58 protein-coding genes and 1 riboswitch (2 of these 59 running past the window's edge) are annotated in these 56,178 nt (G+C 61.9%); of the genes, 31 read left to right on the plus strand and 27 right to left on the minus strand.

The window, feature by feature from the left end:
• The 5 genes from KYT97_RS30200 to KYT97_RS30220 all read right to left on the minus strand — a co-directional run.
• Window positions 1-61, minus strand: the 5' portion of a protein-coding gene (locus KYT97_RS30200) for an LLM class flavin-dependent oxidoreductase (protein WP_219111494.1). It extends 1,286 nt beyond the left edge of the window; only the first 61 of its 1,347 coding nucleotides appear in the window; the start codon lies at window positions 59-61; its stop codon lies off the left edge, out of view.
• A 32-nt stretch (window positions 62-93) separates the two neighbouring features.
• Window positions 94-972: an ABC transporter permease gene (locus tag KYT97_RS30205; RefSeq protein WP_033234079.1), complete on the minus strand. Its 879-nt coding sequence runs from the start codon at window positions 970-972 to the stop codon at window positions 94-96.
• Window positions 965-1,786 carry an ABC transporter ATP-binding protein gene (locus KYT97_RS30210; protein ID WP_172935735.1) on the minus strand — a complete coding sequence of 274 codons (822 nt, stop codon included), beginning with the start codon at window positions 1,784-1,786 and terminating at the stop codon, window positions 965-967. The genes KYT97_RS30205 and KYT97_RS30210 overlap by 8 nt, the downstream gene beginning before the upstream one ends.
• Window positions 1,783-2,862, minus strand: a complete 1,080-nt coding sequence (locus tag KYT97_RS30215) for an ABC transporter substrate-binding protein (protein WP_219111495.1) — start codon at window positions 2,860-2,862, stop codon at window positions 1,783-1,785. Before KYT97_RS30215 ends, KYT97_RS30210 begins: the two co-directional genes overlap by 4 nt.
• A 406-nt stretch (window positions 2,863-3,268) precedes the next feature.
• The gene (locus KYT97_RS30220) at window positions 3,269-3,478 is read right to left on the minus strand and encodes a hypothetical protein (RefSeq protein ID WP_219111496.1); all 210 of its coding nucleotides are present in this window, start codon (window positions 3,476-3,478) and stop codon (window positions 3,269-3,271) included.
• A 308-nt stretch (window positions 3,479-3,786) separates the two neighbouring features.
• On the opposite strand from KYT97_RS30220, the gene KYT97_RS30225 reads away from it, so the two are divergent.
• Window positions 3,787-5,079, plus strand: coding sequence for an AI-2E family transporter (locus KYT97_RS30225; RefSeq protein ID WP_219111497.1), 1,293 nt, complete (start codon window positions 3,787-3,789; stop codon window positions 5,077-5,079).
• Window positions 5,076-5,564 (plus strand): DUF1269 domain-containing protein, encoded by a 489-nt coding sequence (locus KYT97_RS30230; protein ID WP_141486417.1) that lies wholly within the window; start codon window positions 5,076-5,078, stop codon window positions 5,562-5,564. The genes KYT97_RS30225 and KYT97_RS30230 overlap by 4 nt, the downstream gene beginning before the upstream one ends.
• A gap of 19 nt (window positions 5,565-5,583) precedes the next feature.
• Here the strand turns inward: KYT97_RS30230 and KYT97_RS30235 are convergent, their stop codons facing one another.
• The 6 genes from KYT97_RS30235 to KYT97_RS30260 form a co-directional block, all read right to left on the minus strand.
• On the minus strand, window positions 5,584-7,263 hold the full coding sequence (locus tag KYT97_RS30235; RefSeq protein WP_219111498.1) for an FUSC family protein: 1,680 nt from the start codon (window positions 7,261-7,263) through the stop codon (window positions 5,584-5,586).
• A 34-nt stretch (window positions 7,264-7,297) separates the two neighbouring features.
• Window positions 7,298-8,371 (minus strand): sulfate/molybdate ABC transporter ATP-binding protein, encoded by a 1,074-nt coding sequence (locus KYT97_RS30240; RefSeq protein WP_045068979.1) that lies wholly within the window; start codon window positions 8,369-8,371, stop codon window positions 7,298-7,300.
• Window positions 8,368-9,174, minus strand: a complete 807-nt coding sequence (locus KYT97_RS30245) for an ABC transporter permease (RefSeq protein WP_045068977.1) — start codon at window positions 9,172-9,174, stop codon at window positions 8,368-8,370. Before KYT97_RS30245 ends, KYT97_RS30240 begins: the two co-directional genes overlap by 4 nt.
• The gene (gene modA / locus KYT97_RS30250) at window positions 9,174-9,980 is read right to left on the minus strand and encodes a molybdate ABC transporter substrate-binding protein (RefSeq protein WP_425332394.1); all 807 of its coding nucleotides are present in this window, start codon (window positions 9,978-9,980) and stop codon (window positions 9,174-9,176) included. Before modA ends, KYT97_RS30245 begins: the two co-directional genes overlap by 1 nt.
• Window positions 9,977-10,390, minus strand: a complete 414-nt coding sequence (locus KYT97_RS30255) for a TOBE domain-containing protein (protein WP_033234071.1) — start codon at window positions 10,388-10,390, stop codon at window positions 9,977-9,979. Before KYT97_RS30255 ends, modA begins: the two co-directional genes overlap by 4 nt.
• 92 nt (window positions 10,391-10,482) lie before the next feature.
• Window positions 10,483-11,061 (minus strand): carboxymuconolactone decarboxylase family protein, encoded by a 579-nt coding sequence (locus KYT97_RS30260; RefSeq protein ID WP_219111500.1) that lies wholly within the window; start codon window positions 11,059-11,061, stop codon window positions 10,483-10,485.
• A 133-nt stretch (window positions 11,062-11,194) separates the two neighbouring features.
• On the opposite strand from KYT97_RS30260, the gene KYT97_RS30265 reads away from it, so the two are divergent.
• Both KYT97_RS30265 and KYT97_RS30270 read left to right on the plus strand, forming a co-directional pair.
• The gene (locus tag KYT97_RS30265; RefSeq protein ID WP_033234069.1) at window positions 11,195-12,385 is read left to right on the plus strand and encodes a pyridoxal phosphate-dependent aminotransferase; all 1,191 of its coding nucleotides are present in this window, start codon (window positions 11,195-11,197) and stop codon (window positions 12,383-12,385) included.
• A complete protein-coding gene (locus tag KYT97_RS30270) occupies window positions 12,382-13,392 on the plus strand; it encodes an AraC family transcriptional regulator (protein WP_033234068.1) in 1,011 nt (336 codons plus the stop codon). The genes KYT97_RS30265 and KYT97_RS30270 overlap by 4 nt, the downstream gene beginning before the upstream one ends.
• On the opposite strand, the gene KYT97_RS30275 is transcribed toward KYT97_RS30270, so the two are convergent.
• Both KYT97_RS30275 and KYT97_RS30280 read right to left on the minus strand, forming a co-directional pair.
• On the minus strand, window positions 13,389-13,814 hold the full coding sequence (locus KYT97_RS30275; protein ID WP_033234067.1) for a VOC family protein: 426 nt from the start codon (window positions 13,812-13,814) through the stop codon (window positions 13,389-13,391). The two genes, KYT97_RS30270 and KYT97_RS30275, sit on opposite strands and share 4 nt — an antisense overlap.
• Window positions 13,815-13,848: 34 nt before the next feature.
• The gene (locus KYT97_RS30280; protein ID WP_033234066.1) at window positions 13,849-14,289 is read right to left on the minus strand and encodes an Lrp/AsnC family transcriptional regulator; all 441 of its coding nucleotides are present in this window, start codon (window positions 14,287-14,289) and stop codon (window positions 13,849-13,851) included.
• 79 nt (window positions 14,290-14,368) lie between these two features.
• Here KYT97_RS30280 and KYT97_RS30285 point away from each other — a divergent pair, with 79 nt between their 5' ends.
• The 4 genes from KYT97_RS30285 (at window position 14,369) to KYT97_RS30300 (ending at window position 17,532) form a co-directional block, all read left to right on the plus strand.
• Entirely contained in the window at window positions 14,369-15,106 is a 738-nt protein-coding gene (locus KYT97_RS30285) for an AzlC family ABC transporter permease (RefSeq protein WP_245005969.1), read from the plus strand.
• Complete coding sequence (locus tag KYT97_RS30290; RefSeq protein WP_033234065.1) at window positions 15,099-15,428, plus strand: branched-chain amino acid transporter permease; 330 nt, start codon at window positions 15,099-15,101, stop codon at window positions 15,426-15,428. The genes KYT97_RS30285 and KYT97_RS30290 overlap by 8 nt, the downstream gene beginning before the upstream one ends.
• A gap of 153 nt (window positions 15,429-15,581) precedes the next feature.
• Window positions 15,582-16,712 (plus strand): Nickel transporter NicT, encoded by a 1,131-nt coding sequence (gene nicT, locus KYT97_RS30295; protein ID WP_033234064.1) that lies wholly within the window; start codon window positions 15,582-15,584, stop codon window positions 16,710-16,712.
• Window positions 16,713-16,899: 187 nt separating this feature from the next.
• Complete coding sequence (locus KYT97_RS30300; protein WP_219111502.1) at window positions 16,900-17,532, plus strand: alpha-ketoglutarate-dependent dioxygenase AlkB; 633 nt, start codon at window positions 16,900-16,902, stop codon at window positions 17,530-17,532.
• 4 nt (window positions 17,533-17,536) lie between these two features.
• Here KYT97_RS30300 and KYT97_RS30305 read toward each other — a convergent pair whose 3' ends face one another.
• On the minus strand, window positions 17,537-18,199 hold the full coding sequence (locus KYT97_RS30305; protein ID WP_033234062.1) for a CoA transferase subunit B: 663 nt from the start codon (window positions 18,197-18,199) through the stop codon (window positions 17,537-17,539).
• A complete protein-coding gene (locus tag KYT97_RS30310) occupies window positions 18,196-18,942 on the minus strand; it encodes a CoA transferase subunit A (RefSeq protein WP_033234061.1) in 747 nt (248 codons plus the stop codon). The genes KYT97_RS30305 and KYT97_RS30310 overlap by 4 nt, the downstream gene beginning before the upstream one ends.
• Before the next feature lie 165 nt (window positions 18,943-19,107).
• Between KYT97_RS30310 and pcaH the strand changes: the two genes are divergently transcribed.
• Genes pcaH through KYT97_RS30340 form a run of 6 tightly spaced genes read left to right on the plus strand, consistent with a single transcriptional unit; the run spans window position 19,108 to window position 25,068 of the window.
• Window positions 19,108-19,827 carry a protocatechuate 3,4-dioxygenase subunit beta gene (pcaH, locus tag KYT97_RS30315; RefSeq protein WP_033234060.1) on the plus strand — a complete coding sequence of 240 codons (720 nt, stop codon included), beginning with the start codon at window positions 19,108-19,110 and terminating at the stop codon, window positions 19,825-19,827.
• Window positions 19,820-20,491, plus strand: a complete 672-nt coding sequence (gene pcaG, locus KYT97_RS30320) for a protocatechuate 3,4-dioxygenase subunit alpha (RefSeq protein ID WP_033234059.1) — start codon at window positions 19,820-19,822, stop codon at window positions 20,489-20,491. Before pcaH ends, pcaG begins: the two co-directional genes overlap by 8 nt.
• Before the next feature lie 12 nt (window positions 20,492-20,503).
• Window positions 20,504-21,832 (plus strand): 3-carboxy-cis,cis-muconate cycloisomerase, encoded by a 1,329-nt coding sequence (pcaB, locus tag KYT97_RS30325; RefSeq protein WP_219111503.1) that lies wholly within the window; start codon window positions 20,504-20,506, stop codon window positions 21,830-21,832.
• Window positions 21,829-23,010 (plus strand): bifunctional 3-oxoadipate enol-lactonase/4-carboxymuconolactone decarboxylase PcaDC, encoded by a 1,182-nt coding sequence (pcaDC, locus tag KYT97_RS30330; protein WP_219111504.1) that lies wholly within the window; start codon window positions 21,829-21,831, stop codon window positions 23,008-23,010. Before pcaB ends, pcaDC begins: the two co-directional genes overlap by 4 nt.
• Window positions 23,007-23,831 carry an IclR family transcriptional regulator domain-containing protein gene (locus KYT97_RS30335; protein ID WP_092806533.1) on the plus strand — a complete coding sequence of 275 codons (825 nt, stop codon included), beginning with the start codon at window positions 23,007-23,009 and terminating at the stop codon, window positions 23,829-23,831. The genes pcaDC and KYT97_RS30335 overlap by 4 nt, the downstream gene beginning before the upstream one ends.
• Window positions 23,832-23,856: 25 nt before the next feature.
• The gene (locus KYT97_RS30340) at window positions 23,857-25,068 is read left to right on the plus strand and encodes an acetyl-CoA C-acetyltransferase (RefSeq protein ID WP_219111505.1); all 1,212 of its coding nucleotides are present in this window, start codon (window positions 23,857-23,859) and stop codon (window positions 25,066-25,068) included.
• 14 nt (window positions 25,069-25,082) lie between these two features.
• On the opposite strand, the gene KYT97_RS30345 is transcribed toward KYT97_RS30340, so the two are convergent.
• The 4 genes from KYT97_RS30345 to KYT97_RS30360 all read right to left on the minus strand — a co-directional run bounded on the left by KYT97_RS30345 (window position 25,083) and on the right by KYT97_RS30360 (window position 29,218).
• Window positions 25,083-25,907, minus strand: coding sequence for a crotonase/enoyl-CoA hydratase family protein (locus tag KYT97_RS30345; protein WP_219111506.1), 825 nt, complete (start codon window positions 25,905-25,907; stop codon window positions 25,083-25,085).
• Between the two features lie 213 nt (window positions 25,908-26,120).
• A complete protein-coding gene (locus KYT97_RS30350; protein WP_219111507.1) occupies window positions 26,121-27,491 on the minus strand; it encodes an HNH endonuclease signature motif containing protein in 1,371 nt (456 codons plus the stop codon).
• Window positions 27,492-27,629: 138 nt separating this feature from the next.
• Entirely contained in the window at window positions 27,630-28,481 is an 852-nt protein-coding gene (locus KYT97_RS30355; RefSeq protein WP_219111508.1) for a hypothetical protein, read from the minus strand.
• A 44-nt stretch (window positions 28,482-28,525) separates the two neighbouring features.
• Window positions 28,526-29,218 (minus strand): SDR family NAD(P)-dependent oxidoreductase, encoded by a 693-nt coding sequence (locus KYT97_RS30360; protein WP_033234051.1) that lies wholly within the window; start codon window positions 29,216-29,218, stop codon window positions 28,526-28,528.
• Window positions 29,219-29,367: 149 nt separating this feature from the next.
• On the opposite strand from KYT97_RS30360, the gene KYT97_RS30365 reads away from it, so the two are divergent.
• The 8 genes from KYT97_RS30365 to KYT97_RS30400 all read left to right on the plus strand — a co-directional run bounded on the left by KYT97_RS30365 (window position 29,368) and on the right by KYT97_RS30400 (window position 39,186).
• Window positions 29,368-30,270, plus strand: coding sequence for a LysR family transcriptional regulator (locus KYT97_RS30365; protein WP_219111509.1), 903 nt, complete (start codon window positions 29,368-29,370; stop codon window positions 30,268-30,270).
• A 154-nt stretch (window positions 30,271-30,424) separates the two neighbouring features.
• Window positions 30,425-31,801, plus strand: coding sequence for an MFS transporter (locus KYT97_RS30370; protein WP_033234049.1), 1,377 nt, complete (start codon window positions 30,425-30,427; stop codon window positions 31,799-31,801).
• A 67-nt stretch (window positions 31,802-31,868) separates the two neighbouring features.
• Complete coding sequence (locus KYT97_RS30375; RefSeq protein WP_219111510.1) at window positions 31,869-32,750, plus strand: shikimate dehydrogenase; 882 nt, start codon at window positions 31,869-31,871, stop codon at window positions 32,748-32,750.
• Between the two features lie 44 nt (window positions 32,751-32,794).
• Window positions 32,795-34,747, plus strand: a complete 1,953-nt coding sequence (locus KYT97_RS30380) for an oxidoreductase (RefSeq protein WP_219111511.1) — start codon at window positions 32,795-32,797, stop codon at window positions 34,745-34,747.
• Complete coding sequence (locus KYT97_RS30385; protein ID WP_033234047.1) at window positions 34,744-35,568, plus strand: aldo/keto reductase; 825 nt, start codon at window positions 34,744-34,746, stop codon at window positions 35,566-35,568. The genes KYT97_RS30380 and KYT97_RS30385 overlap by 4 nt, the downstream gene beginning before the upstream one ends.
• On the plus strand, window positions 35,568-36,662 hold the full coding sequence (locus KYT97_RS30390) for a Gfo/Idh/MocA family protein (protein ID WP_141486430.1): 1,095 nt from the start codon (window positions 35,568-35,570) through the stop codon (window positions 36,660-36,662). Before KYT97_RS30385 ends, KYT97_RS30390 begins: the two co-directional genes overlap by 1 nt.
• Complete coding sequence (locus KYT97_RS30395; RefSeq protein WP_141486431.1) at window positions 36,659-38,386, plus strand: FAD-dependent oxidoreductase; 1,728 nt, start codon at window positions 36,659-36,661, stop codon at window positions 38,384-38,386. The genes KYT97_RS30390 and KYT97_RS30395 overlap by 4 nt, the downstream gene beginning before the upstream one ends.
• Window positions 38,383-39,186 carry a sugar phosphate isomerase/epimerase family protein gene (locus tag KYT97_RS30400; RefSeq protein WP_219111512.1) on the plus strand — a complete coding sequence of 268 codons (804 nt, stop codon included), beginning with the start codon at window positions 38,383-38,385 and terminating at the stop codon, window positions 39,184-39,186. Before KYT97_RS30395 ends, KYT97_RS30400 begins: the two co-directional genes overlap by 4 nt.
• A 54-nt stretch (window positions 39,187-39,240) precedes the next feature.
• On the opposite strand, the gene KYT97_RS30405 is transcribed toward KYT97_RS30400, so the two are convergent.
• Window positions 39,241-40,329 carry a 3-deoxy-7-phosphoheptulonate synthase gene (locus KYT97_RS30405; RefSeq protein ID WP_219111513.1) on the minus strand — a complete coding sequence of 363 codons (1,089 nt, stop codon included), beginning with the start codon at window positions 40,327-40,329 and terminating at the stop codon, window positions 39,241-39,243.
• A gap of 234 nt (window positions 40,330-40,563) precedes the next feature.
• Window positions 40,564-40,696: riboswitch (cobalamin riboswitch) on the plus strand.
• Window positions 40,697-40,738: 42 nt separating this feature from the next.
• Between KYT97_RS30405 and KYT97_RS30410 the strand changes: the two genes are divergently transcribed.
• The 3 genes from KYT97_RS30410 to KYT97_RS30420 are packed head-to-tail and all read left to right on the plus strand — an operon-like array spanning window position 40,739 to window position 43,616.
• Complete coding sequence (locus KYT97_RS30410; RefSeq protein ID WP_219111514.1) at window positions 40,739-41,785, plus strand: ABC transporter substrate-binding protein; 1,047 nt, start codon at window positions 40,739-40,741, stop codon at window positions 41,783-41,785.
• Window positions 41,782-42,822, plus strand: a complete 1,041-nt coding sequence (locus tag KYT97_RS30415) for a FecCD family ABC transporter permease (protein ID WP_219111515.1) — start codon at window positions 41,782-41,784, stop codon at window positions 42,820-42,822. The genes KYT97_RS30410 and KYT97_RS30415 overlap by 4 nt, the downstream gene beginning before the upstream one ends.
• A complete protein-coding gene (locus tag KYT97_RS30420) occupies window positions 42,819-43,616 on the plus strand; it encodes an ABC transporter ATP-binding protein (protein WP_033234040.1) in 798 nt (265 codons plus the stop codon). Before KYT97_RS30415 ends, KYT97_RS30420 begins: the two co-directional genes overlap by 4 nt.
• Here the strand turns inward: KYT97_RS30420 and KYT97_RS30425 are convergent.
• The 5 genes from KYT97_RS30425 to KYT97_RS30445 all read right to left on the minus strand — a co-directional run bounded on the left by KYT97_RS30425 (window position 43,564) and on the right by KYT97_RS30445 (window position 49,259).
• Window positions 43,564-44,679 (minus strand): DNA alkylation repair protein, encoded by a 1,116-nt coding sequence (locus KYT97_RS30425; protein ID WP_045068920.1) that lies wholly within the window; start codon window positions 44,677-44,679, stop codon window positions 43,564-43,566. The two genes, KYT97_RS30420 and KYT97_RS30425, sit on opposite strands and share 53 nt — an antisense overlap.
• 104 nt (window positions 44,680-44,783) lie before the next feature.
• Window positions 44,784-45,767 carry an adenosine deaminase family protein gene (locus KYT97_RS30430; RefSeq protein ID WP_045068918.1) on the minus strand — a complete coding sequence of 328 codons (984 nt, stop codon included), beginning with the start codon at window positions 45,765-45,767 and terminating at the stop codon, window positions 44,784-44,786.
• Window positions 45,764-46,816, minus strand: a complete 1,053-nt coding sequence (locus KYT97_RS30435; RefSeq protein WP_033234037.1) for an isopenicillin N synthase family dioxygenase — start codon at window positions 46,814-46,816, stop codon at window positions 45,764-45,766. Before KYT97_RS30435 ends, KYT97_RS30430 begins: the two co-directional genes overlap by 4 nt.
• 41 nt (window positions 46,817-46,857) lie before the next feature.
• On the minus strand, window positions 46,858-47,820 hold the full coding sequence (locus KYT97_RS30440) for an isopenicillin N synthase family dioxygenase (protein WP_033234036.1): 963 nt from the start codon (window positions 47,818-47,820) through the stop codon (window positions 46,858-46,860).
• A complete protein-coding gene (locus tag KYT97_RS30445; RefSeq protein ID WP_219111516.1) occupies window positions 47,817-49,259 on the minus strand; it encodes a purine-cytosine permease family protein in 1,443 nt (480 codons plus the stop codon). Before KYT97_RS30445 ends, KYT97_RS30440 begins: the two co-directional genes overlap by 4 nt.
• Window positions 49,260-49,364: 105 nt before the next feature.
• On the opposite strand from KYT97_RS30445, the gene KYT97_RS30450 reads away from it, so the two are divergent.
• Complete coding sequence (locus tag KYT97_RS30450) at window positions 49,365-49,982, plus strand: helix-turn-helix domain-containing protein (protein ID WP_033234034.1); 618 nt, start codon at window positions 49,365-49,367, stop codon at window positions 49,980-49,982.
• 190 nt (window positions 49,983-50,172) lie between these two features.
• Here the strand turns inward: KYT97_RS30450 and KYT97_RS30455 are convergent, their stop codons facing one another.
• Together KYT97_RS30455 and KYT97_RS30460 are read right to left on the minus strand one after the other, a co-directional pair.
• Window positions 50,173-51,261 (minus strand): FAD-dependent oxidoreductase, encoded by a 1,089-nt coding sequence (locus KYT97_RS30455; RefSeq protein WP_219111517.1) that lies wholly within the window; start codon window positions 51,259-51,261, stop codon window positions 50,173-50,175.
• 47 nt (window positions 51,262-51,308) lie between these two features.
• Entirely contained in the window at window positions 51,309-51,854 is a 546-nt protein-coding gene (locus KYT97_RS30460; RefSeq protein WP_045068912.1) for a CGNR zinc finger domain-containing protein, read from the minus strand.
• A 68-nt stretch (window positions 51,855-51,922) separates the two neighbouring features.
• Between KYT97_RS30460 and KYT97_RS30465 the strand changes: the two genes are divergently transcribed.
• The 5 genes in view from KYT97_RS30465 to KYT97_RS30485 are tightly spaced (at most 45 nt apart) and all read left to right on the plus strand, a layout consistent with a single transcriptional unit that may run on beyond the window.
• Entirely contained in the window at window positions 51,923-52,870 is a 948-nt protein-coding gene (locus KYT97_RS30465) for an EamA family transporter (RefSeq protein WP_033234031.1), read from the plus strand.
• A 45-nt stretch (window positions 52,871-52,915) separates the two neighbouring features.
• Entirely contained in the window at window positions 52,916-53,854 is a 939-nt protein-coding gene (locus KYT97_RS30470; RefSeq protein ID WP_045068910.1) for an ABC transporter ATP-binding protein, read from the plus strand.
• Window positions 53,854-54,627, plus strand: a complete 774-nt coding sequence (locus KYT97_RS30475) for an ABC transporter permease (RefSeq protein WP_092806503.1) — start codon at window positions 53,854-53,856, stop codon at window positions 54,625-54,627. The genes KYT97_RS30470 and KYT97_RS30475 overlap by 1 nt, the downstream gene beginning before the upstream one ends.
• Complete coding sequence (locus tag KYT97_RS30480) at window positions 54,628-55,752, plus strand: sensor histidine kinase (RefSeq protein ID WP_052683588.1); 1,125 nt, start codon at window positions 54,628-54,630, stop codon at window positions 55,750-55,752.
• Window positions 55,749-56,178, plus strand: the 5' portion of a protein-coding gene (locus KYT97_RS30485) for a response regulator transcription factor (RefSeq protein WP_033234027.1). Its footprint extends 179 nt past the window's final position; only the first 430 of its 609 coding nucleotides appear in the window; the start codon lies at window positions 55,749-55,751; its stop codon lies beyond the right edge, outside the window. The genes KYT97_RS30480 and KYT97_RS30485 overlap by 4 nt, the downstream gene beginning before the upstream one ends.

Raw genomic sequence — 56,178 nt, forward strand, 5'->3', positions numbered from 1 at the left:
CTGCTTCGTGGTGGCCGACGCCCATGAGAAATGCGTTCAGGTGAAACTGTCGTTCGGACATGATAAAAGAACGTTCCTTCCGATGAGTGAGTATCAGGTGGCGGGACGCCAGCGTGAGAGCCGGCGTTCGATCAGCACCAGGACACCGTTGAGACTAAGACCGAGCAAGGAGATTGCGATGATGCCCGCATACATGTTGGGAATCTGGAAATTCAACTGGGAAGCGGTGATCAGATATCCGAGACCAGCTTTGGCTCCGACCATCTCGGCTGCAATCAGCACGAGGATCGACGACGCGGCCGACATCCGAATCCCGGTGAAGATCGTAGGAACCGCGGCCGGGAGGACAACCTTCTGGAACAGCCTGATCGGGGAAAACCCGAGTGATACAGCGGATTTGACGAGCAAAGGATCAACACTGCGCACTCCGGAGATCGTATTGAGCAGGATCGGGAAGGTGCAGGCATAGATCACCAGCGCGATCTTCGACTCTTCACCGATTCCGAGTATCAGCACGAATACGGGCAGTAGCGCCAAAGCCGCTGTGTTGCGGAACAGTTCGAGGATCGGGTTGAGGAAGTCCGAAACGGGGCGGTACCACGCAATCGCGATACCCAACGGAACCGCGACCACTACTGCCACAAAAAATCCGGTCAAGGCACGAGACAAGCTTGCGGTGACGTGTTCTTGCAGTTGGCCGTTACCGACCAGAGTGAAGAACGCCGACACCACTTCACTGAACGGTGGGAGAAAAACCCTGTCCACCAACCCGAAGCGTGGTGCTAATTCCCAGATTCCGAGTAGCACAGCAATGGCAATCGAAGGCTTTGTGATGCGCCATGCCGTCGATCGCACGTAACGTGCTGCGGCGCCGACCTGATCGGCCGACTTTCGGGTCACAGAGCCGACCCTCCGCTCTGATGTCGGTTCCGGCGCGGTAACCAATTCCGGGATTGCCAGTGCGCTAGACATTCGCGGCCTCCTTCGTCGGATCGAGCTCATCGGTCCGCGCACGTTCCACTTCACCGTGCAGAAGGGTCCAGATCTGGTGCCGGAAATCGCGGAATTGCTCACCGGAGCGCACATCCGCGGCGGTCCGATCGATGTCGATATCGACGATCGTCTTCACCCGGCCAGGCCGGGACGTCAAGACGGCCACGCGTTGTCCGAGATAGATGGCCTCGTCGATACCGTGAGTGATGAACAGAATCGTCTTGCCTGTCGCTTTCCAGATCCGGAGCAACTCGCCCTGCAACGATTCCCTCGTCTGTGCGTCCAATGCCGCAAACGGCTCGTCCATCAGCAACACTTCCGGGTCGAAGGCAAGGCTGCGAGCGATGGCGACCCGCTGCTTCATACCGCCGGACAGCTCGTGGGGGTACCGATCGGCGAAGCCCTCCAAGCCGACCAACTCGAGGTAATGATCGGCAAGTTCGCGTCGTGTGCTCTTCTTGACGCCCTTGGCCTCCAATCCGAACTCGATGTTGTGACGAGCAGTGCGCCACGGCAGCAGAGCATACTGTTGGAAGACAATTCCGCGATCCAGCCCCGGACCGGTGATCTGCTTGCCGTCCAAAAGGATTCGGCCTGATGTCGGAGAACTGAGCCCGCCGAGCAGATCGAGCAGAGTGGACTTGCCGCAGCCGCTGGGGCCGACGAGGACCAGAAACTCGCCCGGTGCCACGTCGATGTTGATGCCCTCGACCGCCGTGAATTTTTCACTCGTCCCGCGAATGTCGAATTCCTTGGTGACGTCCTCTAGCCGAAGTTTCGGTTGAGTGCTCATTTTCCGACCTCCAATGCCTGTCCGTCAGCGCCACTTTCGGGTGTGTACGTCCCGTTGGCGTACGGGTTGAATGTGTTGGTATAGATGTCCGCCGGAGTCAGTTTCCCTTCCTCCAATTCACCGTTGCGGGTCAACCAGTCGATCCAGGTACTGATCTCGACGTCCTCAATCACTCCACCGGGTCCGGCGACTCCCGGGCTCTTCCAGTAGCTGATCAGCTTCGTGTCTTCGTTGCGTCCCCGAGAGTTGATGATCGAGGTAAATTTGGCGACTACTTCATCGCGCGAGTGCGTCTGCGTCCAACGAATGGCGCGTGCTGTTCCCTGCACGAAGTCAGCGACTGCATCTTTGTTCTGCGCGATGTAGTCGTCGCGGAATACCAACGTGCCGTAGGTGAACGATCCGAACAGCGATTCGTCCGTGAAAAGCTCACGCAGACCTCCACGTTCGAGAGCCGAATCTCGGAAGACCGATCCGAGGGTTGCGACGTCGATCTGACCCTGGCGTAGTGCCTGTTCCGTGTTGACCGGCGGAACAACGATCAGTTCCACCTGGTTGATCTCGTCCGGCGTAAGACCTTCCCGCGCAAGCCATTCACGGACGACAAACTCGTGGTGCGCCCCGAGGGTGTTCATTCCGACCTTCTTGCCGATCAGGTCCTTTGCCGATGTGATCGGACTACCGTCAAGTACGTAGTACCCATTGAAACTCTGCTTGTCCGAGCCGTAGTAACCGATGACCGAAGTGATCGGAGATCCGGCAGCAGCCAACTTCACGATGGCTCCGTTGAAGGCTCCGCCGAAGTCGGTCTGACCGGTGGCTGCATTCTGGATACTCTGCGGACCACTGGTGGTGTCGCCGATCCAGTCGAGTTGCACGTCGTTGAAATACCCGAGGTCGGCGGCAAGTTCCGGGAACAATACCTGACCTGCACTCCCCTCGTAGCGAAGGACGGTCTTACCGTCAGCGGTCTTGACCACTTCGTCGGAGGAACCTGAGCATGCGACGGCGAGGCCGACTAGAGAGACAAGTGCGAGGGCCGCGGCGACAGAGCGCGCGAAACGGGGGCGAATCATGAAGGTGCTTCCTGTAGAAGATGATTTGTGCCGTGATCGGCTACATCGGCCCTCGGCTATACCGAAACGTCATGTCCTGCAGAGAGCGCTCGACGGGTGAAGTTCACGCAGCGTCGTACGATGTGCTCTGCGGAGGCAGATGCGGGTGGTTGTCGGTTCAGCGACAACAGCGACAGGACGAGAACACGTGGGACTCCAAACGTGGAAGGCAGTACCTTGGCTGGTAATACCGTCGAAGGCAGTACCTTTGTAGGCAGTGCCGACACCATATGTCGGCGCCCCCTACGTGGGTCAACGATTTATTCACACCGGATTTTAATGTGTGAAGACCACCGAAACGGGACATGTAGTCCGCTGTTCGGTCAGCTCGATCGGCACTGCAAGTAGCTATCGGGCTGCATCATTCTCAAACACTGAATCCACCGAGCATTCCGACAGCCGCAAGTGTTGCCAGGGCGGCAACAAAGATTACCGAGTAAAATACTCGGCCGTCGAGGATAAGTGCTGGTTCGCCTAGTTCGTACCTACGTTCCGCTGAATCATCGTCAAAGTCTGAATCATCGTCAAAGTCTGAATCATCATCAAAGTCTTCGGTGTTCGAGGATTCTTCGCCCACGGTTTCCACCCGAAAATGCCGAGATCGTTCTAGATCGCTTCGCCGATGGCCGCAACGAACAAAAGTGAAGTCGCCGCCGTAGTAACGATCGCAAAGCCTTGCCGGACAGCATGGTTGGCTGGAGATGTCTCTGCACTTGTCATGATGTCTCCTTCTGCGCAACATCGTGGTGCGATCAGTATCGGAAGAATCCGGTCTTCTGGCATCACCCCGAAAGGATGAGCGCTCATCTATTCCGGGTGATGACAGCAAACAACTTCCGGTGCAATTCTTTTCCGGACACCATCGCGATTCGTTCGGAGGAGACCATGACGCAAGAACTCGAATCGGCCGAAGGTGCGCCAGTCCCATCACAGTGGTTGTTGCCGCGCGGCCTCATCGTGTTGCTCGGGCTGACCGGACTAGTTGTCACTGTCGCAGGTACAAAAGCATTCTCCAGTATCCTCGGGCCGGTCTTTCTGGCCCTGATGCTGACCGTCGCCGTTCATCCCGTACCTGATTGGCTGCAGCGGAAGGGATTACCCCGATGGCTTGCGACCCTTACTGCTCTGGTTGCGGTGTACACCATTCTCAACACTCTGGTCTTCTTTCTCATCTATTCCGTCGCGAGATTGGGAACACTGCTCCCTGCCTACGAGGAGCAGTTCGATCAACTTCTCGCGGACGCCAAAAGCCGGCTCGTCAATCTGGGGATCGGGTCGGATCAGATTCACAACATGCTGTCCTCGGTGGATTCGGGAGCTATCACCCGTGTGCTGACAGGGCTTTTGGAAGATACGCTCGGACTGCTGTCGAATCTTGTGTTTCTTGTCGTGTTGCTGCTGTTCATGGCGATCGACGGCAGCGGTTACTCGCAGCGGATGCAGGTGCTCGTGAGATCGCGCCCGGACATCGCCGGAGCGTTCACGTCGTTCTCGTCGGGAACACGAAAATATCTTGTCGTATCAACAGTTTTCGGCGCTATTGTCGCCGTACTCGATACTGGGCTTCTGTGGGCGCTCGGGATACCACTCCCCATCCTGTGGGGCGTGCTCTCCTTCATCACGAACTACATCCCGAACATCGGATTTGTCCTCGGCCTCGTCCCACCCGCGCTACTTGCCCTCCTCGACGGCGGTGTCGGTCCGATGCTGACGGTCATCGTTCTCTACAGTGTTGTGAACGTGATCATCCAATCGGTGATCCAACCCAAATTCGTCGGCGACGCAGTCGGACTCTCGGTCACGTTGACATTCCTGTCGCTGGTCTTCTGGTCATGGGTCCTCGGCCCACTGGGCGCAATTCTCGCAATCCCGTTGACATTGATGGCCAAAGCGTTCCTGGTCGACATCGACCCCTCGACCCGCTGGGCCGACGTTCTGCTGAACGAATCTGACCCCACCAGTACAACGGTCGCATCGGAAACCGAGCCAGGTACTGGAGTGTGCCGCTGCGATCCTGATTCCTCACTGGGCACCGGATCATCCGTGCCGGGTGATGTGTTCGGGAGAGTCGAAATCGAGGATGGATCGGTATCGAAACGCAAGACACCGCTCACCGGAACCGCATCTCTACCGTCAACTTCGGGGAAAATCTCGGCAGATAAAGGAGTAAATGAATGAGTGCAACCTTGACGGTGTGGAAGTTCCCGACGCCCTCGGGCGCGGATACCGCGATCACCACACTCGAAGACCTTCAGAGACAGGAACTGATCAAGGTTCGCGACGCAGCGCTTGTGTCGTGGCCCGAAGGGGCAAATAAGCCCAAGACTCGCCAGCTCAACAACGTCACCGGTGCCGGCGCACTCGGAGGCGCATTCTGGGGACTGCTATTCGGGTTGCTCTTCTTCATCCCGCTGCTCGGAGCTGCGCTCGGAGCCGGGATCGGCGCGCTCGCGGGGTCTTTGACAGATGTGGGGATCGACGACGAATTCATAGCCGGCGTCCGCAAGAATGTCACCCCCGGAACATCGGCACTGTTCGTACTGACCTCGGACGCCATCATCGACCGAGTACATGAGGCATTCGACGGTCAGTCCGGTGAACTGGTGTCGACCAACCTCAGCCATGAGCAGGAACAGCAACTACGGAACGTGTTCGCCGAGTAGAGCTGACAGTGAAAGCCGGTCAACTCGATCGGCACGCCGCGTAGCGTCGTTCCCAGTTCTCGAGGTGCGAGCGCGACACCGTGGTGCCGAACGACAACCGGTGCAGCACATCGGATCCAAGGTGATGCAACTCGGTGTGCGCTGCCCACTTCAGTGTCGCCCAGTCCGGTTCGTTGTGCGCTGCATCGATTCCTGCCATGGCGGCGCCGCGAAGTTCGAACTCCAGATCGCGACACAATTCTGCACTCGGCGCACGCTGTGCCACCCGAATGTCGGTGAGCAGCACGCCGAGCAGTCGCGCCACGCGCCCGTCGACCCACTCCAAAGTTCGGCGATGAGCACGGCGGCCCACAGTCCACAGCACGATCAGTGCGACCACAACGCCGACTGCTGTTTCGATCATTCGACTCAGGACCAGATGCTGCACGGTGCCGTGTGCGCCACCGGCGGCACCCAGAAGGATCGCCATCGGCGTGATGAAGATGACGGCGACTCCGTAATTGCGCACCAGGAACAGCTCGATTCCCAACTGCAGCACAGCAAGTACCGCCACCATGGCAAGGCCGGTCGGGCTCCACAGATACACCCCGCCGAGCACCAGTAACCCGAGAACGGTCCCGCCGATCCGGTGAATCCCCCGATAGGTTCCCAGAATTCGATCCGGCCCCTGGTGGAGAACCATCGCGGCTGCGATCACTGCCCAATCCGGTCGGTCGATTCCGAGAAGAACCGTCAGGCTTCCCGCTGCGATGCAGGCCAGAAGTAGCCGGATTGCAGTGATCGTCGCTCGACTGGACGGATTGCAGGCCCGCAGAAATCTGTACCGGATCGTCGGGTCGGGCAAAGGCGGATACACACCTACCTCGTCGATGTCGAAAGCTGCGTCCGCCATCAACTCCGGGTCGTGATCGTCGGCCAGTGCTCGCGCCATCCGCATCTGCGCGCGCTCCAGCTCACGAGTGAGCGGATGATCGGTACCGACAATCTTTCCGCGGTACAGGCATTGCCATGCATCCTGAAGTCGCAGCGCGGCAGCGTGACGGTTCGCTTGATCTGTCGCCGCCACGTATTCGTCGACGGCCGACACGGCCGCGTCGACGGCAGCGTGTTCCACCGCTCTCGGCGCCCACAGTATCCCCGTCATGGATACGAGTAGTGCGCTCGCTCCGCCTACGGCCGTCCACAGAGCAACCTCTGTCGGCGGTTGTCCCGGAGTGGCGATCACCGAACTGATCTCTGTCGTCAACAAGAGGAAGAACGCTCCTGGTGGCCCCAATCGCAACGCGTCAACGGTGAACGCACAGGTCGACACCACGACTGCCATGACCAGAATGACGAGTATCAGGAGAGCCTCGGGGGCGCCTTCGGAAATAGCCCGGTGGATCGGTTCGCCCACCGATGCGCCGATGAAGGAGAGAACCGTCAAGGCCAACGCGGCAATGCCGACGACTTTCCACCGGCTCCGGTATGGCCGGCCTTCACCGTAAATCGAGGCGAAGGCTCCCAGCCCGACGAGAAGTGACGCAGAGCCGTATCCGAGAAGCGTCGCGATTGTCGCCGGAATCGCGAGGGCGAGCGCCACCCGAACGGCTCCTGGAAATCGGTTTCCCACCGGCGGCAATCCGAACAACACACTCCGCGCAGGCCGTGGTGCGGGAACAACGGCAGGCTCCCCTGGTGGTGCGTCTTCGGGGTTCACTACCCATCCTTCGAGCCGAATAACGTGTGAGACGTTACTGAGCGTAGATCAGCGTCTCTGTCGCTTTGACAACGAAGGTCACCGTCGCGCCCGGAACGAGATCGAGCTCGGCCGCCGCTGCTGTCGTGATGTCGGCCGAAAGTCCCGGCTGTCCCTCGTCATCCTCGGCGCGTACCCGAACCGTCGAGCCTCGATTCTCGATCTCGGCAACAGTGACGTCGAACGCGTTGCGAGGGCTTCCGTGCGGCGGATGGAGATACACCGACACAGCACTGGGTTCGAACATCGAAACTGCTGGGCTACCAACTGGCACAGCCACTTCGGCAAGGCCGGCGATGGCGGTACCACCAGGAGTTCGGATCGCGCAGTCCTCGATCATGACGCCACTACGCAGATTGATTCCGGCAATCCTGGCGGCAAACGTACTACGAGGACGCGTCAGAACCGTCCGGACATCTCCACGTTCGACGACGCGTCCACCATCCATAACCACGACGCTATCCGCGAGCGCCAAGGCATCAAGCGCATCATGAGTCACCAGAACGGCTGTGCGGTTACCGGTTCGCAGCACTCGTCGCAGCAAGGAACGCAGCGCCGGGGCCGACGATACGTCGAGTGCTGACATCGGTTCGTCGAGGAGCAGTAGTTCAGGCTCAGCCGCCAGTGCTCGCGCCACTGCAACACGTTGTGCCTGTCCCCCGGACAGCTGCGACGGTTTCCGATCCGCCAACTCGCCGGCGTCGACGGCGCCGAGCCAGTGGCGGGCCGCCTGCGCGGATTCACGACGAGACCGCCCGGCACTGCGCGGTGCAAACGCGACGTTGTCCATGGCACTGAGATGAGGAAAGAGCAGTGCGTCCTGAGCGAGCAGGACCGTCCCACGTTTATGCGGAGACACGCAGACTCCGGCAGCGGTATCGGTCAGCACCCGTCCATTGAGTTCGATTCGCCCACGATTCGGATGATGCAGTCCCGCAACAGCAGCCAGCACCGTCGATTTTCCGGCGCCGTTCGGACCGAGTATCGCTGTCACCTCACCGGCGGCAACGTCGAACGAGGCGATCACGTCGCGTTCGGGGATTTCGACATCCACGTGCAGGCCGCTCACAGTGATCCCGCCGATCCGCGCCCACGGACGGCGACGACGATGACCACGGCAACAACAACCAGAACCAGCGAAAGTGCCACGGCAGCATCGGGATCGCTCTCACGTTGCAGGTAGATCTCCAGCGGCAAGGTGCGGGTGACTCCTTGTAGGCTGCCGGCAAACGTCAGCGTCGCACCGAACTCCCCCAACGCGCGCGCAAAGGCGAGTACGGCTCCCGAAACCAGGCCGGGAATCACCAGAGGCAGAGTGACGCGTCGTAGCACCGTGGTCGGCCTGGCTCCGAGCGTTGATGCCACGGCCTCGTAACGAGTGCCTGCCGTCCGCAGTGCCCCTTCGAGACTGACCACCAGAAACGGCAGCGCGACAAACGTTTGTGCCAGAACAACGGCGGTCGTGGAGAATGCGATCTGAATTCCGAGCACTTCCAACTGCTCCCCGATCAGCCCTTTGCGGCCGAACGTGTAGAGCAGCGCGATTCCGCCCACGACCGGAGGCAGGACCAGCGGCAGCAAGATCAGTGACCGCAGTACCGACAGTCCGCGGAAACTGCTGCGCGCCAGCACCACAGCCATCGGTACCCCGAAGAGAATGCAGAGCACTGTGCTCATCGCCGCGGTCTTCAGGCTCAGCTTCAGAGCCGCTATCGACGACTCCGAGGTCACGAGTTGCCAGAACTGCGACCATTGCACCGTCTGCAGCATCGCGAGCAACGGAACTATCACGAAGGCCCCGCCGATCACGGCAGGGAGATAAATCCATACCGGCAGCCCGAGCGGAGCACGGACTGCCGGTCTGATTCGCATCACGGAGCGGCAAATCCTGCATTCGTCAGAACAGCCAGACCCTTCGGGCCACTCACGAGATCAACGAACTTGGTCGCGGTGGTGAGGTTCTTCGAATCCTTCAGTGCTGCAACCTGGTACAGGTTGACAACGGAAGCGGCCTCGGGGAAGGCGATGGTCTCGACCTTGTCGCCCGCCGACTTCGCGTCTGTTACGTACACGATGCCGGCATCTGCCTGACCTGAGGTGACTTTGTTCAGCACGTCGGTTACCGAGGACTCCTCACTGACCGGCTTCAGGCTTTCACCGCTCGCTTCTTCGACCTTCTTTGTGGCAGCCCCGCAGGGAACCTGGGGAGCACAGATCACCAATTGTGTTCCCTCCTCGGCCAAATCGGCGAACGAGATGATTCCCTTCGGGTTACCTGGCGGCACCACGATCGTGAGGGTATTGCTCGCAAAGTCGGAGGGCGTACCTGCAACAACTCCAGCGTCGGTGGCCTTCTTCATGTTTGCCGCATCAGCCGACGCAAACACATCCGCGGGAGCGCCCTGGATGATCTGCGCAACCAGATCCGACGAACCAGCGAAACTGAAAGTAACTGTAGTTCCGGGGTTTTCGGCCTCGAATTCCTTGCCGAGTTCGGTAAATGTGTTCTTCAGCGATGCCGCCGCAAAAACGGTAATGTCGCCGGTCACGGTTGCCGAAGTACTGGCAGCCGCCGTCGAAGGTGACGAGCTGTCCGAGCTACTGCAACCGCTCACCAGAGCAAGCGAGAGAACACCTGAGGCAACTATTCCGAGCGCTTTTTTCACTGATTTCCTCACTGCGTTTTCAACGTTGACGGGGTTTCCACGATCACGGTTGTGGCTTTGACTACGGCAACCGCGATGCTGCCGACTTCCAATCCCAATTCACGAACGGCGTCGGTGCTCATCAGCGAGACCACGGTGAACGGACCGCACTGCATTTCGACCTGCGCCATCACCGTGTCGGTGACAACCTTGGTCACGAGGCCGGCAAACCGGTTGCGGGCCGACGTCCCGGTACTTAGCGGATCCACGGGAGCGGGAGCCGCGTTGGATCGCGCAAACGCAGCCAGTTCGGCGCCGTCGATCACCTTGCGACCCGAATCGTCGGTTGCCGCGCTCAGCTGCCCGCTGTCGATCCATCGACGCACGGTGTCGTCACTGACACCCAGTAGCCCGGCCGCTTCGCGTATTCGTATGTTGGGCACCTCATGATCGTAGGGCTCGCAGCAGCCCTAAACAAGCCAAAATGTCCGCAAGTGCGTTAAAGATAGATCAATTCATCCGCTCTTGCGGAGTTCTACTCTTGAGACCACGGAACTCGGCAGGAGTCGGTACCGAATCCCTGTTCCGTGATTCCCAACGCGGAATACATTCGCGAGCGCATGTTCTCCAGCCCGATCTGATAGGTCAGCTCCACCACCCCTGCCCTACCGAACCGACGCTCGAGGTCCGCAACCTGCTCGTCGGTCACTCCGTGCTCACCGTGTGGGTCGCCTGTCATCGCGTCCGCGTACGCGATGGCTGCTCGCTCGTCCTCGCTGTAGAGCGGCGAGTCTCGATAATGCTCAATCGCTTTCAAACGCTCGACGTCAAGGCCGTCCAGACGCGCGAGCATCGTGCCGAAGTCGACGCACCACGAACAGCCCACGGTAGAAGCGACTAGGTAGACCGCCAACTCCCGGACACTCACCGGCAGAACTTTGGACGCTTTCTGCACTGCCATTTCATGCCCGGCGGCCGCCAGAAACAGCTTCTTGTGGTTCGCGAGCACGGCAAACGGTTCAGGGACCTCGTCGAACTGCCGGGCGGCGAACTTGTACGCCACTTTGATCAGTGGTCCGCCGTCACCGGGCGCCACTGCGGGTATGCGGGGCATGACAACCTCCGTAAGTCTGCGGCACCACAATCGGTGCCACTTACAGAGTGGAACGAACGCGGGGTTCTAAACGTGCTGAACCGAGCCTTGACAGCAATGTGAAGATGCATCTGCCGCCGACTAAGCTGCAAAGATGCCTTCGACGCCCCGCAATCGCACCGTTTCGCGCCTGCAGCCTTTTGCGTCCACGATCTTCGCGGAGATGACGGCACTGGCAACTCTTCACAACGCCGTCAATCTCGGCCAAGGATTTCCCGACACCGACGGACCCGCCGCGATGCTCGACGTCGCGCGCCAAGCCATCGCCGACGGAGTCAACCAGTATCCGCCGGGCCCGGGTATGCCAGTTCTACGCCAGGCCGTTGCCGCCGACCGGATAGTACGGTACGGCTTGGAATTCGATCCTGATTCCGAAGTACTGGTGACCGTCGGAGCCACAGAAGCGATCAGCGCTGCAATTCTGGGTTTGGTCGAACCCGGTGAGGAAGTAGTACTTATCGAGCCGTACTACGACTCGTACGCGGCTTCCGTCGCTCTGGCCGGCGCGATCCGTCGTACCGTTCCGTTGGTCGCGTCGGGTGACAAATTTGTTGTCGACATCGATGCAGTCAAGGCAGCGATTACCCCCAAGACAAAGATGCTGGTGGTCAACAGTCCACACAACCCCACCGGGACGGTGTTCACCGATGACGAATTGCGCGCACTTGCAGAAATTGCGTGCGAACGCGACCTGATCGTGCTGAGCGACGAAGTCTACGAGCACTTGGTGTTCGACGGCCTCACGCATACACCGATGGCGTCGCTGCCCGGAATGCGTGAACGCACCGTCACAGTGTCCAGCGCCGCAAAAACTTTCAATGTCACCGGCTGGAAGACCGGCTGGGCGATCGGCCCGCGCGAGCTCATCGACGGCGTGCGCGCGGCCAAACAGTTCATGTCCTTTGTTGCCGGCGCGCCGTTCCAGCCGGCTGTCGCCTATGCATTGACCAACGAGCAAGCGTGGGTCGCGGATCTGCGATCGAGTCTGCAGTCCAAGCGAGATGTGCTTGCCGACGCGTTGACCGACGCGGGACTCCACGTGCATTCGGGAGGTGGCACCTACTTTCTGCTCGCGGACATCCGGCCACTGGGCGAATCCGACGCGGGAGATTTCTGCCGCGCGTTACCGGAACGCATCGGAGTCGCAGCCGTCCCCGTCGACGTATTCGCCGACAACCGTGACAGCTGGAAGCACTTGGTGCGGTTTGCATTCTGCAAACAGGACCACGTACTTGCCGAAGCAGCGAGACGCCTCCATCTGCTCCGGGGAGCCGCTCACCCATGAATGCTCGCACCATCCCCACTGCATTTATTCAGCGTTATCTCATGTTCTCGCCGGACAACAATGTGGACTTGTCGGGCGCCTTGCGGGCAGCGGGAATCGATCTCACCACGCTCGCGGACCCACGTGCCCGGCTCACCCCCACTCAAGTAACTACGTTCATCCAAACCACCTGGCAGATCACGAACGACGAATTGTTCGGTCTCGGGCGCGCCCCTGTCCCCCGCGGCACCTTTCGGCTGATCTGCCTGACATTGATTCACTGCCCCGACCTCGGTAGCGCTTTCGCTCGGATGGCAGATGTGATCCGAGCACTGCCGAGTTTGGCCCCATTGACGATAGAAGCGGGTGAGGAGAGCACACGCATCAGTTTCTCCGGTCACCCGCGGGAAGGAATCTCCGAACCCGATATCGCGGCACGCGTGACAACGGACTTCATGCTGATCCTCCTACACCGATTTGCCGCGTGGTTGATCGGCAAGCGGGTCCGGCTTCGGGCCGTCGAGTTCCCGTACTCGGCGCCGGATGCGCGGTTGGCCCAAGACTACGACTACATCTTCGGCGTCCCGGTTACGTTCGATGCGCCCTGCGCCGCTTTGGATTTCGACGATTCTGCGATGCGAGCGCCGATCATCCAGACCGAGGAATCCCTCGAGGAGTACTTGCGCGCGTCGCCTATCCAGCTGATGTCCGAGCGCGATTACGACAGCACCGCGTCAGCCCAGGTACGCCGAGTTGTGGAGTTAGGCGTGAAGGGGCGCACCTCGACAGCGGAAGAGATTGCCGAAATGCTCTCGATCAGCGTGCCGCACTTGCGACGGTTGCTTCGCCGCGAGGGCACGTCACTGAATCAGCTACGCGAAGAGGTGCTCCGCGACGTCGCGATCGCCGGCCTTGGCCGGGGCGAGTCGGTAGACGTCCTGTCGGCTCGCCTCGGGTTCTCCGAGCCCAGCGCGTTCCGCCGCGCGTTCAAACGCTGGACCGGAGATACTCCCAGCTCGTACCGCTAACTGACACAGAATTCGTTGCCCTCCGGGTCGGACATCGTGATCCACACGCTCGGGCCTTGCTGACCTCGGTGAAGTATCGTCGCGCCGACCGCCTCGAGATGAGCGGCTACGTCCTCACGGTTGTCTCCCACTCTGATATCCAGGTGAAGTCGGTTTTTCACCGTTTTCTTCTCGGGCACCAGCTGAAACAGAACTCGCGGACGCTCCGGATGTTCCGGGTCGCTGATGGCTGCACCTTCCCTCCAGACGAGCACGCCTTCAAAAGTGGTTGTGTCGGATTCTTGCGCGTGCCCAGCTGCGACGAGACCTCTGATGAAATCCTCATCGCTCGGCTCGACAGCCCAGCCGAGTGCGGCCGCCCACCATTTTGCCTGTTCATGTGGTTGCGCGGAGTCCACGGTGACTTGAAATTCGTATCCCATGTTCCGACGTTAACGCCACCTACCGACAAAAATCTCAGTCCACACTCTTGATGGTTTTCATCGTGATGAGCGAGGTCACCCGTGACACAGCGGGGAGGCCACTGAGTTTGGTGGCCATGAATTGTTCGTATGTCGCGAGATCCTTCACCGCGACGCGAATGAAGTAATCGGGGATCCCGAAGAGCCGTCGACATTCGATCACTTCGTCGAAAGCCGCGACGCGTGATTCGAAGTCCTCGATGGTCGCCTGGTCGTTGACGCCGATCTCGGCTGTCACGATCACCTGAAATCCGCGGTCGAGCGCCTCGGGGCTGACGATTGCCCGGTAACCGGTGATGACTCCGTCGGCCTCGAGTTTCTTGACCCGGCGCAGGCACGGCGACGGCGTCAGCCCCACCAGATCCGCCAATTCGGTGTTGGTCAGACTGGAGTCCTGACGGAGGTGGAATAAAATTGCGTCATCCATGGCATCCATGCGGATATTATTGCGCAAAGTCTCAATTCCGCGCATTCTGGGCAATCGTCAACCGCGGACTTTGTACTACATTTCTGGGGTGATCGAATCTTCAACATCAGCGGATGCAACTGCCGTCGATGCCGCGCGCCAGAGCCCGGCGTGGCGACGCGCCTTTGCATTGTCATTGCCGGTCGGCATCGGACTCCTGCCACTCGGCATCGCCCTCGGGGTGCTTGTTGTGCAGCAAGGCCTGAACCCTTGGTGGGCACTGGTTTTCACTTCGTTGATCTATGCCGGATCGCTCGAGTTCATTGCCGTCGGCATGGTCGCCGCGATGACTCCCCTGCCTTACGTCGCACTCACCGCGTTGCTGGTCAACTTTCGGCACGTCTTTTATGCGCTGAGCTTCCCACTGAACAAGGTGCAGAATCCGTTTGCACGCTTCTACAGCATGTTCGCTCTCACCGACGAGGCGTATGCCATGTCGGTGACAACCGATCCCAAAGCCCTCTCCGGCCGGGTCATCGTCTTCTCGCAACTGTTCCTGCACGGCTACTGGGTTGGCGGAGCAATTCTCGGAGCTACTGCGGGACAATGGATTCCCGATTCGATCGTCGGAATGGACTTTGCGCTCACAGCCCTGTTCGTCGTCCTGTCGATCGAAGCGATGCGAGCTCAAAGCGGCTACACCGTCCCAGCGGCAGCGGTCACCTGCGCACTGGTGGCCCGCCTCATCGCACCCGAACATGTCCTACCGATCGCCATGGGCGGGTTTGTCACCTTCCTGATCATCCGATACTTCGCCACCTCCCGAAAAGCAGCAGTAGATGCCTGACACCACGTACATCTTCACCGCCGTTGCCATCATGGCCGTCGTCACTTTTGCTTTGCGCGCCATACCCTTTGCCGTCCTGAAGCCACTGCGCTCATCGGCGCTCGTCGCGTACCTCGGCATCTACATGCCGGCGGGAGTGATGCTGATCCTGGTGATGTACTCACTGAAGAACGTCTCCGTCACCGGGCCCTCACACGGATTACCCGAACTGATCGCCGTCTCGGCCACCGCCGCAATCCATCTGTGGCGAAAGAACGCAGTGCTGAGCATCGTCGTCGGGACCGCGATGTACGTCGCATTGATGAACACGATCTTCGCCTGACTTTCCCATCAGGCAGCAAAGCACCTTTACTCCCTGATGGGCAATCTGTAACAAGAACGCCCTTATCTGAACAGTTGAACACTTATACGATTTATCTATGACATTTTTCCGTGTCAGGCCCGCCGACCCTCCACACGAAATCGGTGACGTTCGATGACGACGGATACACACTCGACCGGAAACAAACTCGTCGCAGCGTGGACGAGCCTGGACCGCTCCCAGCGACGCAGCATCATCGGAATGACGGCCACGGTCGTCACGCTCAACGTCGTCGGCTGGGCAGTGCTGCTCGGCCTGGTCGTTCCCGGGCACTACACCGTCGAGGGCAGCGCGTTCGGCGTCGGACTGGGCGTCACCGCCTACACGCTCGGAATGCGACATGCCTTCGACGCCGACCACATCGCCGCCATCGACAACACAACACGCAAGCTTGTTGCCGATGGCAAAAAGCCCATGTCCGTGGGGTTTTGGTTCTCACTCGGCCATTCGACCATCGTATTTGTCATGGTTGCACTGCTCGCGCTGGGCGTACGACGGCTGGCGTCCACCCTCTCTGACGAGAATTCCGACCTGGGGAAATGGGCCGGATTGTTCGGAACCACTGTCTCGGGCACATTCCTGATCCTGATCGGCCTCCTGAACCTTGTGTCCCTCATCGGAATTCACCGGGTCTATACAAAATACAAGGCCGGAACGTTCGACGAAGAACAACTCGAGAAGGAACTCGACAGCCGCGGCGCGTTGAACAAGATTCTGGGGCCGGTCATGAAAACGGTCCGCAAGCCATGGCACATGTATCCAGTCGGATTACTGTTCGGCCTGGGGTTCGACACCGTAACCGAGGTCGGCTTGCTCGTCATCGCCGGCGGCGCAGCTGTGACGGGATTACCGTGGTATTCGATTCTCGTTCTGCCGATTCTGTTCTGCGCCGGGATGTGCCTCTTCGACTCCATCGACGGTTCGTTCATGAATTTTGCCTACGGTTGGGCGTTTGCGCAGCCGGTCCGAAAGATCTACTACAACATGGTGATTACCGGCTTGTCTGTTGCCGTCGCCCTCATCATCGGAGTGCAGGAGATCATCTCGATCTTCACCGAGAAGCTCGAGATTCACACCGGAATCCTGGGCACGATCGGCAGCCTGGACTGGGGCGCGATGGGCTTCATCATCGTGGGGCTGTTTGCGATCACCTGGCTTGTTGCGATTGCCGTATGGAAGCTGGGACGCGTCGAAGAGCGGTGGCAGGCGCAATCTGCCGCGGCGGCGGGGCAAGAAGCGACGTAGGCGTGTTTCGCGAGCAGCCTTCCGGGGTATTGACCGATTGCGGCGGAGATTTCGGAGCGAGGGGTCAGCCGCAACAGGCCTGCCGCCCGGCTGTCACTCGCCGGGAGGTGGGCCGCCTAACTTGATGCGCCGCGAATCCTTCGAAAATTCGAACATATGTTCTAGCTTTGGGTGTAGTCTGATCTTCATGTCCAGCGCCATGCAACAGTCACTGTTCGACAATGTCGACCTAGGTGTTTCCTTGGCTGACCTCGACAACACCCTGCAACGACGGACACTCACCGCGGGCGCGTGGGTCGACCACAGGCCGGCTTGGCTCACTGGATCGGAGGCCGTGTTCGATACCCTCGAACGATCGGTGCCCTGGCGTGCCGAACGGCGGCAGATGTACGACCGCGTGGTCGACGTTCCGCGACTGGTGTGTTTCTACAACGAGAACGAGCCACTACCGGATCCCCTGCTCACCGAGGCGAAGGACGCTCTGAGCAGCCACTATCGCAGCGAACTGGGCGAACCGTTCACCACGTCCGGCCTGTGCTTCTACCGCGACGGCAGCGACAGCGTCGCGTGGCACGGCGACGACACCGGGCGAAGCCGCACCGAGGACACGATGGTAGCCATCCTGTCGCTCGGTGCTGCCCGCCCGCTACTTCTTCGTCCCCGCGGCGGCGGTGAGTCCATCCGCTTCAACCTCGGGCACGGCGACCTGCTGGTCATGGGAGGTTCGTGCCAACGGACGTGGGAGCACGCTGTACCCAAGAGCGCTCGCGCCCTCGGCCCGCGGATCAGCGTGCAGTTCCGCACTCGCGGAGTCCGCTGAACCGTCAGACGAGCAGTTTTGCTCCGGTGGCGGCAACAACGTCGTCGACGCTCACTCCCGGCGCCGTTTCGACCAGGCGAAGACCGTCGGCGGTCACGTCGATGACCGCCATGTCGGTGATGATCCGCTGCACACAACCCTTGCCCGTGAGTGGAAGGGAGCATTCTTCGACAATCTTGTGCTCACCCTTCTTCGACACGTGCTCCATCATCACGATGACGCGCTTGGCGCCGTGGACCAGGTCCATCGCGCCGCCCATTCCCTTGACCATGTGACCGGGAATCATCCAGTTCGCGAGATCACCGGTGGCGCTGACCTGCATGGCCCCGAGGACAGCAACGTCCACCTGGCCACCGCGAATCATGCCGAACGACGCGGACGAGTCGAAGAACGACGCGCCTGGCAGCACCGTGATGGTTTCCTTACCGGCATTGATCAGTTCGGGATCGAGTTCATCCTCGGTCGGATACGGCCCGACACCCAAAACGCCGTTCTCCGAATGCAATACAACGGTGATGTCGGTGGGCAGATAGTTCGGAACCAGCGTCGGCATGCCGATGCCGAGGTTCACGTACTGGCCGTCTTCGAGTTCGCGAGCGACCCGCGCAGCCATCTCTTCACGGGTGAGTTTGGTGGGAGCTTGGCCCGCCTCGTTTGTCAGTGTCATGCTCGTACCGTCCGATTCTCGATGCCGACCGTCACGGGGCCGACGTGGACAACTCGCTGGACATGGATGCCTGGTGTGTGGATCTCGGCGGGGTCGAGTTCGCCGGGTTCCACGAGGTGTTCCACCTGAGCGATGGTGATCCGACCGGATGTTGCCGCGGCCGGGTTGAAGTTCTGAGTGCTTGCTCGGTAGACGAGATTGCCGTGCCGGTCGCCTTTCCAGGCGTGAACCAGGGCGTAGTCGGCGACGATACCTCGTTCCATCACATAGGTGACGCCGTCGAAGTCACGAGTTTCCTTGGGCGGGCTGGCAACTGCGATGCCGCCGCTTCCGTCGTAGCGGAGTGGCAAGCCGCCGTCGGCGACCTGGGTGCCGACACCAGCGGGCGTGAAGAACGCGGGGATACCTGCGCCACCGGCGCGCATGCGCTCAGCGAGGGTGCCCTGCGGAGTGAGCTCCACTTCCAGTTCACCGGCGAGATACTGGCGAGCGAACTCCTTGTTGGAGCCCACGTACGAGCTGACGGTCCGGCGAATCCGCCCCTTCTCGAGGAGCACCCCGAGGCCGAATCCATCAGTGCCGCAGTTGTTACTCACGGTCTCGAGTGACGTTGCGCCTTGCTCGAGCAGAGCGTTGATGAGGATCTCGGGCACTCCGACGAGCCCGAATCCTCCGACAGCGATCGTGACGCCGTCCGGCACGTCCGCGACGGCCTCGGCTGCAGTGGGAATGACTTTGTCCATCATGTCGATCACAGTAGCGTGCGCCGTACGTATTGTGAACCCCTGTGCGGATCACGAACATTTCTCGCCCCCGGCATTGCCTGGGTCACAACAACGAACTAGTCTGTTCGCAGAGCGCATCACCTGTACACATTGCGAACACGTAATCGAACGACGAGGTTCCCTATGCTGCATTTACCGCCGAGGTACCAGCGGCCGACCGGCGTCAACGCCCCGGCTGATTTCGCGGACTACAAGACCACCTCCCTCCGCCACCCCAAGCAACCGCTGAAGCTGCTCCCGCAGCGCCTCACGGAATTGACCGGGCCGGTTTTCGGTGAGGACCGCGTCGGCGCTGGTGAAAACGATCTGACCATCGCCAACGGAGGCGAAGCACAAGGACAGCGCATCGTGGTTCACGGCCGTGTCCTCGACGGTGACGGCAAGCCAGTCCCCCACACCCTTCTGGAGGTGTGGCAGGCCAACGCCGGCGGACGCTACCGCCACACGGGTGACAACTGGCCGGCTCCACTCGATCCGTTCTTCAACGGTCTCGGCCGTTGTGTGACGGACGCCGACGGCCACTATTCGTTCACCACCATCAAGCCAGGCGCCTACCCGTGGATGAACCACGACAACGCGTGGCGCCCGGCCCACATTCACTTCTCGCTCTTCGGTACGGCATTCACGCAGCGCCTGGTGACGCAGATGTACTTCCCCGACGACCCGATGTTCTTCCAGGACCCGATCTACAACGCCGTACCTGAAGAAGCGCGTCATCGCATGGTCAGCGTCTTCGACTACACCGCCACAGCACCCAACTGGGCTCTCGGGTTCCGCTTCGACATCGTCCTGCGCGGACGTAACGCTTCCGTATTCGAGAACGAGGAAGACCACGATGACTGACAAAACTGCGAAGCCTGCACCAGCCACATCCCCCGTCGCTTCGCTCGCCCCGACATACCCCGTCGTCCCCGGCGATTTCACCACGGCACCTTTCGGAGTCACGCCGTCGCAGACTGTCGGCCCGTACTGGCATATCGGCCTCCCCTGGGCTGACGGACCCGACGCGGCCCCTTCCGACGCTCCTGACCGAATCACACTCGCCATCACGGTGATCGACGGCAACCGCACACCGGTGGCCGACGCGATGATCGAGACGTGGCAGGCAGATACGCTCGGGCGCTTCAACCATCCCGACGATCCCCGCGGCGCAGTCGAGCTCACCCCGGCAGGCTTCCGTGGGTTCGCCCGCAGCGCAGCAGATCCCACCGGAACTGCCCTGGTCCACACCGTCAAGCCCGGCGCACTGCCCACCGAAACCGAGGTTGACGAAGCTCCCCACGTCAACGTCTCGATTTTTGCCCGCGGCATGCTCGATCGCCTGGTCACTCGGTTGTACTTCCCGGAAGACGCAGACGCGCACGCGACCGATCCGGTGCTGAGTTCGCTGACCGAAACCGAACGCGCCAAGTTGGTTGCAACAAAGGTCGACGGTGGGTACTCCTGGACGGTCTATGTTCAGGACGACAACGCCGACGGCGTCGAGACGCCCTTCTTCGAGCTGTAAAGAGGAGTACACATGTCCACTCGCGGCGCACTGTTCGATCCGGTGTTCGGTGCCACCCTGGTATCCGAGCATCTGTCAGACCAGGCGTGGGTGACCGCGTTGCTCGACGTGGAAGCCGCACTGAGCTGTGCGGCGGCCACGATCGGGTTGGCCGACGGTAACCAGTGCGCCGCTGTGGCGGCTGCTGCCGCAGAGCTGTCCAAACCCGGTGGGCTCGACATCGTCGCACTGGGTCGCGCCTCTGCCTCGGGTGGTAATCCGGTGATCCCGCTCGTGAAGATTCTGCGTGAACGTGTTGCTCAGGACGGTATACCTGGCAATGTTGTTCACCCGGGCGCCACCAGCCAGGACATCATGGATTCCGCACTCATGCTGCTGACGCGCCGCGCAGGCTCTGTTGTACTCGCAGATCTGACCTGGGCTGCCGACTCTGCAGCTCGCCTCGCCCGACTCCATCGCTCGACGCCGATGGTGGCGAGAACCCTGGGGCAACAAGCACTTCCGACCACCTTCGGGCTACTGGCAACAAGCTGGTTCACCGCACTCGACGCCGCTGCCAATCGACTCGAGACCGTGCTGTCGACATTGCCCGTTCAATTCGGCGGTGCCGCAGGCACACTCGCCGCGTCGTATCCGAACGGTCTCGCACTCGCCGACGCTTTTGCCGACGAACTCGGCTTGGCTCGGCAGCTTGTTCCGTGGCATACCGATCGCGTGACCATCGCCGAACTGGCAACCACCCTCGGCATCGTCGCCGGGGCCGTATCCAAACCGGCTACAGACATCACCGTCATGGCATCGACGGAGCTTTCCGAAGTTGCCGAGAAAACTCCAGGCGGCTCATCCGCCATGCCGCACAAGCAGAATCCGGTTGCCGCCGTTACCGCCCGTGCGGCGGCGCGGCGTGTTCCCGCACTCGTCGCCACAGCGCTGTCCAACATGGATCACGAGTTCGCGCGGGCGGCCGGTCCGTGGCATGCGGAGTGGGAAACCGTCACAGATCTCCTGCGTCTGGCCGGCGGAGCGGCACATCAATTGTGCGTCAGTCTTGCCGGCTTGCAGGTGCATACCGATTCGATGGCACGCAACCTCGACATCACCGGTGGTTTGATTCTTGCCGAACGGGTCACGAAGGCCCTCTCGGCGCACACCGATCGTGCTCGTGACATCGTCACCGCCGCAGCCGCTTCTGGCACGCGCTTGGACCGCGACCCGGCAATCACGGAACACTTGACCGCAGCCGAACTTACCGAACTTCTTGATCCAGCACAGTATCTGGGCCACGCCACCGACCTGGTCGACCGAGCCCTCGCCGCACGCCCCACAGGAGGACCCCGATGAGCGTCGCGCTCAACTTTCACCAGACCGGCAATCCCGATGCTCCCGCAGTCATGTTCCTCGGCTCGCTCGGATCCGATCTCTCCATGTGGGCGCCGCAGATCCATGCGCTGTCGAACCGCTACCGCGTCATCGCCGTCGATCATCGTGGTCACGGTAAGTCCCCGGTACCCGCCGGCCCGTACACCGTCGCGGACCTTGCCGGAGATGTCATCGCTCTGATCGATTCGCTCGAACTCGAGTCGGTTCACCTGGTCGGACTCTCCCTCGGCGGTGCAGTCAGCCAGTGGATCGCCGCGCACCATCCCACTCGCGTCGACACCCTGACATTGCTGTGCACGTCCTCGCAGTTTGCCCCGGCCCAGCCGTGGATCGATCGAGCGCAGACCGTCCGCACCGACGGCATCGCGTCCATTGCCGCAGCTGTTGTCGGACGCTGGTTCACACCCGGACTTGCCGAAAGCGATCCGGAACTTGTCGCGCGGCATGTGGCGATGGTCGAGGCAACACCTGACGAGGGATACGCTGCCTGCTGCGAAGCACTCTCCGTCTGGGACGGCCGCGGCGACCTCGCCCGGATCGTGGCTCCGACCCTCCTCATCGCGGGCGAGCAGGACCCGTCGACTCCCCCGGCCACCCTGGCAGCGATTGCCGACGGTATTGCCGACTCCGTGATGCACGTCGTCGATCCCGGAGCGCACCTCGCCAATGTCGAGCAGGCCGGACGCGTCACCAAACTCCTTGCGGCGCATATTTCCTCGCATACACCGGCGGTTGCTCAGCGCAGCGCCGCGGTCGCGGCCGGGATGACCGTCCGGCGCCAGGTTCTCGGTGACGCCCACGTCGATCGGTCCATCGCCGGCGCCACCGAGTTCACCGCGCCGTTCCAGGATTTCATCACTCGCACCGCCTGGGGCGACATTTGGTCGCGTCCCGGACTCGATCACCACACACGCAGGCTGCTGACTCTCGCGATACTCACCGCAGTCGGCAACGAGCACGAACTCGACATGCATATCCGCGCCGCACTGCGCAGCGGAATGGATCCGGATCAACTCGTGGAAGTATTTCTCCATACCGCGGTCTATGCGGGTGTGCCGAACAGCAATCAGGCTTTTGCGCTGGGTAAGCAGGCACTCGCGGACCTCACGCCGAAGCCCGAGGAGAACACGACACCATGAGCGAAACCAACAGCGACCAGTCGCCGGGGCCGTCACCCGACTACGTGCAGTCGCTGGCCCGCGGACTGTCCGTCATCAAGGCGTTTGATGGCGAGCACCCCCGGCGCACGCTCAGTGAAGTCGCCCGGACCACCGATCTCACGCGTGCCACAGCGCGTCGGTTTCTGCTCACTCTGGTGGAGCTCCAATACGTACGTACGGATGGTTCGGTGTTCTGGCTGACTCCACGCGTTCTCGAACTCGGGTACAGCTACCTGTCCAGCCTGTCGCTGCCCGAGCTCGCGGGACCGCATCTGGAGGCGCTGTCCGCCAAGGTCCGGGAATCCACCTCGGTCTCCATCCTCGACGGCGACGACGTCGTGTACGTCGCCCGCGTACCGGTCAGCCGCATCATGACGGTTTCCATCACCATCGGCACTCGCTTTCCGGCGTACGCAACGTCCATGGGGCGAGTGCTGCTCGCCGGTCTGCCAGACGACGCACTCGAGCAGTACCTGTCCCGAGTCTCGTTCACACGTCTCACGGGCAAGACCATCTCGACTCCCGAAGAACTGCGGGCCGAACTCGACAAGATTCGCGCCGACGGTTACTCAGTGGTCGATCAGGAGCTCGAAGAGGGGTTGCGATCGCTCGCAGCACCGATTCGCGATGCCAACGGCGCCGTGGTTGCCGCGGTGAATATTTCCACCCAGGCTGCCCGCTACAGCACCGAAGCGGTTCTCGCTGAACTTGTTCCGGCTGCGATAGCCACCGCCGACGCGATTTCCGCCGATCTCGGCCGTACTCAATCCTCGAACAATCACTCGGCTGCTACGCGCTGATCGAGCTCACTCCAAGGAAGAACTCATGCCTGACGTCGTCATCTGCGAACCGCTCCGCACACCGGTAGGCCGCTTCGGCGGTGTCTTCCGCGACATCGCACCGGAAGACCTCGCTTCCACCCTCATCACCGAACTCGTCTCGCGCACCGGAATTTCCGGTTCCGATGTGGACGACGTGATCTTGGGGCAGGCATCCCCGAGCGGTGAGGCCCCGGCCATCGGCCGCGTTGCCGCGCTCAATGCCGGACTCGGCATCGATGTCCCCGGCATGCAGGTGGATCGGCGCTGCGGATCCGGATTGCAGGCGATCATCGCGGCAGTCATGCAGGTTCAGTCCGGCGGCAGCGATCTGGTTCTCGCCGGCGGCGCCGAGTCCATGAGTGCGGCCGAGTTCTACGCCACCGGAATGCGTTGGGGCGTCAAGGGTGAAGCCGTGGCGCTCAGCGATCGTCTGGCCCGCGCCCGTGTCACTGCCGGCGGCCGAGACTTCCCCGTTCCCGGCGGCATGATCGAAACCGCAGAGAACTTGCGGGCAGAGTTCTCCATCAGTCGCGAGGATCAGGACGCATTAGCCGTGCAGTCCCATCAGCGCGCGGTCGCCGCCCAGAAGAATGGCGTCTTCGCCCAGGAAATCGTTCCGGTCTCCGTACCCCAGCACAAGGGCGACGCACTCCTCGTCGACACCGACGAGCATCCGCGCGCCGACACCTCGATGGAATCCCTTGCCCGCCTTCGCCCCATGCGCGGCAAGATCGATCCCGACTCCACAGTCACCGCCGGCAACGCCAGCGGCCAGAACGACGGCGCGGCACTCGCCATCGTCACGACCGCCGAGAAGGCCCAGGCGCTCGGCCTGCGTCCCCTTGCCCGCCTTGCCAGTTGGAGTGTTGCCGGTGTTCCACCCCGCACCATGGGCATCGGCCCCGTTCCGGCGTCCGAGAAAGCACTTGGCCGCCTCGGCCTCACCTTGGCAGACATGGACGTCATCGAACTCAACGAAGCCTTTGCCGCACAGGCACTTGCAGTTCTGCGCACCTGGAAACTCGAAGCCGACGACCCCCGCATCAACCCCAACGGCTCCGGCATCTCACTCGGTCACCCCGTAGGTGCGACCGGCGGACGAATCCTCGCCACCCTGCTGCGCGAAATGGATCGACGGGAAGCCCGCTACGGCCTCGAAACCATGTGCATCGGCGGCGGCCAGGGACTGGCTGCCGTGTTCGAACGCCTCAGCTGAGAATCGCGCGGCACTTATTGTTTAGCGTCGTTTTGCTGAGCGTCGTTCTCGAACCGTCCGTGCCGTCCCGCCCCGGCAGCAAAGGCCGCCGCTCCGCGCGCACCTTCGGCAGCGACAATCGGACTACCAGCCGCACCTTCCGCTCGCAGCGCTTCCGCGAGCGGAAGGTCGAATGACCGGTACGCCGACACCCGGTCCGCCAGCATACACAGCTGCGGAAACGCAGTGAGCTGCTGCGCCAGTTCTTGCGCTGCCGCCAAGGAGTCACCTACCGGAACAACACGATTCACCAGCCCGAACGAAAGTGCTTCCTGGGCGTCGACGGGCCGCCCTGTCAGGATCATGTCGAGTGCGCGGCCCTGTCCCACTATGCGTGGCAATCGAACGGTTCCGCCGTCGATCAAGGGCACTCCCCAGCGCCGACAGAAAACACCGAAGACCGAGTTTTCCTCACAGACTCGCAGATCGGCCAGCAAGGACAATTCCAGGCCACCGGCTACCGCATACCCACTGACAGCGGCGATCAGCGGTTTCGACAGCGCCAGCCGACTCGGACCCATCGGCCCCGTACCGCCGCCCTCCGGGTCGAGTTCATGCAAGCGCGACGGATCATTCACTGCCGTCAGATCTGCTCCGGCGCAGAAAGTTCCACCGGCACCCCAGAGTATTGCGACGTGCGCAGTATCATCGGCTTCGAAGTCCAGAAATGCGTCACGCAGCTGCGCGGCCATCGGCCCGTCGACGGCATTCTTTCGGTCGGGACGATTCATGACGATGGTGGTGACGCCACCCTCGCGCTGTACATAAACATCGCCGTGCGGGCGATCCGAGTCGGTCACTGTGCTTCCTCACTATCCGCGGACAGGGCCCCTCTGTCCACACTGCCACTGTCCACACTGCCACGCAGGAAAATGAATCGTCAGCCGTTCGCGCGATCAAGAACCCGAGAACCAAGAAACAGATACCCGAACCCGCGCATGCGTGTTGGCTTCGCACCGGCTAGCTGGTGATGCGAAGCTCTCACACGGTATTCACTTCCGGTGGAACCGGATTCAGTCTCGGTGAACTGGGCCTTGGCGGGTGGTGGAGCGTCGGCGTCGTTGTTTGGGGTCGATCGCGGCTGGTGGGATGAACCACGGTTTGTGATCATCGCCCATCTTGATTTCCCAGATTCCGCGGAACCCGCTGGTGCTGTGAATCAACCGGTGGTGGCTACGGCAGAGGAGGGTGAGATTGTCCATCACCGTCAGTCCGCCGGTTGACCAGGGTTTTATGTGGTGAGCGTCGCACCAGGCAGGTACCGCATCACAGTTGGGGAAGGCGCAGCCTTTGTCCCGGGCAATCAGTGCGGTGCGTTGTTCCGGTGTGACGAGGCGTTTGTGCGGCGTCGCATCCAACGGCGCACCGTTGCCGTCCATCAACACGGTCGAGAGCATGCAATCGCAGGCGAGCATCCGGGTCAGGCTCACACTGAGCGGTCCCATCCAGGGCATGTATCCCACATCAAGATCTTCGAAATCAGGCTCGTCGTCATCGAAGGCACTGCCGTAGAACTCACCATCATCCGATGCGCCTTCGCTGCGCATGGTGGCGCATTCGCGATGCTCGGCAAGGTCTTTCGCGGTGATGTGCACGTTCACGTGCGGACGCTGACCACCATCAACACCGGTCATGGCATTGTCGAGGTACCGGCGGATGAGTTCGGTAAAGGCGTCGGCGGTGCGTTTGGCAGCTGATCGTTGATCCGGGGTTCCGTCCGCTGCTGGTTTCGGCATCGACAACCCCGAAAGTGCCGATAACAGCATTTCGCCCGTGAGCGCGTCGAAATCGCCCTTGATCGCGACGCGTCCGTTGAGCGTCGGCGAAATCCGCAAGACGTTGAGGTCGTCGTCCTCACCGGGTGGGGTGTCGTCGGATTCGAAGATCCGCTCGAGAACTGCAATCGCGTAGCGGAGTTTGATGGTGGTCGCCTCCACACCCGACCCTGCCGCGAGAAGGGTTGCCATGCAGGACGGTAACGCCCTGTCGGGCATTCCTTTTGGTGGGGATTCGCAGAACGCGGCGATCATTGCCGCATGATCGAGCGAAAGATCACCGGCCTCGAATTGGGCAGTAATGTCCGGGAATGCCCGCAGTGCGGCACCGAGGGCGGCGATCTTGTTACCGGCCGCATTCTGCAACATCGTATTCGCCGCCAACCACCGACCCAAACCTCGATAACACAGCACCTGCTCATCCGGATTGAGCGCCAACGCATCTACTGCGGCAACCCGAATCGCTTCCAACCGAAGAATTTCCGCAGACACACTAACGGCAACGTCCCGAACCTCAGCCGGACGCAACCGCCACAACCTGCCCCGCACACCCGTCGCGGAACCAGCGACAACATCCCCCACCGAAACAAAATCGTTCACCGTAGTCATCAGAGCCTCCCCACCCTTGACTCAAGTATACTCGAACACCTTTTCGATTCAAGGGATATTTCGGGCACATTCGGCCGAATATTGCTTGTAGCCAGGAGTATTGATCAAACGAGAGATGGCACCCTACTCCCCCACCGCCTATCGAGGATCCATCCGATAATGCAACGCCATGGCCCGGGCGCGCCACAGACGCAATTCGTGATCGGTTCGCAGAACACCTTCCGAGTCTTCGAACACGTGGAATCGCTCATGGATCGGAATCCTTGCCGCATAGACCTTTCCATTCTCCACGACAGTGACGTATGCCCCTATGTCCCCGAATTCTCCTTGCCCCGAGGTGAGTAGCAGGGAACCGTCGTCGCAGACTTCGGGGTGCAGGAACACCTGAACATTCCCAGACTCCAGCGGGAACGAGACATGGATACAGGGTTGAGAACTGTTCGGCAGCAACGTGATTCGGTAGTACCCACTGAAGAGATAGTCACCTGACTTTCGCAGTGTCCGCAGCCAGGCCGAACCCGCATGCCTGCCGTCGGCATCCGCTACGCGTGTAATCGAACTGTCGACACCATACGCAACTGACATCGGGTTTACGGGCAGCGCAAGTTGCTGCACGCGCCGACCGTAGAACCGCTCGACCAGCGACCCCCACGGCGCAAATCCCGGCGCCCATTGTGTCCACGCCTGCATTCGCCACGTCGAGGTTCGCTCGTAGAAATCACGGATGGACGGCGTCAACCGGGACGGATCAAAATCCGGCCCCGCCAATGCATCCATGCGCGGTAGGAGACCCTCGACCGCTGCCCCCACACCAACCGTGCCACCGATACGCAACGCTTCGGCGTGAATCCAACTGTCTTCCACCGGACCACGCACCGCCGTCGGCGCTTGCAACCACGTATCTTCGGACAGGTCGATTTTGCGGCCGACTACACGCCAGAACACACGCGTCGCGCGATCTACAACAGGCCACAGACGTTCACCCGCCATCGACGTCCCCTTCGCCTTGGTGCCCGGTCATCTCCACCTGGACACTAGTACGTTGCACGACCTCCACTGGCGTCGTACACCGCACCGGTCGAGTAACTCACCGCCGTCGAGGACAACCAGCCGATCAGCTCGGCAATTTCGTCCGACTTCCCCATCCGCGACATCGGCGTCAGACTCTGCGACCGAGCGAGAATTGCGGGGTCGGTGCCCGCATTCATCGGACTTTCGACGGCGGCCGGAGCCACGGCGTTGACCAGGACTCCGGTTGTCGCGATCTCCTTGCCCAGTGACTTTGTCAGAGCAATGACGGCAGCTTTCGACGCGGAGTACGCACTCTGGTTGGGGTTACCGTCTTTTGCGGCAATGCTCGCCAGATTCACAATGCGCCCCCAACCTGATGCGGCCATGCCGGGTACAAAGGCGCGGCACATGAGGAAGGTTCCTTCCACGTTGATTCGGAATGTGCGCTGCCAGTCGGCGAGCGAGACATCGACCAGCGGCGCCGACGGACCCACGATGCCGGCACTGTTGATCAAGATGTCGACCTTGCCGATGCGCGCACGCAACTCGCCAACTGCAGCCGGATCGGTCACGTCGAGACGTTCGTCGGCTCCCTCCGCGATGTCAGCGGTAATTGTCCGAACACCGTTGTCGGACAATAGTTTCGAACATGCGGCACCAATTCCGCTGGCGCCGCCTGTAATCAGCGCAACTGCACCTTCTGGATAGCTCTGCATCAGTCTCATCTCCCGGAGATCATGTGCGCTCAGCGCTTAATTTAAGATACAAATAGATATAATCTGCGTCACACTGTGTACGATTTCGAATATATGGCGTCGGGCAGAGTCGTCAAAATCAACAGTCGACATCAACGAAGGACACATCGATGGAAATTCGCTGGTTGCACGCGTTTGTCGCGGTCGCGGAAGAGCTACATTTCGGCCGCGCGGCGTCACGGCTGCAAATGGCTCAGTCGCCCCTGAGCCAGATGATTCGCAAGCTCGAGAAGAACATCGGCGTGCAACTGTTCGAGCGCAGTACTCGCACCGTCGCGCTCACCTCCGGTGGGCACGCTTTCCTGCCACACGCCTATCGCGTTCTCGAAAACATGGAAACCGCCCGTCAAGCCACCCGCGCGTCCACCGGCGGCGTGTACGGCCGTGTCGCGATCGGATTCACCGGCGTGCTCAACCACCAGGCGTTGCCGCCGTTGACGCGCGCATTGCGCCAGCGGTACCCCGAGGTCGAATTGACCCTCCTGGGCCGCATCATGACCCGAGACGCCGTGACACAACTCGAGAGCGGCGCATTGGACCTGGCGTTTGTCGGGTTGCCGGTGGCGGCGGCGCCGTTGTCCACCCGCCTGATTCGCCGCGAAGCCTTTGGCGTCGTACTGCCGATCGATCACCGGTTGGCCGCCGAGAGCGAAATCGACCTACGCGAATTGGCCGACGACGGATTTGTCACCACACCCATGTCGGCCGGTTCCGCCCTGCAGGAGACGGCAATGCGGGCCTGCATGAATGCGAACTTCCGCCCGCGCGTGGTCCAGGAAATCACCGACCCCTACATGATCCTGATGCTCGTTGCGGCGGGAGTCGGCGTCGCCTTGATGCCGTCTGGCATGGCCGGCATTACCCCTCCCGGCAGCGTCTTCGTTCCCCTCACCGGCGAACCGACGTACATGAACCACGGAATCGCCTGGTCACCGCGTCGCATGACCGACGCGCTCGCAGTTGCCCTCGCAACCTCGGAGGAAATCCTCCCCACTCCCGAGATTGAGACGTAATTCGACATTATCTGAGACTCATTTAGTGTTGGACGCGCCATAGTCCTTCATGGCAAGGTCGTCTCAGCCGCCGAAAGGTGAGGGACGTCACCGCAGCGTGACGCATCACGACACGTGCCACCACCGTCGGCCAATCGGGACGAAAGGACTACCCATGGCGCCTCCGCCTACCCCCGCAGTTTCCACGACCGGGACCGACGAAAAGCCGAACTCCAACGCTCGGCGTGCCGCAGTGTCGGGCTTCCTCGGAAGCACCCTCGAGTACTACGACTTCTTCATCTACGGCTCCGCCGCCGCACTGGTGTTTCCCACGATCTTCTTTCCCGGCGGAGGCTCCACCGCCACGCTGCTCTCCATCAGCACCCTGGGCGTGGCCTACGTCGCCCGCCCGCTCGGCGCAGTGCTGTGGGGACACCTCGGTGACCGCTACGGTCGCAAGAACGCACTCCTCGCGTGCCTTCTGCTCATGGGAGTCGCGACCGTCGTCGTCGGCTGCCTGCCGACGTACGAGCAGATCGGCATTGCAGCGCCGATCATCCTCGTCTTACTTCGCCTCCTCCAAGGCCTGTCTGCGGGTGGAGAATCACCCGGCTCCTCAGCACTGACACTCGAACACTCACCGGATCACCGCCGTTCGTTCTTCACGTCGTTCACCATGAGCGGCATCATGTTCGGCATCGTCATCTCGAGCCTGGTATTCATCCCAGTAGCAAGCCTGCCCGACGAAGACCTTTACTCCTGGGGCTGGCGAGTTCCCTTCTGGCTCAGCATCATCGTGACCGTCGTTGCACTCTGGCTGCGACGCGCACTCGACGAGCCTGAGGTATTCGAAGAGCTCAAGGAACAGGACAACACGGCAGGAATTCCCGTCGTCGAGATGTTCCGCTCGCACTGGCGCACCGTGATTCGCATCAGCATGAGTTCGACCTTCGCGATGATCAACACCATCGTCAACGTCTTTGCCCTGGCCTACGCCGTCGAATCCGGCTTCGAACGCTCGACGATGCTCTGGGCAATTGCCACGGCCAACTTCGTTGCGGTACTTACCCAGCCGCTGTTCGGCATTCTGTCCGATCGCTACGGCCGCAAGCCCATCTTCGTCATCGGCGCAATCGGCGCCGGCCTGATGGTCTTCGTTTTCTTCCACTCGATCGGAACCCAAAGCGTTCCCATGGTTTTCGCTTCGGGAATCGTCATGATCGGCATCTTCTACGCGATGCCCAATGGCACCTACCCGGCGTACTTCCCGGAGCAGTTCCCCGCCAAGGTTCGCTACACCGGTATGGCCGTGAGCCTCATGCTCGGACTTCTCGTCGCCGGCTTCACACCGGCAATCGCCCAGGCGATTTCCGCAGGCGACAAGAGCAACTGGACACCGGTCGCGTGGATGTGTCTCGGCTTTGCGGTCGTCTCCGCCATCGCCGCGATGTGCGGTCCGGAAACCTATCGGACGCCGACCGCAGAACTCGGCGAACCGAAATCAGTCACGCTCACGAAGCAAGACCCAGAGCTCACCAGCAACAACGCTTGACCGGACCGGCCCCTCGCGCTGACTTCGCGCCGCGAGGGGCCGTCCCCACTTATGCAGGAGAAATGTCATGCCTACCGAATCCACCCGTCACCGGATCGGCCTTGTCGGCGCGGGAATCACCACCTCACTCTCGCCGGCGCTGCACTCCCACGAAGCGGCAGCACTCGGTCTCGCCGCCTACAGCTACGAATTGATCGACCTCGAGGCAAGGAATGCCTCGGTCGAGAAGACCGCCGAGTTGGTTCGCGCCGCCGTCACCGGTGGTTTCACCGGGCTGAACATCACGCACCCGTGCAAGCAAGTTGTCGTGGACGCCCTCGACGAACTGTCCGACAACGCCCGACTGCTCGGCGCCGTCAACACGGTTGTGGTCGACAACGGCCGTCTGATCGGCCACAACACCGATCACAGTGGATTCCTCACCGCACTTCAGCGCGGGCTACCTGACGCCACCTTGGACCGAGTTGTCCTCGCCGGCGCCGGCGGGGCAGGTTCAGCAGTTGCCTACGCGCTGGCGGCAGCCGGTACGACGGATCTCCGCATCGCCGACGTCGACTCAGAACGCGCTGCCGATGTATGTTCACGCGTTGCCTCGGCTTTCCCTGACACGCGCACAACAGCTTTGGCGATTGGTGAGATCGCCGATAACCTGGCGACAAGCGACGGCGTCGTCAATGCGTCTCCGATCGGTATGGTCGGCCATCCCGGAACTCCGTTCGACCCCGCTGCGCTCCACTCCGGCTTGTGGGTCGCGGACATCGTCTATCGGCCGATGCGCACCGAATTACTCGACGCTGCAATCGCTCTCGGGTGCCAGGTGCTCGACGGCGGCCAGATGCTGGTGGCTCAAGCCTCTGACACCTTCACACTTCTGACGGGCATCGAAGCTGACACGGATCGGATGCGCACCCACCTGAGCGACATGCTCTCCGAGATGGCCAGCGCATGAGCACAGTCGAACACTCACTCTCGCAAACTGCTCCAGGAGCACTGATGAACGCAACCCAACCGTTCGCCGAACCCCTCGACATGGGCAGCGTCCGCCTTCGGAACCGATTCGTATCTGCTCCGATGGAACGCAATTACTGCGAAGTCGACGGCACCATGACGGACGAGTACATCGCATATCTCGCTCGCCGCGCCGAAGGTGGTGCGGCACTGATCTTCACCGAGGCGAGCTACGTGCGCGCCGACGGCAAAGGCCGCATCCGGCAGATGGGCGTCGACGTCGACGAGCGCATTCCCGGTATCAAGAAGATGGCCGACGCGATCCACGCTCACGGCGCCCTCGTCGGAGTCGAACTCAACCACGGTGGACGTACGGCGCAAGGTTCTGTCAGCGGGTTTGTTCCTGTTGCCCCGACACCGATTCCGTGTTTGGTTGTCGGCGGCGAGATGCCAGAACAACTCGACGCCGACGACATCGAGCACATCATCGAATGTTTCGGTGAAGCCGCAGCGCGCTGCCAACATGCGGGCGTCGACGTCATCTCCCTGCACGGTGGCCACGGGTATCTGATCCACCAGTTCCTCTCCCCTGCTTACAATCACCGCGACGACGAGTGGGCCGACCCCACCTTGTTCGTCAACAAGGTCATCGCCTCCGTCCACGAGCATGCTCCGGGAATCACTCTGGGACTTCGATTCTCAGCCTTCGAAGGCATTGACGGCGGACTCGACGCCGAGATGACCCGCTCTCGCATCGACGCCATCGACACCGACCGACTCGATTTCCTCGACGTCTCGGCCGGCAACTACGAAGCGGGACAGTGGATCATCCAGCCCGGTGAATGGTCCCGTGGACTCCTCGCGCCGTACTCCGAGCAGTACCAGCGCGACTTCGACATCCCGGTGGGCGTGGCCGGACGCATCACGTCGCCGGAGATCGCCGCGCAGATCATCGAATCCGGGCAGGCCAACTTCGTCAGCATGGCCCGTACGTTGCACGCCGATCCGGACTTCCCGAATCGCGCTATCGACGGTGGCCGCTACCGCCCGTGCATCGCCTGCAACTACTGCATCGACAGCCTGGCTGCCGGTCCCATTCCCTGCTCCGTCAACCCGTGGGTCGGCCGTGAACTGGATCAGCCTACAAAGCCGGCTGATGCCACCGTGCGGGTCGCCGTCATCGGTGCCGGTCCGTCCGGAATGGCCGCTGCCCGCGACCTGGCACTTGCCGGTCACCGCGTCGACCTGTACGACGAACGACCCAGCCTCGGTGGCGACTTCGCTCTGGCATCGAAGCTGCACGAGTATCCCGAATACGGGCGGATCGTGGACTGGTACCTCGCGGAACTGGTCGAACTCGGGGTGCAGTGCCACACCTCGACCAGAGCTGACGCAGCATTGCTCGCAAACAGTGACTTCGACGCGATCGTCCTTGCTGCCGGTGGGCACGGTCCCGTGACTGACCTCCCCGGCGCGCAGACCCGAACCGTCCGTGACGTTCGCGAGTTCCTGGTTTCCGGAGATCCGGCCCCCGAGGCAATCACCATTTTCGGCGCCGACCGCGAGGCTGCTGCCGTCGCAGACGATCTGCTCCAGAAGGGCACCCAGGTCGTCATGATCGGCCCGCAGGAAACCATCGCACACGACGTCGGCCGGCGCGGCAAGATCGTACTGCTGCCGCGCCTGGCCGCAAGTGAGAACCTCACGACCTACCTGAGCTCGATCGTCACCAAAGTCGACACCGATCGGGTCACGATCTCGACAGGCGGTGTACTGAGCGAAGTCGACGCCCCCGGCGAGCTGCTGATCTCACAGGGCGTCGAGCCGCGCTCGGAGCTTCTGGCCGAACTACGTTCACTGGCACCACGACTCGGGGTCCATACCGTCGGCGACGCGAGCGGTGACGGCGGATCCATCCATGCCGCACTCGTGACCGCAGCCGACGTTGCCGTCGCCATCACCGCCGCCGCTGCGGCCCGTCAGGAGGTTCACGCATGAGCGCACACACAGCCGCACCGGTGGCAACTGCGTTGCCACCCATCGGACTCGGAACCTGGCCACTGGTCGGTGCCGACGCCACGAAGTCGGTACTCTCCGGAATCGAGGCCGGGTACCGCCTCATCGACACCGCCGCGATCTACGGCAACGAGGACGCCGTCGGCGTAGCGTTGGCGGAGTCTGCTCTACCGCGAGAAGAACTGTTTGTCACCACCAAACTTCGTGGAAACGACCAGGTTTCCGGTGACATCCGCGGAGCGCTCGAGCAGAGCCTGGAACGACTGGGACTGGATCAACTCGATCTGTTCCTGATCCACTGGCCGCTCCCGCGAATCGATCGTTACGTTGCGTCGTTCGAGGCGATGCTGGCCTGCCGCGACGCCGGACTGGTTCGGTACGTGGGTGTGTCGAACTTCCTGGAGCACCACCTGCGCCGCGTCGTCGCCGAAACCGGCGAGGCACCGGCAGTCAACCAGATTCAGATGGACCCGTCGCTCGCGCGAATTCCGGTGCGCCGCGCCAACGACGAACTCGGAATCTTCACGCAGTCGTGGAGCCCGCTCGGCCGCGGCGATGTGCTCGACAACGCCGTGGTCGGGGAGATCGCCGGTCGAATCGGTTGCACACCAGCTCAAGTGGTCCTCGCTTGGCACGTCGCGCAGGGTGTGGTTCCGGTCGCGCGATCAGCGAACCCGACGCGTCAGGCCGAGAACCTGGCAGCACTCGACGTGACCCTCTCCGGCGAGGACATCGAAGCACTGAACAGTCTCGACCGCGGCGAGTCTGCGGCGCGGGACGTCGAAGCAGAGGAACATTTCTGATGACGTTGAAAGTCGGAATCGTCGGCTGCGGCAAGATCGCCGGCAACCATGCCCGAGCCCTGCAGCAAGTCCCCGGCGTCGAGGTAATCGGCTGCTGCGATCCCGATCTCGGACGCGCCCAGGAGTTCGCGGCAGCGCACGGCATTCCCACAGCGGTGAGTTCAGTGGAGCAACTTCTCGCCCTCGGACTCGACGCCTGCACCGTTTGCACGCCGCACCCGGTACATGAAGAGGTAGTCGTGGCCGCTGCCGAAGCGGGTGTACATGTGTTGTGCGAGAAGCCCATCGCGGTCGATGTTGCTGCCGCCGACCGCATGATCGAGGCCGCCGACCGCGCCGGTATCACGTTCGGGGTGCTCTTCCAACGCCGATTCTGGCCGGCCGCACGTCGGATCCGGGACGCCATCGACGATGGCCGTATCGGACTGCCCACGCTCGGCGAGGCGTCGGTCATCCTGCACCGCCCATCGAGCTACTACTCGGCCGACGCGTGGCGCGGACGCTGGGACACCGACGGCGGTGGCGTGCTCATGACGCAGGCGGTGCACCAGATCGACATGCTGGCCTGGTTCATGGGCGAGGCCGTCTCGGTCAGCGGCTTCATCCGCACCCACACCCACGGTGAGCACATCGAGACCGAGGACAGTGCGTCAGCTGTAATTTCCTTTGCTTCGGGCGGCACCGCCACCGTCACCGCGACTACCGGCGCCAATCACAACCTGGGCAACCGCGTCTCGGTGATCGGGCGCACCGGTGCCATCGCCAGCGTCCTCGAGTTCCCTGAAGGGCACGAGGGTGTCAACGAAATCTGGACCGTACCGGGCGAAGTCGAGTTCCAGTCGCCGTATTCCGCCGACATAGACGCCAATCTCGATGTGGGAGCGGTCAATGCGGCACTCACCGATTTCCACACCTTGCAGGTTCAGGACTTCGCCGACGCCGTCCTGACCGGGCGCGAACCCGCCGTCACCGGCCGGGACGCCCGCGCATCACTTGCCATCATCGCCGCAATCTACGAATCGTCACGAACGGGCAAGGTTGTCGAGCTGACATCGACACCGACTCTCGCAACAACTGCCAAGGAGCAGAAATGAGTAGCAGTACCCCCCTCACCTACGACGTAGTTGTCGTGGGCTCTGGCGCAGGCGGGCTTTCCACAGCAATTGCCGCAGCACATGGCGGCGCGTCGGTACTCGTTGTCGAGAAGGCCGACACCTGCGGCGGCGCAACGGCCTGGTCAGGCGGGTGGATGTGGACCCCGCGCAACATGTTTGCCATCGCCGATGGGGTTGTCGAGGATCGTTCGGCGCCGCGGGCATATCTGGAGAACCGACTCGGCGACAACTTCGACGCCGCCAAGGTGGATGCACTCCTCGACGGCGCACCGGAGATGGTCGAGTTCTTCGAACGCAAGACTGCACTGAAGTTCGTTGCCGGAGCCAGGATCGCCGACATTCACGGCGACACACCGGGAGCCGGCACGGGTCATCGTTCCGTCGGACCGAAACCGGTGAGCTTGCGAAAGCTCGGACCCGACGTCGCGGCGCTGCTACGTCGACAGTTGTACGAGACGTCATTCCTCGGCATGGGCATCATGGCCGGCCCCGACCTGCAGGCATTCCTGCATTCGACTCGATCGCCGAAAGCATTTGTGCACTGTGGTGTTCGCGTGACAAAGCACATGTTCGATCTCGCCACCAAGCGTCGTGGCCAGCAACTCGTCAACGGCACTGCGCTTGTCGGCATGATGCTTCGCTCAGCGCTCGATCTCGGCGTCGAGATTCGGGTGAAAACGTCGGCAACATCGCTGCAGACTGACGATGACGGTCGCGTTGTCGGTGTCCGCCTCGAAGGCCCGGATGGTGCGTACTCGGTGACTGCCACGCGCGGCGTCGTACTGGCCACCGGCGGCTTCGCCCAGGACATCGACCGCCGACGTGAACTGTTCCCCCGTACTCCCACCGGAAACGAGCACTGGTCACTCACTCCGAAGACAACCACCGGCGACGGCATCACCCTCGGCGAATCCGTGGGTGGTCGCCTCGACCGCACTCTTGCCTCCCCCGTCGCGTACTGCCCCGTCTCCATCGTTCGTTACCGCAACGGCAAGGAAGGTGTGTTCCCGCACATCCTCGACCGCGGAAAGCCCGGTGTCATCGGAGTTCTCGCGAACGGCAAGCGTTTTGTCAACGAAGCACTCGGCTACCACGACTACACCCTCGCGATGGTCGAGCAGGTTCCCGAGAGCGAAGAAGTGTGCTCGTGGTTGATTGCCGACCAGCAGTACGTGCGCTACCTCCCGCTGGGCATGGCCAAGCCCCTGCCGATCCCGATCCAGCCGTACCTGCGCTCGGGATACCTCACACGGGGTCGCACTGTTCGCGAACTGGCGGAGAAGATCGGCGTTGATCCGACGCAGTTGGAAAAGACAATCGAGGCATTCAATGTCGGGGCCGTGGCCGGTGAAGACCCCGAGTTCGGTCGCGGCACAACGCCGTTCAACCGGGGATCCGGCGATACCGACAACCCCTGGCCGAACCCGTCGCTCGCGCCCTTACAGAAGGGTCCGTACTACGCGGTAAAGGTGGTGCCGGGCAGTTTCGGTACCTTCGCCGGGCTTGTCACCGACTCGTCGTCGCAGGTTCTCGATGACAACGACCGCCCCATCGAGGGATTGCTCGCCGTCGGCGTCGATCAGGCCAGCGTGATGGGCGGGCACTACCCGTCCGGCGGCATCAACCTCGGCCCGGCTATGACGTTCGGTTACCTGGCAGGTCGGGAACTGGCCGGAGCCAAGACAGTTGGAGCGCACGCATGACACTCTCACTCGGACTGGCAGCCCTCACAGTGCTCGATACCGCACCGATGCAGCACGTCGACTTGGCGGAAAAACACGGCTTCGACACCATCGGCATCCGCCTGATGCCTGCGGCACCAGGTACGACGGCCTACCCTCTGCACGAGGACAAGCAGTCGTTGGACGAACTGGTGCGTCGACTGGATGATTCACCCGTTGAGGTATTCGACCTCGAAATCATCCGTCTTGCAGCCGACTTCGACCCCGCCGACTACGTTCCGCTTCTCGAAGCGGGGGCACAGCTCGGAGCCAAGGCCGTTCTGGTGGGCGGCGACGACCGCGACCGCGCTCGGCTCACGGACTCTTATGCCCGCCTCGCGGAACTGTGCGCGAACTACGGCATCGTCGCCTCGCTCGAATTCATGCCGTGGACTGCGGTGCCCGATGCGCGTGCTGCCATCGAGATCGTCTCGGCGGCAGACGGTCCGGCTCGTAGTGTCCTGGTCGACGCACTCCACACCGACCGCTCGGCGACAACGCTGGAAGATCTTGCGTCCATCCCGCGCGAGTGGCTGCACTACGCCCAGATGTGCGACGGTTCGACCCCCGCTCCTACGGATGACGCAGAACTGATCCTTCACGCCCGCGAAGAGCGTCTGGTGCCCGGCACCGGCGGCATCGCCCTGGCCGACATCTGGTCGACCCTGCCTGCCGGACTGCCGGTCAGCATCGAATTGCCCAACGAACCGCTACGTCAGGCCGTCGGCACCGACGCCTGGCTCGAACGCCTGGTCACGGCCACGCGAGAAGTACTGGCCTAGCGGCCCTGTGCGCCTTTTTGGTAGTCGGCGCTACCAGAAAGGCGCACGGGGGCGTCAGCCCCTACGGCTGGCAACGGCCTGCGCCAGACGGTCCAACTGCGCTGCCGTTGTGGACCAGTCGATGCATGCGTCGGTGATGGACTGACCGTAGGTGAGTTCGTCCGCCTTGCCCAAGGTCAGGTCCTGACGACCGGCCTCGATGAAGCTCTCCAACATGACACCCGCGATTCCCTGCTCACCGCCGGCGAGACGAGCTGCGATGTCGTCGAGGACGATGACCTGACGCTCGTGGTCCTTGCTGCTGTTGCCGTGGCTCGCGTCGATGACCACACGCTCGGGCAGGTTCGACTTGCGCAGGCGGGCAAGGGTATCCGCGACCGTCTCGGCGTCGTAGTTCGGTCCATCGCTGCCACCGCGCAGGATGACGTGGCAGTCGGGGTTACCAGCCGTACGGATCAAGGCGGCCTGACCGTCGAGGTCGGTGCCGGGGAACACGTGGCTCGCTGCCGCAGCGCGGGTACCGTCGACGGCTACCTGCACGTCACCTTCGGTGGAGTTCTTGATGCCGACCGGCATGGACAGTGCACTGCACAGCTGACGGTGAACCTGGCTCGCAGCGGTCCGAGCGCCGATCGCGCCGTAGCTGACCAGGTCCGCGATGTACTGCGGCATGATCGGGTCGAGGAATTCACAGCCGACGGGCAGACCGAGGCTCGACACGTCGAGCAGCAACTTGCGGCCGATACCAAGTCCGGTGTTCACGTCGTAGGTGCCGTCGAGGTGGGGATCGTTGAGCAGGCCCTTCCAACCCAGCGTGGTGCGCGGCTTTTCGAAGTAGACCCGCATGACGATGTGCAGGTCGTCCCGCAGTTCTTCGGCCTTGGCAGACAACCGGCGGGCGTAGTCCATCGCAGCTTCCGGATCGTGTACCGAGCACGGTCCGACAACAACGATCAAACGGTCGTCGTCACCGTTGAGGATGTTGATCGTGTCGGCACGGCCGGTCCGCACGGTTGCGGCCGCGACCTCGTCGGGTGCGTGCTGAGCTCGGACGGTCGCCGGCGAAACCAGCGGACTGATACTGACAGTGCGCTGATCGTCGAGGCTGTCCGATGTGGCTGTGGTGTCGATGGTGACAGTCATGGGGTTTCGGTTTCCTGTTCTCAGGCCGACCCCAGAGATGAAGTGAACTCCAGCGAGCCGGTCTGTAATCCGGCTCTTGGGTGGAGGTTGTCAGCGCGTGGTTACGCCGGCAGGCCCACCCGGGGCCGGCCTGCTAAACCAGAAATAGACGCGCTGCATGTCGGCCACGATACCTCGAGTGCTGACGAGGTCAATTCCACCCCTGTGTTTGCGAGGAGAAACCAGCACCTCGTTATGGTTGACGTGGCCGTTCGTGCGGCCACGATCGGCGAGGGAACCTGGTGCAAGTCCAGGGCTGACGCGCAACGGTGACGAACCTTCTCGAGGGATCGAAGTCCGGATACTCGCTGATCGAGCACGGCGAATTCTCGGCTCCGCGATCGAGCCCTGAGCAAGGAGTTCCCTCTTCATGCGTTTTATGCGCTTCACCTCAGCAGTTGTTGCCACCTCGGCTCTCGAGTTTGGTCTGGCCGGCTGCGGCGCCTCCGACGACTCCGTCACCGCGAGTGACGCCAGCTCGTCCAACTACCCCCTGACCATCGACAATTGTGGTCAACAGGTCACTATCGACGCACCACCGACACGTGCGGTCTCCCTCAACCAAGGCTCAACGGAGATCCTGCTGTCCCTCGGTCTTGCAGACCGCATGGTTGGCACCGCGACGTGGACCGATCCCGTTCGCGAGAACCTCGCAGTTGACAACAATCGAGTCCCGCGCCTTGCCGACAACAAACCGTCGTTCGAGGTTGTCCTCGACACGGAGCCCGATTTCGTGTCGGCCTCGTTTGCCTCCACGATTGCCGACGGCGGCGTCGCGAGCCGAGATCAGTTCGCCGCGCTCGGCGTGCCGACGTACCTCTCGCCCACCGACAACGGCTGCGACGGCAAGGTGTCCTCGGCGTCGAATGCGGACGGCGCTCGCACCGAACCGTTGAAGATCGAGACTGTCTACCAGGAAATCCGGGACTTGGCAGCAATTTTCGACGTGCGTGATCGAGGCGAACAGTTTGTCGCCGAACTACAGGATCGATTCGCGAAAGCGTCCGATTCCGTCGATGCGTCCGGGGTCTCACTCGCATTCTGGTTTGCCGACACCATGACTCCGTACATGGCTGGTTGCTGTGGCTCGTCCGGAATTATCACGGAATCTGTTGGCGCGGAGAACATCTTCGCCGATACGACGGACGAATGGCCCCAGGTCAGTTGGGAAACCATCCTCGATCGCAACCCAACGGCCTTGGTGCTCGCGGACCTGAGTCGGCGCAGTATCGACGGTGACGCTCTGGCCAGCAAGATCGCTTTCCTCGAATCCAACCCTGTCACCTCGCGTCTGCAAGCTGTGCAGGACAAGAAGTACATCGTTGTGAACGGCGCCGATCTCAACCCCTCGATCCGCACGATCGATGGTGTCGAGAAGACCGCTACCGCGCTGCGTGACTGGGGCTTGGCCAATTGAGCACGCGCACTGCGCGTCTCGAATCCCGGTCAACTCTGGGAGTGCTGTTCCTGATCGGTTTGGTGGTTCTCGGATTCTCGATCGCGCTGGCGATCACGATCGGCCCGGCCAATCTGTCGGTTCGCGACGTCTACGCCGTGGTGCTCGAGCATTGGGGTGTCGGATCGTCCGGCGTCAGCCGCATCAAGGACGGCATAGTCTGGGAATTGCGGCTTCCCCGAACACTCTTGGCTGCAGTGTGCGGTGCTGGGCTCGCATTGTGCGGCGTCATCATGCAGTCGCTGCTCCGTAATCCACTGGCCGATCCTTTTGTTCTCGGAATTTCGTCCGGGGCTTCGACCGGTGCGGTGATGATCGCGGTGCTCGGCATCGGCGGCGGCGTTATCTCGCTGTCCGCCGGTGCATTTGCCGGGGCCGTCGTCTCGTTCGGCCTGGTGATGCTGCTTGCTGCGGGCGCAGGCGGTGGCACGTCCCGCGTGGTCTTGGCAGGTGTTGCAGGCACACAATTGTTCTCGGCACTCACGTCGTTCATCGTCATTTCCTCCGCCGACGCCGAGCAGACTCGAGGCGTCTTGTTCTGGCTTCTCGGTTCGTTGGCCGGTGCCGGCTGGACGGACGTAGTTCTGTGTGGCGCAGTGGTAGCCGTCGGAATCCTTGTGTGTCTCGTCCAGGCACCGGCGTTGGACGCCTTCACTTTCGGCAACAACGCCGCCGCGACGCTCGGAATCCCGGTGCAGCGCGTTCGGCTACTCCTTCTCACCATCACAGCGCTGATCACGGCCGCACTGGTCAGCGCTGCGGGGGCGATAGGTTTTGTGGGACTGGTGCTTCCGCATGCGGCCCGGTTTCTGGTCGGTTCGAGACACAGCCGTTTACTCCCTGCCACGGCGCTGATCGGTGCGATTTTCATGGTGTGGGTGGATGCCATCGCGCGTACTGCGTTTGCGCCCCAGGAGATTCCGGTCGGTGTTGTGACGGCTTTGATCGGCGTCCCCGCATTTGCTGTCATCCTGTTCCGAATGAGGAGAAGCGCATGAGCCTCGCGGCACACGACATCGTGTGGCATCGCGGAAAGAACCTGATCCTCGATCGGGTGAGCGTCGCTGCGCAACCGGGTGACACCATCGGGATCCTCGGCCCCAACGGGTCCGGGAAGTCATCACTCATCAGCATCCTGGCTGGAGTCACGTCTCCTGACTCGGGCGATGTCACGCTGGGCGGCACCAGCATCAGCAACGTTCGCCGACGCACCGTTGCCCGGAAGATCGCGGTGGTCGATCAGCACGCCCACACCGAGGTCGACATCAGCGTGCTCGACGTCGTGAGGCTCGGCCGCATTCCACACCGCACACTGTTCGGTTCCGGCGAGGAAGCCGACGACGACGCAATAGACCAGGCACTCGCCGATACCGGCATGACGTCGATGCGACGACGCTTGTGGCACACGCTGTCCGGCGGGGAACGCCAACGCGCGCAGATCGCCCGCGCACTGGCTCAGCAACCGGACGTGCTGCTGCTCGACGAGCCGACCAACCACCTCGACATCTCACACCAACTCGACATCCTGTCACTGGTGTCGACGCTTCCGGTGACCAGTTACATTGCGCTGCACGACCTCAACGTGGCGGCGATGTTCTGCGACCGTCTTGTGGTGCTCGAACGCGGACGGGTGGTTGCGTCGGGTACACCGACCGAAGTGCTGACCGAGGAACTGGTCGAACAGGTCTACCGAGTCCGGGCAAAAGTCACGATCGACCCCGACGACGGCTATCCCTCGGTCAGTTATCGTCCGCAGCGACTTGGAGCTGAAAAGATCTCAGACCCTGTGTAACTCCGTTGATCTGTAACTCGACGGAATGAGTACCGGCGTAATACCGCCGCGTGCTGATCGGCTTGAAGGAATGCCGCTTGGCTACCTTCGCGCTGGCACCGGGCTCGAGAGAGCGCGTGGTCAGCTTGAACACCTTCGGACTGGTGAGTCCGTTGGCCTTGACGTGATGGACGATGTAGTCGATTGCCACAGTCACGGACTCACCGCCGTTGTTACTCACCGCAAAACCGAATGCGATGTCTCCGCCCAGATCGACAGCGTCGCGATCGATCACAAAGTCCGAGATCACGATATCCGTGGGTGCCGCAAAGCCCAGCAGAGCCAACGCATCGACGTCGCCGGCTTTCACCAGGCTGCGCAGTGCATGGCGAACCACTTTGGGCGTAGCCGCGTCGGGATCACCGAGCCAACGCTTGGCGATCGATACCGCCATTGCAGCGTCCGCGCGACTGAGGTCGTTGAGATGATTGGCGACAGATCTCCGCACGTATTCCGAGTCGTCGCGGTACAGCGCGTCGAGAATCGAGACCGTGGACTCCGGGTGCTCCGTCAACGCCTTCACCCGCCTACCCCAGGGCAGACGCATCCGGGTGCCCTCACTGGCGAGGCGTCGAACATGCTCGTCCTGGTGATCGGTCCATCCGAGAGCGATCTCCAGCGCTCGCGCGGGATTCGCGTCGAGAAAGGTCCGGATCGCAAATTCGCTCGTCAGACGCGAGGTCAGTTCGGCGAGTAGCGCCATACCGTCGTCGAAATCTGTATTTCGGCCACTGCGCGTGGCGATCACTGCAACAGCTTCCGTGACCGGCCAGATCATCCAGCCCGCAAAGGCCTCGTCGCGCAACGCCAGCCGGATTACCTCGGCAAAGCGCGGAAACTCCTCGGCTAGGTCGGACATCATCGCGTCTCGCACCACACGAGTGCGCTCACCGAGACTGAGGCCGTCAAAGCCGGATGAGCTCTCGCGAACAGCGGCCAATCGCGTGCGTCCCGACGCTTGTTCAAGGCACAGGGCAAGATCGGCGACTACGGAGGCTCCGAGCAGTTCATCAGCGGTGGGCATGCGCGAAGGGTACAACCGGGGTCCGACACGACCGTAGCGTCGGCGCCGGTTAGTGCTGTGCGCATCGGTCCAGTTACAGACGGTCCCGTGTCGACGTACTCGGATCAGGTCCTGAGTTCGGCAGTCAGGGTACGGCGGTCGGTCTCGTCAAGGAAGGTACCGGCGACCGATGCCAACTGGATGTCGTGAAGGTCGGCGACCGTCAATCCGGCGGCCTCGAGCATGGAGTGCTCGGAGGTGAGTGTTGTTCCGAAGTGTGCGGGCGCGTCGGTGGCCGGTGAGATGCGGAGTCCACGGCGCCACATGTCTGCTGGAGCGCCCGCGACCTCGAGACCCCAGGTCTTCAAGAGTTCGGCCGCGCGAGTGCTGACGGTGAAAGTGACACCGGCATCGAGGCATCGCTGTAGGTCGTCGTCGTTGCTCAGTATTGCGTATCCGTGGTCGATGCGGCTGCAGCCAAGCAGGTCGATGCTGTCCAGGATGCTGTCGGACCCGGCGGTTTCGCCGGCATGACTTGTGGCGCGTAGTCCTGCGCGTCGTATGCGAGCGAATGGCTCGATGAAAGTATCTGCGGGGCCCAGGGTTTCATCGTAGTCCAGGCCGACTCCGACCACGAGGTCGTTGTTGCACTCAATGATGTAATCGACCACTTGGGCGGCTTCGGCGGGTGAGCGGGAGCGGTCGATGGCCGGGATCAGGCGACAGTTGACGCCGGAGGTGGAGTGTTCGATGCCGTCGATGATGCCGGCGAGTTGGGTGCGGTAGGGCACCGCGTCGTCGAGATGGACCATGGGGCTCCAGAAGATTTCGACGTATCGGACGGCCTGCTGAGCCACCGAATGCAAGTACGTGTCGACGGCTTCGGCAAAGTCGCCTGCTGTGCGCAGGAGATGGGCGGTGGCGTCGTAGCCCTTCAGGTAGTCGTCGATGTCGGCGACGCTCTGGTAGGCACCCAGCGCCGGCGCAAGCAAGTGGTTCAGTGAGTTCCGCTGCGCAAGAAGGTAAACGAGGCTGATCGGCAGGGCGGCTTCGAGGTGACAGTGCAATTCGATCTTCGGAAGGGTGGCAACGGTGAATGTGCTACTCATGATGTACTGCCAGTGAGGCGAGCGGCCTCCCGGATCGCATGGGGATTCGGTTCCCGCCCCCGGGACCCGCGGAGCTTGGCGGTTATGTGCTCTTTGACCGTCACCGGCTCATATCGCGGTGGATTGCCGGGACCGGTGCAACCCGGCAGGCACGCGATGACCGTCTCGGGGTTGCCGTCGTGGAAGAAGGCCGCCGAGCGTCGCGGCACGAGCCGGCCGTCGACGCGTGGCGGCGCTACCCGGTGCATGGTGGAGATCCAGCGATCGTTGGTCCAGCGGGCCAGCGCATCGCCCAGGTTGACCAACAGTGCCCCGTCGGCGGGCTGTACGGGGTGCCAAACCCGCTGACTGTCAAGTATTTCCAGTCCTGGCACCTGATCTGCCCACAAGACCGTCACGATACCGTAGTCGGTGTGCGCTCCCATGCCCATCTGCTCGGATTCCAAGGTGACGTCGGGGTGGGGCAGTTGATAGTTGTTGATACGCAGTACATCCAGAGAGTGCGTGGTGAACTGCCGAAAGTAGTCGATCGGTAGATGCAGAGCCAGGGCGAAGATGTCGGCCATGGTGTGCGCCACGCGTCGGGCCTCGCCGAACCAAGCGGTAACGGCAGATTCGAAGTCGGTTGTCTCGCTGGGGAAGATGGTGGGCGCGTAGTCGACGGGATCGAGGTCCGGAGAGGCGTGGTCGGCAGGGTCGACGCCGATGTTGAACGCCTCGAAAAGATCTGCGGCGGTGATGATCCCGAGAGAGTTTGCCAACGCCTCGGCTCTCGGTGGGGTGTACCCGCGGTTGATGTGCGGCGGTGTGGAGTATTTGCGTTTGGTGGACTCCGGCAACGCGAAGAATTCGTCGGTGGCCGCGGTGAACCGATCGAGCACTTTCGGTTGGATGCCATGCCCGACCACCTGCATGAATCCGACGGTGGATGCAGCCAGATCGACCTGGCGGGCGATTGATTGCCGATCGATATCGGCCCCGCCTGTGAACGTCGAGATATCGATGATCGGGACCTGGAAGTCGGTTCCGGCGTTGCGGGCAAATGCCATGATGGATGTCGTCCTCGCGTGTTGGGTAGTCTGGGCGTTCGTCAGATGGTGATCGCGGAATACCGGGCGCGAAGGTAGTCCGCAGTCGTGACGGGCTGGTAGGCGTGCGCTCGTCCGATCGGCGGACCGAAAGACTCGATCACCGCATCGTGATTGGCTTCGAAGAAGAAGATCAACGAGATCAACTCCTCGTTGGGGTCGTGCGCGGACGGAGGCAATACCCGGTGCCTGGTCGAGCGCCACCGATCGCCCGTCCAACGAGCCATCAGATCACCGATGTTGATGGTGAAGGCATCATCGACGAACGGTGCATTCACCCAGCTGCCGTCACCGGTATCGACCTGGAGCCCGCCGTAGCCTGCTTGACGGTCGAGTATGGTGATGACCCCGAAATCGGTATGCGGCGCGATCCGGTATTGGCCGTCGATTGCAATCCCGGTCTCGGCCATCGCCGGGTATCGATTGAGGTTGAACGAATGTGGTGCGCGGTCGGTCCGAGAGGTGAACCAGTCGGGATCGAGATTCAGTGCCGAAGCGAAGACGGTCAGCAATTCTGCTGCCAGGGAACGCATCTGCTCGGTGTACGTCGCACACAGCCGCTCGAACTCCGGCACTTCGGTCGGCCAGACATTGGGCGCGAACCATTCGTTATCGACCACGGGGTCACCGGTGGAGTAGTCGTCCCAGCCGTTCGTGTAGGTCTCCTTGAGGTCGGCTGGACCCGGAGTCTCTTCGACGAAAGCGTTGGCTTCGGCACCCGAGGGGATCCACCCCCGCCCACCGACGTGGGTCCGGTATCGATGTTTGGTCGCCGGGCCGCTGGTGAAGAACGCCGATCCGGCGGCCCGAATCTGCGCGCGGAGTTCAGGATCGATTCCATGGCCCGAGATCAACAGGAATCCGGACCCTTGCAGGGCCTGGTCGACACGTTCGCTCAGCTTCGCACGCTGCAAGGAGGATCCGGTGCGCCACTGTTCGAGATCGACGAGGGGAATGGTGTTCATGCGCTGAGCCTTTCGGTGACTGTGCTCTCGTTACGGGTTGATGTGCGTGCCAGCGCCCAGTAGGTCAGCGCCCCGACCACCAGGCCGGCTGGCACACTGAGGTCGGTGCCGTCGAATGCCTTGGAGATGGGGCCGGTGAAGACCGTGGTGTTGATGCAGAGCAATGCCGCGATCATGCCGGCGACCTGGGCAGTGACGCCGGCCGGATTGAAGCCGAGAACCCGGCGATACCGGCCGCCGTCATCGGATAGTGACGCTATGTCGTACCGGCCCGAGCGCAGGAAATAGTCGACGACCATGATCGCCGCCCACGGTGCGAACCAGACGATCATGAAGAGCAGGAAGTTCCCAAGCAATGTGTTGAAGTCGCCGGAGAACGTCACGACGATCGCGACGATCGCGCAGACAACGGCATCGACGACGACGGCTTGCCAACGACTGATTCGAATACCCATCGCCTGCAGTGTCATTCCCGAGGAATAGAGGTTGATCGCATTGAGCGCGGTGAGCTGTAGCAGGACCACAAGAAGATAGGGAGTCAGGAACCACGACGGCAGAGCCGACGGTAGTCCGCTGATGGGATCGACGGCGTCTGGGACTGCAGTGGCGACGGCCGCACCCAGCAGCATCAGCAGGGTTTGCGGCAGAGCGCCTCCGATCGCGGTGCCCACCACCAGGCGAACGCGACTGGTTGACTCGGGCAGATATCGGGCATAGTCGGCGGCGTTCGGTGTCCATCCCAGACCGCTTCCTGACGCCGCCACCGCGACACCGGCGAAGAACAAGGCGGTGCCACCGGAGGCCGTGCCCGTCTGGACATCCACGGAGTCGAACACGAGCACAACCAGCACCGCGAACAGCACAGTGAACGGGATCAACAGGATTCGAATCGCCTTCATGATCACCGACAGGCCGAAGATAGGCAGAATGCTCTGCGTAACCGCCAAGCCCAAGATGACGACGACCTCGAGCGGAGTGCCCAAATCGATCCCGGCCTGACCGAGGAGAACCGACGTAGCCAGAAACATCAACACCAGATCGAGTGACTCGTAACCGATCTGCATTATCCAGTTGCAGAATGCAATCGGTCGATTTCCGTTGCGCCCGAAGGGAGCGCGGCTCGCGGCGAACGTGGTGGTGCCGGCAGCCGGCCCGGGCAGCGAACACAAACCGGTGATGATCCATGTCGCGTTACCGATCAGAATCGCTGCGACTGCTTGCCAGAGGTTCAGACCGAGTAATACGAGGAGGGCGCCGAAGACGATGCCGGTGACGTTCATCATCGCGCCGCTCCACATCAGCGCCACCGATCGCACCGAGCCATGGCGTTCACTCGCCGGCACATGGTCGATGCCTCGTTGCTCGATCGTGAATCGCGAAGATCCGGCTTCCGATGGAGACTCACTACTAACGGGTTGATCGGTGGAGTGAACGGACATCTTTAGACTCCATACTGAAGTGGAAGTGACGAAGCGATAGCTGACAACTATCAAAATGGGCCATGAGTATTTCCTGCAGCTATACTGGGTGTTACGGAGTTGTTAATGACGCAGACCACCGACGATGAGACCGAGTTGGCTGTGGCAATCGGTGCCGCGGTGCGGACTCGGCGAGAGGCCGCAGGGCTCTCGATGAGGGCACTGGCCTCTAGCGCCGGCATCAGCCAACCGTTCCTGAGCCATGTGGAGCGCGGGTTGAGCATGCCCTCGATGGTCACGATCTACCGTCTTGCCACAGTCCTTAACGTCGCCCCCGGAGAGCTCATGCCCAGCCCCTTGGGCTCACCGAGCCGAGTAGCGATCGTCCGCGCCGGAAGCGGTAGCCCCGTGCCGGTGTCGAGCAGGCCCGATGCGGCCATCGGCCACGCGTTGTTGTTCGACCGCAACACGAGTTTGGAAGTTACCGAGTACAGACTCGAACCCGAGGTTCACATCTCTGAATGGTTCCAGTCGAGCGGGCTCGCGGCGGTCTACCTGATCAGCGGAAGCCTTGAAGTGGAGGTCGAAGGCGAAGGTTCGTGGCAGCTCGAGGCGGGCGACTTCATACGGCATGACGCCGACCTTCGGCATCGCTGGTTACTCGTCGACAAAAAGCCCGCACATGCACTTCTCATCCTCAACCACGCCGTTGCGCCGGGCACTCAACAACGCTTTGGTGGTTAATTGCCGGTCCGGACACGAGAATTCGCCAAGCCACTGACCATCCAGAAGGCGAACGGCCAAACCAACACGGAGTACACCTACGGGGACGATCCGTCACCGCACAAAGCCCCGTCTGCGACCACGCAGGATCCGGGCAGTTCATCAGCTGCGGCATGAGCAAAGGGCACAGCTGGGGTCCGACAATGGTGTTTTACATCATGTGTCGAGTGCTGAAGTTCGATCCCAGACCTCGAAGAAACACCTCGGTGGGAAGAGCTCGCAGTACCAGGTCGCGAGCGAGCGTAGCGCCGACGCCGCGAGTGAGGATTGTTCGGGCGGATTGACGCGAACGCTTTTGAAGGCGATGCGTTCTCTTGGTGCGCAGATAGTCGTAGGTCGCCAAGTCATGAGCATGAGCGCTGAGCGCGACAGCATCCTCGAGAGCCTGGCATGCACCTTGACCGAGATGCGGCCCCATCGCATGTGCGGCATCACCCACGAGCACAACGCTTTCTCGAACAAAGGACGGTAGCGCTGGAAGATCTCTGATGTCGTGGCGAAGAATCCGCTCCGGCACAACTGCAGAGATGAGCTCGGGGACAGGTGACGGCCAGTGAAGAAAATCATCCAACGACGGGTCCGGGGCGCCCTTGGACAGCCGTGCTGCAGCAAAGACGTACAACCGCCCGTTCCCCAGCGGAACGATGCCGAATTCTCCTCCTGCGCCGAGGATCCCACCCACGTCAACACTGCCGAAGTCATCAACGATCCACCTCCACGCGCGAACCCCCAGCGACTGCGGCACCGGATACTCAGGGAACATCGTTCGCCGCGTCAGGCTGTCGATTCCGTCGGCGCCGACGATCAGATCGAACTCTTCGAGGCGATCACCACAACGAATCGCTCCACCCACATCGATCCCTGTGACTGCACCGCCGAGCCGTAAGGTCACCGGTTCCGGAAGCGCTGTGCGGAGAACATCGACCAGATCGCCGCGGTGCATGGCGACAAAACTGCCGTGCAGCGCACGGAATCTCTCCTCACTCGTCCGCATCAACCACCGACCCTGGCGATTGCGTATTCCGCCCACCCAACCTGGGGCGGCTCTGCTCCGGATCTCATCGCCCACTCCAAGGTGATCGAGTGCGGCAAGTGCGTTCGGCCACAACGTGATTCCGGCGCCAACCTCGGCAAGAACCGGCGTTTGCTCGAACACCGTGACCGACCAGCCCGCATTCGCAAGCGCCAGCGCCGTTGCCAAGCCTCCGATACCGCCTCCGATAATTCCCGCTGTATGCATCGTCGATCCCTTCAGATTCGATTAGCACGGTTGTCCGGATATACCTGTCAGCCAACGGATTTTCGCGCACGATATGCCGCGACATTAGCCCTGTTCCCACAGTTTCCGGTGTCGCAGTATCGCTTCGAGCGATTGCGCGACAGATCCACGAATACTGCGTCACAATCAGGAGCGGTACACCACTGCAGACGCGAGAACTCCCCAGTGCGGATCAGATCGAGCACACCCATCGCCGCTTCGGCGGCCATCCGATCGACGAGGGGCGCATCGTCCGCCGTGACGTGCAGATGCCACCCGAGATCGTCGTGCCGGGCGAGTCTCGGCTGCGCTCCCGATTCGGCCAGCAGCGTGTTCACCACCGCGACGGCGTCGTCTACTTCGGTCACTTCCCAGAACTGTCGCAGACGTGGACGTAGCGTCCGCACCGCATCGAGTTCGCTCTGCGTGCCGTCGCGTCGCCCGGTCCACTTGTCCGTATCGAGAAATCGAGTCAGTTCTTCCTGATCAGGCAGAAGTTCGCCGCCTCCTCGAGCAGTGTTCACCAACGACGCAGCGAAGACGAGCGCCGATTCCGTGTCATCAGCAAAATTCACTTTGACTCCTGAGCATTGTCAACCTAGTGTCATCATCGTAATCGCTTTTACTCCTGACGGGTGACGACGTGAACTCTCGCAACGGCTTGATCTTCGCTCTACTGTCCGCTGCGACCTTCGGCGTCTCCGGCCCCTTCGCCAAATCTCTCATCGAATCCGGTTGGTCGCCGGGAGGCGCGGTGTTCGCGCGCGTTGCCGGCGGCGCACTCGTGATGATGGTGATTGCACTGGGAACCCAGTGGCGTCGTATGCGGCAAGTGACGGCCCACACGCGAACGGTATTACTGTACGGAGTGTTCGCAATATCCGGAGTGCAGTTGTGTTTCTTCAATGCGGTGCAACATCTTTCGGTCGGCGTTGCGCTTCTTCTCGAGTACCTGGCCCCCATCATCGTCATCGGATGGGTGTGGATCACCAAGGGCGCACGGCCGAGCGTGCAGACACTTCTGGGAGCAGCGATCGCCCTGGTAGGCGCGGCCGTGGTCATCGATGTCTTCGGCTCGGCAGAGATCAGTGCCGTCGGCGTCGCTTGGGGACTGGCAGCAGCTGCCTGTCTCGCAGTGTATTTCGTAATTTCCGAACGGGCCGACGGCGATCTGCACCCTGTTGTGCTCGCAGCGTCCGGGCTGACTGTCAGCGCAGTGCTCATCGGACTACTCGGAGTGATCGGCGCACTCCCCCTTGCATTCTCGTCGTCGAACACCGTCGTGGCAGGCCATTCTGTGGGAGTGTGGCTGCCGATAGTGATTCTGGTCGTCGTCAGTACCGTCATCGCCTATCTCACCGGCATCGCCGCGATCACGTTGTTGGGACCCACAATCGGGTCGCTCGTAGCCCTCACCGAGGTCCTGTGCGCAGTGATCGCAGCCTGGATACTTGTCGGCGAATCCATCACCGTCATCCAAGGCATCGGCGGCGCAGCGATTATCGTCGGCCTGGTACTCGCCCGCCTCGGCCAGCAGCCACCGAAACCCGCGACTGCCAAACCAATGACAAATGTCATGGCCGAAGAATGACGGATCGACGAGGGCTCCCCTGCCGAAAACCGGCAGATTCGAGGTATGACCTCAGCACAGGCACTGCATCCACCCGTTGACGGACGAGCACACGACGCCATTCGATTGACCGGACTTCACAAGCGCTTCGGCGATGTGGGCGCAGTCAACGGCATCGACCTGAGTATTCGCCCCGGTGAAATAGTGGCGTTTCTCGGCCCGAACGGCGCCGGAAAAACCACCACCATCGACTTGATTCTCGGCCTGTCGAAGCCGACATCCGGTGACGTGAGCGTCTTCGGGATGGCGCCGCGCGCAGCGATAGCCCGCGGACTGGTCTCCGCGGTCATGCAGAGCGGCGGACTACTCAAAGAACTGACAGTTGCCGAGACGGTGCAACTGACGGCGAGTCTGTACGCACACCCTCGCCCCGTCGACGAAGTCCTGCGCCGCGCCGGAATCCTCGACATCGCCGGCCGACTCGTCAGCAAGTGCTCCGGCGGGCAACAGCAGCGCCTGAGATTTGCGATGGCCCTCCTGTCGGACCCGAGACTTCTCATCCTCGACGAACCGACCACCGGCATGGATGTCGAAGGGCGCCGGGACTTCTGGTCGGCCATCCGAGCCGACGCGGATCAAGGACGCACCGTTCTGTTTGCGACGCACTACCTCGAAGAAGCCGACGTCTACGCCGACCGCATCATTCTGGTCCGGCAAGGAACTATCGTGGCCGACGGAACCACCGCCGAGGTCAAAGCCATGGCGTCCGGACGAACCCTGCACGCGCGGGTTCCTGGCCTGACCGACGAACTTCTACGCGCGATCCCGCACTCGGATGCCGTCGAACTGCGCGGCGAGGCACTGACGGTGCACTCAGGCAACACCGATGCCGTCGCACGGTTCCTCCTGAACAACACAGCGGCCCGCGATCTCGAAATCGTCTCGCGCGGACTCGAAGACGCCTTCATCGCACTCACGTCGAACAACTCCGAAGGACAGAAGTGATGACCACTGCAACAGAACGAACCGTCGTACCACTGGGCGGGTTCAACACGACCTTGCTGCGTTTGGAACTGCGTCGCCTGACCCGTAATCGGCGCACGATGCTCTTCACACTTGTCATGCCGGTGGTCTTCTACCTGGTCTTCGGGTTGGGGCAAAGCGACGACGCTCATGACATCGGGCACGGCAACGTCGCGGCGTACATCATGATCAGCATGGCGTTGTACGGCGCGATGCTCGCAACCACCAGCGGCGGCGCGATGGTGTCGATCGAGCGAGCATCCGGGTGGAGCAGGCAACTTCGGCTGACACCGTTGACTCCGGTCGCCTACATCGCCGTCAAATTGATCATGGCCATGCTGCTCGGTCTCGCGTCGATCCTCGTTGTCTATGTTGTCGGCTCGTTCACCTCTGCTCAGATGGACGGATCATTGTGGTTCACAACGGCATTGATCGCTTGGCTCGGATCGTCGATCTTCGCGGCCTTCGGCCTGTTCATGGGATACCTGCTGCCGAGTGAGAACGTCATGCAACTGCTCGGTCCCGGGCTCGCACTGCTGGCATTCGGCGGCGGTCTGTTTGTTCCGCTCCAGGATGGTTCGGTGTGGGCGACCATCGCTCAATTCACTCCGATGTTCGGCATCAACGCGCTGGCGCACGCGCCGCTGACCGGCAATAGCGTCCACTGGACGTGGATCGTCAATATTCTGGTGTGGTTCGCCGTCTTCGCTGCCGGAGCGATCTGGCGGTTCCAACAAGATACGGAGCGTGTGTAGTTGTCGGAGACCACTCGCCCAATCGATTCCGCCGCGATGCCGCGACGGAATCGTTTCGGCATTCTGTTTGCCGCCGTGTGGATGATTTTTCTCGGTGGTCCCCTCATCGAGGGATGGAACCTTCGCGACGAATTACGCGGCTGGGCAGGGATTCTTGCGACGCTTACCTTCGGCGCTCTCTACCTCTACACCTTTGCCCGGGTACAGCAGCGCCGTCTCACCCTCAGCGGGGAACCGACAGTTCGCCGCGCGGTACTCACGTTGGCCGGTCTGACTGCACTCGCTGCTGTGATCATCGTCAGTGTCGGGCCGACCGGTCTCGCAACTGCGCCCTACCTCGCGGTCACGGCCGTCACAATGCTTCCGACCGTGGCCGGCGGCATTCTCACCTTGGCCATTGCCGCTTCGGTGGAAATCGTCAGTGTCAGCGCCGGATGGGGAAACTATTCGGGCCTGTCACTCGGAGTGTGCGCCGCCGCGTTTGCCACGTGGGGCGTCATGTCCCTCATCAGACGCAATATTGCGATGGTCCACGAACGAGAAGAACAGGAACTGCGTGCCGTCATGGAAGAACGCGCTCGAATGGCGCGCGATCTCCATGACATCCTCGGACATTCGCTCACCGTCATCACCGTCAAAGCCGAACTGGCCAACCGATTGTTGGACGTCGACGTCGAGCGAGCTCGCAGTGAACTCGACGATCTCGAACGGCTTTCCCGAGACGCTTTGGCTGATGTGCGCTCGGCCGTGGACGGCTTTCGAACCATCTCACTTCCCGTCGAGATCGCCCGTGCCCGGGAGGCTCTCCGTGCCGCCGGCATCGAAGATCATTCCCCGAACAGTACCGAAATGGTCCCGCGACACTTGCGGGAGTTGTTTGCCTGGACAGTTCGGGAAGGTGTCACCAACGTCGTACGTCACAGCGCCGCAACACAATGCACCATCACCATCGACGAGAAGAGCGTCGAAATTGTCGACGACGGGATCTCCGGTGAGAATACGACGATCGGCAACGGGTTGACCGGACTGCGTGAACGCGCCGCAGCGGCGGGAGCCCGCCTGACCATCAACAGCGCCGCGCACCAGGGCTTTTCACTGCAGGTCCATGAACAGGAGAACACGTGAGCATTCGGCTACTACTCGCCGACGACCAGGCATTGGTTCGCGGCGCCCTGGCGGCGCTCCTCGATCTCGAAACCGATCTGACCGTGGTCGCGGAAGTTGGTCGAGGCGACGAGGTTGTTGCGGCAGCTATGGAACACCGCCCCGACGTTGCGCTACTGGACGTGGAGATGCCGGGGATGGACGGGATCGCTGCCACGTCGGCGTTGCTGGAAGCGCTCCCACAGACACGCGTGCTGATCGTGACAACCTTCGGGCGGCCAGGATTTCTTCGCAAGGCAATGCACGCCGGGGCCACCGGTTTTGTCGTCAAGGACACCCCGGCGCGGCAACTCGCCGACGCGGTGCGACGCGTTCATGCGGGGTTGCGCGTCGTAGATCCCACGTTGGCGGCAGACAGCCTTGTCAGCGGCGAATCTCCGCTGACCG

This window comes from Rhodococcus globerulus, from assembly GCF_019334125.1.
GTDB lineage: Bacteria > Actinomycetota > Actinomycetes > Mycobacteriales > Mycobacteriaceae > Rhodococcus_F > Rhodococcus_F globerula.

Bases quoted from the DNA above. Each gene is read 5' to 3' on its own strand.
- KYT97_RS30305 (WP_033234062.1), bottom strand. From the start codon at position 18,199: ATGACACTGACAAACGAGGCGGGCCAAGCTCCCACCAAACTCACCCGT.
- KYT97_RS30280 (WP_033234066.1), bottom strand. From the start codon at position 14,289: ATGGATGCCATGGATGACGCAATTTTATTCCACCTCCGTCAGGACTCC.
- nicT (WP_033234064.1), top strand. From the start codon at position 15,582: ATGACGACGGATACACACTCGACCGGAAACAAACTCGTCGCAGCGTGG.
- KYT97_RS30350 (WP_219111507.1), bottom strand. From the start codon at position 27,491: ATGACTACGGTGAACGATTTTGTTTCGGTGGGGGATGTTGTCGCTGGT.
- KYT97_RS30425 (WP_045068920.1), bottom strand. From the start codon at position 44,679: ATGCCCACCGCTGATGAACTGCTCGGAGCCTCCGTAGTCGCCGATCTT.
- KYT97_RS30215 (WP_219111495.1), bottom strand. From the start codon at position 2,862: ATGATTCGCCCCCGTTTCGCGCGCTCTGTCGCCGCGGCCCTCGCACTT.
- KYT97_RS30430 (WP_045068918.1), bottom strand. From the start codon at position 45,767: ATGAGTAGCACATTCACCGTTGCCACCCTTCCGAAGATCGAATTGCAC.
- KYT97_RS30275 (WP_033234067.1), bottom strand. From the start codon at position 13,814: ATGGGATACGAATTTCAAGTCACCGTGGACTCCGCGCAACCACATGAA.
- KYT97_RS30380 (WP_219111511.1), top strand. From the start codon at position 32,795: ATGAACGCAACCCAACCGTTCGCCGAACCCCTCGACATGGGCAGCGTC.
- pcaH (WP_033234060.1), top strand. From the start codon at position 19,108: ATGCTGCATTTACCGCCGAGGTACCAGCGGCCGACCGGCGTCAACGCC.
- KYT97_RS30230 (WP_141486417.1), top strand. From the start codon at position 5,076: ATGAGTGCAACCTTGACGGTGTGGAAGTTCCCGACGCCCTCGGGCGCG.
- KYT97_RS30405 (WP_219111513.1), bottom strand. From the start codon at position 40,329: ATGACTGTCACCATCGACACCACAGCCACATCGGACAGCCTCGACGAT.
- KYT97_RS30475 (WP_092806503.1), top strand. From the start codon at position 53,854: ATGACCACTGCAACAGAACGAACCGTCGTACCACTGGGCGGGTTCAAC.
- KYT97_RS30455 (WP_219111517.1), bottom strand. From the start codon at position 51,261: ATGCATACAGCGGGAATTATCGGAGGCGGTATCGGAGGCTTGGCAACG.
- KYT97_RS30385 (WP_033234047.1), top strand. From the start codon at position 34,744: ATGAGCGCACACACAGCCGCACCGGTGGCAACTGCGTTGCCACCCATC.
- KYT97_RS30245 (WP_045068977.1), bottom strand. From the start codon at position 9,174: ATGCGAATCAGACCGGCAGTCCGTGCTCCGCTCGGGCTGCCGGTATGG.
- KYT97_RS30400 (WP_219111512.1), top strand. From the start codon at position 38,383: ATGACACTCTCACTCGGACTGGCAGCCCTCACAGTGCTCGATACCGCA.
- KYT97_RS30420 (WP_033234040.1), top strand. From the start codon at position 42,819: ATGAGCCTCGCGGCACACGACATCGTGTGGCATCGCGGAAAGAACCTG.
- KYT97_RS30265 (WP_033234069.1), top strand. From the start codon at position 11,195: ATGCCTTCGACGCCCCGCAATCGCACCGTTTCGCGCCTGCAGCCTTTT.
- KYT97_RS30270 (WP_033234068.1), top strand. From the start codon at position 12,382: ATGAATGCTCGCACCATCCCCACTGCATTTATTCAGCGTTATCTCATG.
- KYT97_RS30470 (WP_045068910.1), top strand. From the start codon at position 52,916: ATGACCTCAGCACAGGCACTGCATCCACCCGTTGACGGACGAGCACAC.
- KYT97_RS30435 (WP_033234037.1), bottom strand. From the start codon at position 46,816: ATGGCATTTGCCCGCAACGCCGGAACCGACTTCCAGGTCCCGATCATC.
- KYT97_RS30410 (WP_219111514.1), top strand. From the start codon at position 40,739: ATGCGTTTTATGCGCTTCACCTCAGCAGTTGTTGCCACCTCGGCTCTC.
- KYT97_RS30360 (WP_033234051.1), bottom strand. From the start codon at position 29,218: ATGCAGAGCTATCCAGAAGGTGCAGTTGCGCTGATTACAGGCGGCGCC.
- KYT97_RS30440 (WP_033234036.1), bottom strand. From the start codon at position 47,820: ATGAACACCATTCCCCTCGTCGATCTCGAACAGTGGCGCACCGGATCC.
- pcaDC (WP_219111504.1), top strand. From the start codon at position 21,829: ATGAGCGTCGCGCTCAACTTTCACCAGACCGGCAATCCCGATGCTCCC.
- KYT97_RS30260 (WP_219111500.1), bottom strand. From the start codon at position 11,061: ATGCCCCGCATACCCGCAGTGGCGCCCGGTGACGGCGGACCACTGATC.
- KYT97_RS30290 (WP_033234065.1), top strand. From the start codon at position 15,099: ATGCCTGACACCACGTACATCTTCACCGCCGTTGCCATCATGGCCGTC.
- KYT97_RS30365 (WP_219111509.1), top strand. From the start codon at position 29,368: ATGGAAATTCGCTGGTTGCACGCGTTTGTCGCGGTCGCGGAAGAGCTA.
- KYT97_RS30225 (WP_219111497.1), top strand. From the start codon at position 3,787: ATGACGCAAGAACTCGAATCGGCCGAAGGTGCGCCAGTCCCATCACAG.
- KYT97_RS30205 (WP_033234079.1), bottom strand. From the start codon at position 972: ATGTCTAGCGCACTGGCAATCCCGGAATTGGTTACCGCGCCGGAACCG.
- KYT97_RS30300 (WP_219111502.1), top strand. From the start codon at position 16,900: ATGTCCAGCGCCATGCAACAGTCACTGTTCGACAATGTCGACCTAGGT.
- KYT97_RS30375 (WP_219111510.1), top strand. From the start codon at position 31,869: ATGCCTACCGAATCCACCCGTCACCGGATCGGCCTTGTCGGCGCGGGA.
- KYT97_RS30355 (WP_219111508.1), bottom strand. From the start codon at position 28,481: ATGGCGGGTGAACGTCTGTGGCCTGTTGTAGATCGCGCGACGCGTGTG.
- KYT97_RS30370 (WP_033234049.1), top strand. From the start codon at position 30,425: ATGGCGCCTCCGCCTACCCCCGCAGTTTCCACGACCGGGACCGACGAA.
- pcaB (WP_219111503.1), top strand. From the start codon at position 20,504: ATGTCCACTCGCGGCGCACTGTTCGATCCGGTGTTCGGTGCCACCCTG.
- KYT97_RS30395 (WP_141486431.1), top strand. From the start codon at position 36,659: ATGAGTAGCAGTACCCCCCTCACCTACGACGTAGTTGTCGTGGGCTCT.
- KYT97_RS30340 (WP_219111505.1), top strand. From the start codon at position 23,857: ATGCCTGACGTCGTCATCTGCGAACCGCTCCGCACACCGGTAGGCCGC.
- KYT97_RS30210 (WP_172935735.1), bottom strand. From the start codon at position 1,786: ATGAGCACTCAACCGAAACTTCGGCTAGAGGACGTCACCAAGGAATTC.
- KYT97_RS30390 (WP_141486430.1), top strand. From the start codon at position 35,568: ATGACGTTGAAAGTCGGAATCGTCGGCTGCGGCAAGATCGCCGGCAAC.
- KYT97_RS30450 (WP_033234034.1), top strand. From the start codon at position 49,365: ATGACGCAGACCACCGACGATGAGACCGAGTTGGCTGTGGCAATCGGT.
- KYT97_RS30445 (WP_219111516.1), bottom strand. From the start codon at position 49,259: ATGTCCGTTCACTCCACCGATCAACCCGTTAGTAGTGAGTCTCCATCG.
- KYT97_RS30335 (WP_092806533.1), top strand. From the start codon at position 23,007: ATGAGCGAAACCAACAGCGACCAGTCGCCGGGGCCGTCACCCGACTAC.
- KYT97_RS30310 (WP_033234061.1), bottom strand. From the start codon at position 18,942: ATGGACAAAGTCATTCCCACTGCAGCCGAGGCCGTCGCGGACGTGCCG.
- pcaG (WP_033234059.1), top strand. From the start codon at position 19,820: ATGACTGACAAAACTGCGAAGCCTGCACCAGCCACATCCCCCGTCGCT.